Raw genomic sequence first — 57,671 nt, forward strand, 5'->3', positions numbered from 1 at the left:
AGTCTCGGCAGGCCCGTCGCAGGGTGGCCGGCCGCGATTTCGCAGATCACAGCCCATTCAGGTAACCTTGCCCGGTTGCCGACGCAGGCGACCCTCCTGCCACGGACACGCCGTGGCCGCAACGACCATAGGAGGTGATGGGTTCCTTATGCGTCCATACGAAATCATGGTCATCCTCGACCCCACTCTCGACGAGCGCACCGTAGCTCCCTCGCTGGAGACGTTCCTGAACGTCATCCGCAAGGACGGCGGTAGCGTCGAGAAGGTTGATATCTGGGGCCGCCGCCGGCTGGCCTACGAGATCGCCAAGCATGCCGAGGGCATTTATGCGGTGGTCGATGTCAAGGCCGAGCCCGCGACCGTTTCTGAGCTGGACCGCCAGCTCAACCTGAACGAGTCCGTGCTGCGCACCAAGGTGATGCGGACCGACAAGCACTAGTCCGTGCGACACCGTGTGCACGTCGGTGCAGTTCCGTAGGCTCGCCTCCGACTGCTCTCGTACACATACTCCGCTTTGACTAGACGCCCAGGAGGACCTCGTGGCTGGTGACACTGTCATCACTGTTATCGGAAACCTGACTGCCGATCCGGAACTGCGTTTCACGCCGTCCGGTGCCGCCGTCGCGAACTTCACCGTGGCTTCCACGCCGCGGACGTTCGACCGCCAGACCAATGAGTGGAAGGACGGCGAAGCGCTGTTCCTCCGCTGCAACATCTGGCGTGAGGCTGCCGAGAACGTTGCCGAGAGCCTCACTCGCGGATCGCGGGTCATCGTGTCGGGTCGGCTCAAGCAGCGGTCCTTCGAAACCCGTGAGGGTGAGAAGCGCACCGTCGTCGAGCTCGAGGTCGACGAGATCGGTCCCTCGCTGCGCTACGCCACGGCCAAGGTCAACAAGGCCAGCCGCGGTGGTGGCGGCGGCGGTGGATTCGGCGGCGGAAACAGCGGTGGTGCGCCTCGCGGCGGCGGCGGCGGTTCCGATCAGCAGCCCAAGGACGACCCGTGGGGCAGTGCTCCCGCGGCCGGCTCCTACAGCGGCGCTGACGACGAACCGCCCTTCTGACAACGATTTACATCATTTGAGAAAGAGATAGATCCATGGCCAAGTCCAGCAACAAGCGGCGGCCGGCACCCGAGAAGCCGGTCAAGACCCGCAAGTGCGTGTTCTGCTCCAAGAAGGGCAAGAACCAGAACATCGATTACAAGGACACCGCGCTGCTGCGCACCTACATCAGCGAGCGCGGCAAGATCCGTGCCCGCCGGGTGACCGGCAACTGCGTACAGCACCAGCGCGATGTCGCTGTTGCGGTCAAGAATGCCCGCGAGGTGGCTCTGCTGCCGTTCGGTTCGTCGACGCGGTAGGGGAGAGACACACCATGAAGCTCATTCTCACCGCTGAGGTCGAGCACCTCGGAATCGCCGGCGACGCCGTCGAGGTCAAGGACGGCTACGGCCGCAACTACCTGCTGCCGCGCGGCCTGGCCATCGTTGCCAGCCGTGGTGCCGAGCGCCAGGCGGAGGAAATCCGTCGCGCCCGCGAGATCAAGGAAGTTCGCGGCGTCGAGCACGCCAACGAACTGAAGATTGCCCTCGAGGGTCTGGGTGCCGTCACCCTGCCCGTGAAGGCCTCTGCCGACACCGGCAAGCTGTTCGGTTCGGTCACCCCGGCTTCGGTCGTCGCCGCGATCAAGAAGGCCGGCGGCCCGAACCTGGACAAGCGCACCGTCGAGCTGCCCAAGGCCCACATCAAGGCCACCGGCACCCACCAGATCGGTGTCAAGCTGCACCCCGGCGTCACCGCCGCGGTCCAGCTCGATGTCACCGCTGGATAGCTCACACAGTCCGCCGACGCCCGGGTGGGAAGCACACGCTTCCCACCCGGGCGTCGTCGTGCATGTCAGCGAACAGATTTCCGAGATTCTGATCACAGCAACATCATTTGCTGTTAACCTGCCCGGCTCCGGGACGTTATCCAACACGCCCGAACGGGCAACCCGGCGAGACACGCCGAGCCAATTGATCTCCACAGCTGTGAACACCTCGAAACCAGGCTTAACCAGTGGCTTCAGCAGTTTTCAATCGGTTCATCCACAGGTTCTCCCCAGCCCGTCAACATCGACGACCTGAGCTGTGCACACGCCATCCACAGGGCTATCAACAGGACCGGATTGCACCGGACCGAGCAAAGCCATAAGTTGACCGTCGCAGGCTCGCCGGCGGATTGTCGGTGAGCCGCTGTAGCGTGTTGATCGAACACATTTGCGATAGATCTGCTAGTAGAGGTGGGGGCGCTTCGTGGCGGTCGTAGACGACTTCAGTCACTCCGGTCGACAGTCTGATCTCGACGAGCCGCCCCGTGAGGACTTCGGCCGTCAGCCGCCGCAGGACATGGCCGCCGAGCAGGCCGTACTCGGCGGCATGCTGCTGTCCAAGGACGCCATCGCCGACGTCCTGGAGAAGATGAAGTCTGCGGACTTCTACCGTCCCGCGCACCAGGACATCGCCGATGTCATCCTCGATCTGTACGACCGCGGAGAGCCGGCCGACGCGGTGACCGTCGCCGCAGAGCTGGACCGGCGCGGACAGCTGCGCCGCATCGGCGGAGCCCCGTATCTGCACACCCTGATCTCGACGGTGCCGACCGCCGCCAACGCCGGCTTCTACGCCACCATCGTGGCCGAGAAGGCGCTCCTGCGGCGTCTGGTGGAGGCCGGCACCCGGGTGGTGCAGTACGGCTATGCGGGCGCCGACGGCGCCGATGTGGCCGATGTGGTGGACCGGGCCCAGGCCGAGATCTACGACGTCACCGAGAACCGGAACCAGTCCGAGGATTTCGTGGCGCTGGAGGATCTGCTCCAGCCGACGATGGACGAGATCGATGCCATCGCGTCCTCGGGCGGTATGTCGCGCGGTGTGCCCACCGGCTTCATCGATCTGGACGAGATCACCAACGGCCTGCACGGCGGGCAGATGATCATCATCGCGGCCAGACCTGGCGTAGGGAAATCAACGCTAGGACTAGATTTTATGCGGTCCTGCTCGATCAAGAACCAGCTCGCCAGCGTGATCTTCTCGCTGGAAATGAGCAAGTCCGAGATCGTCATGCGCCTGCTGTCGGCCGAAGCCAACATCAAGCTCGGCGATATGCGATCAGGCCGAATGAATGATGACGACTGGACGCGGTTGGCGCGGCGCATGAGTGAGATCAGCGAGGCACCGCTCTACATCGACGATTCGCCGAACCTGACCATGATGGAGATCCGCGCCAAGGCTCGTCGGCTGAAGAAGAAGGCCGATCTTCAGCTGATCGTCGTGGACTACCTACAGCTGATGAGCTCGGGCAAGAAGTACGACTCACGCCAACAAGAGGTGTCGGACTTCTCCCGAAGTCTCAAGCTGATGGCCAAGGAACTGCACGTGCCGGTGGTCGCGATCAGTCAGCTCAACCGTGGTCCCGAGCAGCGCACCGATAAGCGCCCGCAGGTCTCCGATCTTCGTGAGTCCGGCTCGCTGGAGCAGGACGCCGACATGGTGATGCTGTTGCACCGCCCCGACGCCTTCGACCGTGAAGACCCGCGTGGTGGCGAGGCCGACATCATCCTCGGTAAGCACCGTAACGGCCCGACCGCGAATATCACTGTGGCGCACCAGCTTCACCTGTCGCGCTTCACGAACATGGCGAGGTAGGCAGGTCGACGTTGTAGGTTCTCTAATTCGACTGCACTTTCTCACGACTGACTGCACCACGGCTGCACTTGTGCAAAAGACTGAGACACGCCGCCTGGAATCCGCATAGCGGCATGCCGGAAGCGGGGGCGCCGCCACTCCCGGATATCTCTGTGCGCCGAGGGACTCCTTGACGGAGGCCTGCATCGAAAGTGATCGCGACCCTCTTGAATGAATCAGCAATGCCTCGCCTTAGCGGACGTTCCGCTGGCGCCACGGTCAGAAGCACTACTCGGGTACCTACTGGTCGGCGACCGAACGGGCGCATGTCATCTACGAATCTCGCTTAGAGCTCGTGCGGCTGCTGTTCGTGGACTTCGAACCTGCGGTCACTCGATCATTGCGCAGCCGTTCCTGATTCTCACCTTCATCGAGAAGCGTGCGCGCAAGCACGTGCCGGACTACCTGCTGTTGACTGAAGATGGACCGGTAGTCGTTGATGTGAAGCCGTGTCTCAGCGCGATGAGCCATAGTGAAGCTCACTCTCGACTGGACGAGGACGCTCGTCGAACGGCGTGGGTGGCAATATGAGGTGTGGAGCGAACAAAGAGTTTGGCATGACTGGATAGTCAGAAAGGTCCACGGCGCATCTGGTCCACGGTGGCGGTCCAAACAGCATCGAGCGCTCGCTCTAGCCGTTCCTGTGATCCCCCGAACAGGCCTGCCTGTACGGGGGGCCAGTGATCGCCCGCGTTTCGTGCACCTGCCAGCATCCGCGCGACCTCGGTGTCCTCAAATGGGTGACTCTCGGCCGCGTGTGTGACAAACAGCCCCAGCCATGGTTGATCCATCGGCCCCGAGTTGCGTTGTGCCGCAAGATCAGTAACCAAGAGGGAGAAAAGGATCTCGGCGGCATCGAACAGCCAAGCGAACTGGGAGTCGGTATGGTTGGGAAAGCAAGTTCGCAGCGCGTCGAAAAGGAAGGCGGAGACCGGGTAAGCCGGTTTGCGCGGAGGGCGACCTGCCGCGAGGGCGTCCAACAGATCTCCTGTGAGTACGCCTTTCTGGGCGGCTCGCAAAGCAAGTCCAAGATGCCGCTCGTGGCCGACAATCTCCCAGGGCCCGACCTTGTCGAGCACCGCCACCTTGCGGTTCGAAAAAAGGGACCATTCCACGGTTGCATCAACTGTCAGGGCGCGGATGGCGCCGTAGTTGTCGTGTTCAACGGCCGCAAGCGTGCCAGCGTACATTGTGAGCGTCGCTGGCAGCAGGGCCAACGCCTCCAGCTGCTGATTTCGGACATTCGTGATGAGTGAACCAGGCTCTTGCACAAGCGGTCTCGGTTCGGCGAGTGCGGTGATGACCTGTCGATGCTCGATTTCAAGCGTAGTGCTTTCGACCCGGGACCCCTCGACGACTAGAGGAAGCAAGGGTGCGGCTGCCTTGAGGTAGCGCTCTGCAGTCTCGACGTATTGGACGAGCTGCTCGGTCGCCGCTCGACTGGCGTAGGTGGGTGGAAACTGTCCAGGCTCGATACACACGTCGATCACACCCCGTGCTCTGCTGCGCATCAGGCGGCCGGCCAACCGGTAGTTACCGGTACCGATCGCCTCGTCGAAGGTGTCGCTTTCAGAGACTGGTGGGTCCTGCAGAAGTCGGTTCTGCAGCTCGTTGAGCTCTCGGTGGGTCGCTGGCTCGGAGCTGGAGATTCCGCGGCGGAAAACTGTCCCTGACTTATAGCTGTCGTATTCCTTGACCAGGGAATGGATGCGGTGACCGGGCTGAGGTGGCGCGACCGTAATGATCAGCACGTGTTGCCCTTTGAACTCGACGTAGTCGACGTCCCAATGCGGTCCGTCGACATAAGTTCGAAGCATTCCGGAGAGATTGGCCGCGTCGTGCACTGCGACGCCGCCGAGCACACCGTCGGGCGAAACGCCCACAACCAGATACCCCTCGCCCTCGCACTCGCGGGCCGCGTTCGCGGGGTCACGATTAGCGAAAGCAATGATCGCTTTGGCCGCAGCGACCTTGTCCCTCGCCATGGAGAAGTCCAGGGTACTTTTCCACTCCACCCAATTGGTTTCAGGCGTGGTGGCCGATGAGGCGTGATAAATCGCTTCGACCAGTTCGCCAAGGCGGTGGCTGCGTCGAAATGACACGCTCATGTTGAGGTTGAGACCCATAGCGGTCGAGCATATTCCCGACGCCGCAAGAGCACCGATGCGCGCCTAATACCATCAGTAGTGCAGTTTCGGTAGGTCGCTGTCGTAGAGCACCACCCGAAGTTCTGCCACGAGGTCCCCCGTCAAAAGCCACCGGTCAGCGTCAACATCCATCCAGTAGCCGGCGTGCAGGTCTTCATCGGAATCGTCGTGCTCGGCACCTGTCGGTGCTCGCGCTCACTGAATGTCCGGACGACGACAGCGGCCGCGGAGTCGCGTAGCCGGTCAGTCTCGTCGAGCAGCGCCGGGGAGGCGATCGCCGTAGTCGGATGACTGGAGCATTTCTGGAACACGTTTGGCGTGGTTGTCAGGGGTCGCCGATAGCCTCCGACTGAGTTCTTCGGCGATCGACGGCGGTCGCGGCTCAGCAAGATTAGGGGGATCATGACCGACAAGAAGACCGTTTTCATCGCGTTCGCGATCGAGGATGAGCGTCAGCGCGACCTGCTGAAAGGGCAGTCGTTGCACCCGCGCTCCCCATACGAATTCATCGACATGTCGGTGAAGGAGCCTTACGACACCGGGTGGAAGGAGAAGGTTCGCACACGCATCCGTCGCTCCCACGGTGTCATCGCGCTCGTGAGCAAGAACTCGCTGACGTCCTCCGGGCAGAAGTGGGAGATCCAATGCGCCAAGGACGAGGGCAAGCCACTGCTCGGCGTCTGGGCTTACGCCTCCGACCGTACGAATCTCGCCGGCGTCCGGACGGTGCCCTGGACCGACGCGAACATCGCCGGCTTCATCGACTCGCTCTGATGCCGAGGGACACGCGCAAGGCGCTCATCATCGGGATCGACCACTATGACCAGATCCAGTCGCTCAGCGGCGCGGTGAACGACGCTCACAGCGTCAAGGCCGCGTTGGAACGGCATGCCGACGGCACGCTCAACTTCGCCCAACCGCGGCTGATGACGGCTACCGGTCCGGGAGCAGCGGTGTCCCGCACGGAGTTGCGTGAGGCGGTCCAGGAGCTGTTCAAGGACGATGCCGAGATCTCGCTGTTGTACTTCTCCGGGCACGGCTACATCGACGGGGCCGGCGGGTACCTATGTGCGAGTGACTGCGCCTCCGGGCACGACGGTCTCTCGCTCAACGAGGTGCTGACCTTCGCCAACAGCTCGCCGGCGAAAAACAAGGTGATCATCCTGGACAGCTGCCACAGCGGGGTGGCCGGCACCAACCCGATTGCTGAGCAGGTTGCCGAGATCAAGGAGGGGGTCACGATCCTGACCGCGTCGACCGCGGAGCAGTACGCGATGGAGTCCGGTGGCTCGGGCGTATTTACGAGCCTGCTTGTCGACGCACTGAACGGAGCTGCGGCCAATCTCGTCGGCGACGTGACCCCCGGCAGTGTCTACGCGCACATCGACCAGTCGCTCGGCCCGTGGGCGCAGAGACCGGTATTCAAGACGAACATCAAGAAGTTTGTTTCGCTTCGGGAGGCGGACGCACCGATCGAGCTCGTCAAGCTGCAGCAACTCACTGTCCTGTTCAACCAACCGACCCTGGAGCTCCAACTCGATCCGAGTTACGAGCCCGAGCGCACAGGCAACGAGGACGATTTGGTCCCGCCGCCGGACCCGGCCAAGAACGCCGATTTCGCTGTGCTGCAGGCTTTGGTCAAGGTGAACCTGGTCCGCCCGGTTGGTGCGCCGCACATGTGGCACGCAGCGATGCAGAACAAGGCGTGCGAGCTCACCGTCCTTGGCCAGCACTACTGGAAGCTCGTGAAGCAGGACCTGATCTGATGCTGACGACCGACGCAATTCGGAAGGTTTTGGAGAGTGAGCAGCTCGTCGACGAGCTCGCCGCCGTCGAGCACGAGCGTTGGGCGCACTGGCAGCGGTACGTCCATGACAACTGCGAGCGCCAGCAAGATGGATCCTTGGTGATCCCGGCCGGGCTGGCTGCGCGATGGGAAGCCCAGATCGAGACGCCGTACGTCGAGCTGACTGAACGCGAGAGAGACAGCGACCGAGAGCAGGTCCTTCGGTACCTCCCCGTCATCCTTGATGCACTCACGCGATGAAGGCAACCAGGGCGTTTGAGGAATCGTGGGGGCTTCTGCCGCTTCTGTTTGCGTGCGTCACATCTGAAATGTGCTGAAAGCGCGGTGATACTCGGGACACGACGTGTGGATGGGGCTGGCATGGGGTCGACATGCGTGTCGCTGAAGCTGAGGAGTCGACGATCCTGGCCGCCTGGCACGAAGCAGTCACCCAGTTGTGTTGACCTTCGGCGCGGCCTGCCTGGGAAGCCCGTGGCCCGCTGAAAGAATGTCACGCGGCTCCGAATTGACGGAGCTCACCTGACAAAGGAAGCACGCACCCGGTGACATTCACCCAGCAAGAACCCGCGATCTTTAGCTGGAGGGACGCTTCAACCAGTTCGCACGCGGTCACGCGTTCGGTGACTTCGACCGACAGCCGTTCAATCGCCAACCCATACGCCGCCTGGAGGTCGCTCGCCAACTCCGTTAAGTCGGGGATCGAGGTAATTCACGTCGTGAGCGCTTTCTTCTCCTGCGTGACGGATTCCTTGAGCTGCTTGGCCCGGCCTCTTATGTCGAGCCAGCTCTCATCGAAGTGGCGTGCCAACTGCCCACGGCGTTCCGGGGTAATCGCCCCGGCGCAGAACAGGCACGCATCGCTCTCGGCATGCAGCTGTAGTCCCTGCTCGACCCATGCTTGTGCTCGCGGGCTGTTCTCGAGTGCCTCGATCGCTACCCGTGCCGGGGTTTCGGACAAAAGATCGGCCAGAACCGCCAGGTCTGATGCGACCGCCGCGGGCGGTGCGGGCAACTCGGCGACCACGGACGGCGCGCCTTTTCCGAGACGCTGCAGGGCCTCGGTGTGGCTGCTCGCGTCAGGAAAGCCTCCCTTGTAGGTGCGGAGGTTTTCCTCGATCTTCGGGATCGAGTAGCGGTTTCGGGTGAAGTGCTGGCAGTCGAAGGTCTGGAGTTCGGAGATGATCCGCTCCTGCACCTCCTTCGTGAGCGCTTTGAGCTTCTTCTCGGCGGTATCCTGACTCTTCTTCGCCTCGCGGGCCTCGGACTGGAGGCGCTCGACCTCCCCGACAAGCCTCTCCTCCTCGCCCTTGGCGTCGATTGCCTCCTTTCCCAGGGTGACGATCGCGGCGGCGCTGGCCCCGTCGAGGAACGCTGACAAATTCTCATCGACCCATCTGCGGGTGTAGACGGCCATATGAGGCGACGGGCTGGTGCCGCCGGCAAGCACAGTTGTCTTATGCCCGTTCTCGTCCTCCCAGACCACATCGGTGGCCGAGTTCGAATAAGCCAGGCTCAGAAGGAGTTCGGCGACCGTCGACTTGCCGCTTCCGTTGTGTCCGTACGCGATCGTTCGCTTACCGAGGGGGAAATCACTTGCCCAAAACCCGGTGTTGAGTGAGCGCCACGGGGCCTTGACGTCGAGTCGACGGAGCATTGTCGGATTCTAGGTCGGGGTTTGCGACAGCCGACAGCCGCGTCGCCGCTGCCCACCGAGTTGAACCCCGCCGAGATATCGTCCATGCGGAATCCCCTTCCCACCCCAGACGCCGTCTCTCTAGCAGCCGCCGGCCCGCCTGCGGTTAACGCCATAGCTTCATACCGTGATGATCTGTAAACCCGGTGGGCACTGCCTGCCTGAGGAGATCATCGCGCCTCGTACCGGTGCCCACCCCGCGGACCGCGGAGCTTTGCATTGATCACCTGTCGCTATGGGACCTTTCTGCCTTGCGTCGACGCAGATGTCTAGCGCTTACGCATGATGCGGATTACGGGTGTCCCCGGCGGCCCGGAGATCACCCACGGTTTACCGCCGTCGACAGGCTCAGACTCAAGGGTGAATACGGTGCCAGCGTCGGGCGAATGCGAAAACGCCTTCTTCTCCACCTGGAACAGGTAGGCATGGGCACCGCGCTTGACCATTAGCGACATGCCCGTCTCAGCCTCTTCGATTGGAATCCGGGCAACCGAGACATCGTCTTCGACGCCGGGCGCCTCCCCGCGCAAACGCCGCGCCTTGCACTCGCTGCAGTCGGCGCACTGCCTCGGCTGTTCGTCGATCCTGATTCGGCCGTGATCCTCGACACCGAACCTTTCGTGGTCGCACCATGAGCAAATATCGGCCACCATTCGGGCTCCTCTGTGACTCCGCACCTGGCGAAGACCGCCAGAGTACAGCCAGCCTCCGACAAGCCACGGGACACCGAGCGGTGAAGCCCGAAGCGTTGCTGCCCGTGTTTGTCGGCGGTCCGATCTATCCTCAGCGACATGTATCTGCAGAGCCGAACGCGTCGTTGGCTTCAGGCGTTGCGATATGCCAATACAGTTCACGGCCAGGGCCTTCAGATGATGGAGTACTTCGCTGCTCACGCACACGTACCCGGTGCCAGGCAAATCAGTGGGCGCGACAAGCGCGTCACGGTGCTACTGCCGATGGACCAGATTCGAATGACCCTTGAGAGCCAGCCACTCGTACCGGGCAGTTGGCTCTCGAAAGCCCTAAGCGAAGTGACGACAGCACTGGACAGCATCGATTACGGAGACGGCTTCATTCCGAGTATCGCAGCGCTGTCCGCCGCTATCGAGAAGGCAATACCCGTACTCGAAAAGCGGGCCATCGAACCCGACGAGTCTATCGATGAGATCGTCGCTGATCTCGAACGCTCGCTATTCATTTCGATCGTGGCCCCACTCACTGCGCATAATCCGATACTGCCTTTGGTGGATAAATGGACGAACGAGCATCAGCGATTTCTGCAGGGACATGTCCGCTCCGACGTAGGGCACTACTTCGATGTCAGGACGCTCACCTCGGTCGATGAGCCTGGGCCGGGGCGTATCCATATGCAGCACCTGGTGTCAGCTTGCGACGCCGGCATGACGTCATTTGTGGCCGGCGCCAGTCAACAAAGCTTTGAGCATCACCCCGAGATACAGGCCGTCGTATACGCGCAGTGGTTTGCCTACGCTTTCGCGATCTGGGAAGAACAGTTCCGCGGCAGGCTGGCCAAGTACTGGGACTCGAAGACGGCCGAGAAGATCCGGCGTAGCGACGTCCTAGTCGATTACTTCGGCGATATTCGGCTGATCCGAAACGACGTGGTCCACAACAAGGGCATCTGTGACGAATCGGCCAATACCGCTGTTCTGCGATGGGGATTTACGGAGGGACAGCCGATCGAAATCACTGCTGAGCAGATGATCTCACTGATGGACCTCTTTCCATATGTCGAACTGCGAACGGCACCAAACCCGCAGCCATCGGCAGGGCTCAAGAGCGCCCCGGGCAGGCTCGACGCGCGCCTGCTGGAGGACGTAAAAGACCGGGCGCGCGAACTCGGTCTTTCGGACAACGAGCTCAATGCCGCGGCGTACTCACTGTGGCTGAAAACGACTGCAGCGCAGTCACCGTCGTAGCAGTTCGCCAAACTGAAGCGCGGAGCCGTGGCACCTCAGCCGGGTCCGTAGGATACGCGGTTTCTTGAGCTGAAAAGCCACCCGCTCATTCGCGGAGCAAAACCGCGGTTAAGGTCCGGCTAAGTTGCGCCAGCTCACTGCCTGGCTGATCGATAGAGTGCTATGCATGCCGGCGAGGTCCAATGCGTTTCAGGAGATGGTGGCACTCCTGACACAAGTCATGCGCGAAGACGAATCCATCAAAGTGACGCCTTCGGCATTGCTTCCTGACGTCATCACGGGGGAACTCCGAGAGGTCGACATCTATGTGCAGACCATAGTCGCCGGCCACGAGGTGAATGTCGGTATTGAGTGCCGCGCACACAGGCGTCCTCAAGGGGTGGACTGGGTTGAGTCCGTCCGTAACAAGCACGCCGACTTACCCGTGCACGTGTCCGTGTTGGTCTCAGAAAGCGGGTTTTACAAACCGGCGTTGGCGAAGGCCAGCCATTACCGCATCAAGACCATCACTCCTGGGGAGGCCACACCGGCGTTCGTTGGCGAGGTGGTCAACAAGTTGAACAAGGTTGTGACCAAAAGGGCGCACTTCAAGGTTAAGACTGTTTTATTGCAAGTCAGGCTAGAAGGCGACCATCTCAAATGGGTTGAAACCTTTGCTGACTCGCCCGTGTACGCGCACGACGGGACGGAAATAGCGAATGTTGGATTCGTCATCCGCGGGATCATCGACGGCAATCCCGCACAGCGAGCGCACCTACAAAGTGCCACCGGCAAAGATAAATTCATGAACATCCGCACCGACGGGCCGAGCTACAACGGGCAGCCGGTGTACATCATCCCAATGAGGGACGGTGTGGAACTTGCACCTGCCCCAGTAGTGGGGCTCCGTATCGAGGGGCCGGTTAATCTAGACCTCGTTGAAGTACCCCTCAAGCATGGGGACTATGACGGGACACCGTACTCATCGGGCTCGGCTCCGTTTGAAGGTATGCGCATCTCGGTGGTGGCGACGGAGGACGGCGAGGGGGCTGCCAAATGGGCCGGTAGCGTAACCACGCCTGGCGGGAACCAAGAAATGTTCTGAACCGGAGGCGCCCGTAAACGATCTGTAGGAATTGCAGTGATTCGTGAGACGAAGCACGATGCAGCGGGCGTGAGACAAAACTAGTAGTCGCTGGTCGGGCTATCGGCTGAATGCAGTCAGGTTTGAGAACCTACACTTGTCTGAGCCGACGACAGTGCGGGCACTGCCTTAAGGCTTTCGCTGTAATGCGGTCGAGGGCCGCATCCCGAGTAACCTCGTTACATGCCGCGCAAACTCACTGACGACGAAATCGATGCGCTTCTCGACAGCCGTCCGGGTTGGGCGGTCCTGACGACCATCGACAAGGACGGATTCCCACATACCTTGCCGCTGGGATACTTCCGAATGGACGGCGATATCGTCATGGGTGTGCGAGATGGCACGCGCAAAGTGGCCAATATAGAGCGCAACCCGGCCGTGAGCGTCATGCTCGAAGACGGTTCCACCATGGCCGATATCCGTGGGGTGATGTTCCAAGGCCGCGCCCGCATCGTCCGGGAACCCGCTGAAACGCTGGAGCTAGCACGGCACGGTGCCCGGTCACGCGGCGTGCCGGAGTCCGAGTGGCCCACCGCGCCGAGACCGGGTGCCACCTACATCTACGTAACCCCCGTGCGAACCCTGTCGTGGCACTACGGCGACTCGGGGTCGGACGACCAATAGCCTCGGCGGACCTCCACGTCCGCCGCTGGTGTACAGAGTTGGTGATCGCCGTGACAGTGCTGGCGAACTGATTGGGCCGTTCCACTGCGAACACTGTCCAACCCAGCCCATCAAGGAACTCGTGAGCACCCGGGTATCGGTCACCCGACAAGGTTGATGACGAGATTGATTGTGCACGCGATGATCACGGTCCCGTAGATATAGCTGAAAAGGCAATGCCTGAGGACTTCGGCCCGGATGGCGGATGCGGTGACGGCTGTGTCGGACACCTGGTAGGTCATCCCGAGGTTGAACGAGAAGTAGTAGAAATCCACATAGCGCGGTAGCACCTGCGCATTGAAGTCGATGCCGCCTGGCTCACCCTGGTAGTAGATACGGGCGTAGCGCGCCGTGTACATGGTGTGAAGCAGCGCCCACGTCGCGAATATCGCCACCAGGGACAAACCCGCATAGGAGACCTTGTCCCGGTCGTTGGCGGACGCCAGCAAGATTCCGATTGCCGCAAGGCTTGCGGCCAGTACGAGCAGCATCACGAGGTCGCCGATCTCGTCGTCGACATCCGCTTCGCTCGCATGCACGCGGGTGCGTTCCGGATCCATCGGCCACAGCACGCTGACTGCCCATACGACGTAGATCGTCGCGGTGGCGATGACCACCACGAGCAGGCCGACCGGCCAGCGGTCTGACAGCAACCATGTGACGGCGCCGGTGGCAATGCCTGCCGCCACACTGATCCAGAATCTGCTCGCTCCCGAAAGCCCGGTCCTCACGACCTTGATGTTCCCGCAGAATCGGCGATTTCGCGGGAGGCCCGCAGCAGCGCGGTCCGGTGATTACTCGGGAGGCGGACAGCGCAGAGTCTGGCCACGCTCGATGAGACAAGCCATGGCGCCGCCCGGGCGTGACGGCAGGCTGCTGTCCTATCAGCGGTCGGGAGACGTCAGTTTGCAGCCGCACCGGCTTGCTATCAAACGAACTCAATTATCCTCCTTAGAGCGGCTTTACAGGCACCTGTCAGCTGCCGGGGCACTCAACGAAAAAATCACAGTCCCAGTTCAGACAAGCTCGGATGATCTGCCGGCCGTGGTGCGTTCATGTCCCAGAAGAACTTGCGTTCTCCTTCGGTGATCGGCACGTCGTTGATGCTGGCGTGCCGATGTGTCATCAGGCCGTGCTCGTCGTACAACCAGTTCTCGTTACCGTAGGCGCGGAACCATTGACCTGAGTTGTCGTGGTACTCATAAGCGAAACGGACCGCAATGCGGTCGTCGCTGTGCGCCCACAGTTCCTTGACGAGTCGGTACTCGTGCTCGCGGTACCACTTGTCGCTCAAGAATTCGATGATCTGCGCACGACCTGTCAAGAACGCCGATCGATTGCGCCAGACGCTGTCAGCCGAGTAGCCCTGCACTACCCGCTGGGGGTCGCGGCTGTTCCAGGCGTCTTCGGCCAGCCTGGCCTTCAGCGCGGCTGTTTGATCAGTGAACGGCGGAACTGGGGGTTTGATATCGATCTCGGAAGGCATGTTCATCGTCGTAGTCCTTTGTCGGGGGAGCGGAGTCTATGTAGACAGCTCTGTCTACATGATCAGTACGCTAGCGCGTGTAGACAGATCTGTCTACAATGACGGGGTGAGCGTCGCCCAGAATCTGGATCCGCATGTCGACGTGCCGAGCCTCCCGGCCCGGGAACGGATACTGGCCACGGCGTACCGACTCTTCTATCGCGAGGGAATTCGAGCGACGGGCATCGACAAGGTGATAGCCCAAGCTGGTGTCACCAAGGTGACCTTCTACCGTCACTTTCCCAGTAAGGACGCACTGATCCTGGCGTTCCTGGACGTGCGACACCGACGCTGGATGGACTGGTTTGTCGACGCACTCGATCGCCACGCTGCCGGCAGTCGTCGTCGCCCGGCAGTGGTATCGGCGATCGAAGAGTGGCTGACCGCGGACTCGTTTCGTGGCTGTGCGTTCATCAACAGCGTCAACGAGATCGGTGCCGAGCTGCCAGAGATCTACGCCGTCACCGCTCGGCACAAAGCCGATATGGTCGCGGCCATCAAGGCGACACTTCCGCCCGGTGCGAGCCGCACACGCACGGCACAAGCACTCGGCCTGGCGATCGACGGCGCTATCGTGCAAGCGCAGTATCAGCGCGACGCCACATCCGCGGTGAAAGCACTCGCCACGATCGCGTCAACGCTGCTGACGACAAGCGGATGACGCACCGGTTGACCGGACCGCGCCGATGCGCCTATGCCTCACCCAAACTCGGTCGGTACTCCGCCGCCTCTGTCTCAGCAGCCAGCAACGCACCCAATTCGCCCTGTTGCTGGGCGACAAACACGCCGATGACCTGCCGGCATACCTCCGGCACGCTGACCCCGCGCATACCAGCAATACGCGTCAACCCGACCAGCATGGACGTCGACACGTGAAACTGCACGGCGTACTGACCGCACGAACCGTCCTCGGGCGGTAACCCCGGACCGACGACCACCGGATCATCTGACCCGAAGAGGTCAACATCGGCACTGCGGGCCCTCTCAACGGCCCCGCCGCCAACGATGCCCTCGCCCGGGTCCGGGAACTCCTCATGGCTGAACAACCCCATCGCGTCCACGCTAGACGTTGAAGGGCGCCGAGGCCGGCAAGCGGGTGTTCGCAGCTGTCATGAGATCGAAGGGGCGGCGCCGCGCTCACGGGGCGGCGGGTTGTGGTCGCGGGCGATGAAACACGGTAGTCCCATCTGCGCCCGTCCTGGTCGGGAGCAACTTCCGGCGCTGCGGGTGGCGTGGGTATGTCGCTCAGGCGTTGATCTCCTCGTAGAACTTGATCGTGAGCGGCCCGTCAAGAAGCTCGCCGAATCGCGCCATGACATCGGCACCGGTCTCGGTTCTCCAAGCCGCATAGGCCTCTTGATCCGCCCTGTCGTCCCACTGCTCGATGAGCGCGAACTCGGTGTCGTCGTCGGCGCTGCGGACGACCCGTACTCCGATGCAGCCGGGCCGAGAGCGGGTGGCGGCGAGCGTCTCGCGGTAGAAGTCGACCACATCTTGACTGCGTCCTGACCGGGCTTTGGCATGCAGAAGGACAGTGAAGGCCATTTGACACTCCGGTATCTCGGTGGGCTTGAGGTGACCGCTCACGCCCAACGGTGGCGATCCCCGCCGCAGGTTGGGTCGGCGGGGCGTGGTGCCTGATTAGCCTGACGGCACATTGTGGGATTGTGAATCATTCAGACGCCGCATTTCCTTCGCCAGAGTCCTAAGTTGGCAGGTATGGACTTGATCTCCGATCTTCTCCAGATTTCCCGCGCGAGATGTGTGCTGTCCGGTGGTGTTTCCGCATCAGGCGCATGGGTCGTCCGGTCCCCGGCCCCGGGCCGGATCAAAATCATGGGAGTCGTCAAAGGGTGCCTCTGGTTTCGATCCGCGACCGAAACTGCGGGCGTGCACGTCGCCGCAGGCGAAATACTGGTTGTCGATGGACGCGTGCCTTTTGACCTAGGAAGCGATCTCGACAAACCGCCGAGGCACCTACGAGAGACCGATCCGATCCGTCCGATTCATCGGGACGACGAACACATATGCCTCACCGCGCACATCGAGTTGTTCGAGGCCGGCGATGACTTCCTGCGAGACGCCATTCCACCCGTCCTGCACCTGCGTGGTGAAGCGCGAGAGGCCACCACCGCCCGCTGGCTCCTAGAGGAGCTCTTCGAGGAGTTCACCGGTGGACGTGCTGGCCATGCAGCCGCCACAGCTCAGTTGACGCAGCTGCTGTTCGTTCAGGTTCTCCGGGCCTGGGCAGCGTTAGCAGATGAGCTGCCCTCAGGGTGGGTCCGTGCCGCCGCCGACGACCGGATAGGCCCCGCGTTGCAGCTCATGCATGCCGACGTGGGCAGAGACTGGGGCATCTCTGAACTTGCTGCGGCGTGCGCGATGTCGCGGAGTAGCTTCGCCGACCGGTTCACCACGATCGCCGGCGTTCCCCCCATCACCTACCTGTTCAGATGGCGAATGCGCCAAGCTGAACGCGCACTGGCCAGTGGGTCGCCGTCGATCACCGAACTCGCGACGTCGCTCGGCTACCGGTCCGAGAGCGCATTCAGCGTTGCGTTCAAACGCTGGTCGGGGATTGCGCCGAGTCGGTTCCGTCAGCAAAACCCCGAAACCTATTGAGCGAGCGTCGAGTCCCGCGCGGTCGCAGGCGTGGCACGCTTCGCTCGCACAGTGCGCTCGACCACCTCGGGTTGAAGGTCCCGGGCGCGCAGCGGTTCACCGCAGCAGTTGCAGGTCACCACGGGTGTGGTGAGTTCTCCGCAGACGGTGTGGCGCAGTGCGCGAATGGTCGATTGGTCGTCGCGATGCGTTTCGGCCCATTGGGCCACGGCCAGCAATGCGGGAACAACCTCATGAGCGTGTTCGGCGAGGTGGTACTCGTACCAGTCCGGCTCGGTACGGTAGCGATGCTTGACGATCATGCCTGCGTCGACAAGTGCGTTCAGTCGTCCGCTGAGGATGTTCGGCGCGATTCCGAGCGCGCGCTGTAGCTGTCCAAAACGCCTGGTGCCAAAGAATATTTCCCGTGCGATCAGGTAATTCCAGCGTTCGCCGAGTAACCCGATTGCGGCGGCTCCGGGATTCTCCGTGGAGGGCGGACGGTGCTCGGCCATGGTGGCCAAGGTTAATCCACACCGTCGGCCGCGTCGGAGTCTCTACTGATGATGCCGATGGGTTGACAGCGTCGGCCGTGGTGCCTTCGGGCGGTCAGCATCTGGACTCCGTTGTTGCGGCGGGGCATTGGTGACTCCTTCGGACTTGCGCAGTCTACCGGGTAACCACTAGCTTAATGAAAGTACTTGCATTCTGCAATTGGGGAATGATGGTAGAGACTGTGGCATTCACAACCGGCAAGCTGGATCCGAACACCGCGAAAGGGCGGATTCCGTGAGTCTGGATGCATGGTGGGAACAAGGGCGGCAGCTTCGGGTGAGGGTGGACGCCGACCGTGACCATCAAATCTTCGTCCGTGACGGTGGCGACGGCCCTCCGCTGCTGCTCCTGCACGGGTTTCCGGCATCGTCCTACGAATGGGCGTCAATGTGGACGAGTCTGACCGGCCAGCACCGCGTCATAGCCCCCGACTTTCTCGGCTTCGGCGCTTCGGATAAGCCTCGCGGACACCGGTACAAGGTCACCGAACAAGCCGATCTGATCCAGGAGTTGCTGGCCCGGTTGAACGTGTCGAAACCCGCCGTCTTCTGTTACGACTACGGGGCCATCGTCACGCAGGAATTGCAGGCCCGCGGTTATCCGCTCGGTCATGTCACATTCAGCAACGCCGGTGTGTTCCCCGAGCTGTACCGCCCACGTCCAGTTCAGCGACTGGCGGTCGCGCCGGTCGTCGGGCCGCTGCTCGGTATCGCGGCGGCCAACCTCCCGACCTTCACGCGCACCTGGGGCGAGGTGTTCAGCAGTGAACACCCCCTGCAGCCGGACGTCGCCGCCGAGCATTTTCGTGCAGCTCGCTCTGGTGCACCAGGCCGCACCCTGCAGAGCCGGCTCCTGGCCTACATCCCGGAACGAGCGGCGATGGCGAGGCGACTCGAAGATGCCCTCGCTGCCAACATTCACCGGTCCTCTTTTCTGTGGGGGCTACAAGATCCGGTGTCGGGTCAGGCAATCGCAGGGGAACTGCGCAGGCGATTTCCGGAGGCGGACCTGGTCACGTACCCCGATGTCGGGCACTGCCCCCATCTTGAGGTTCCGAATCGGGTCGCCGGCGACCTTCTCGCTCGGACGACTTCCTCCGGAATGACCTAGCGCGGGGATCGGGACCGTTCGCTGAAACGATGTTCCTTCTCGAAACCCTTTGCAGTGGAACGGTCGATCTGAAAAGCCGGTATGCGATCACGCCCACCAGTAGCGCCCAGAACGCGGAACCAACTCCTGCCACCGTCGTTCCCGAGGCCGCGACGACGAGCGTCACCGCGGCCGGGAGGCGGGCAGATTCGTCAGCCATGGCGCCCGCGCACGCGCCGGCGAACGCACTGAGCAGCGCGACACCGGCGACCGCTTGCACAAGGCCGGCCGGGGCCGCGAGCACGGCCAATGTCAGTCCCGTCGACGCCACGCCGAGTACGCAATACACCGCCCCGGTGGTGATTGCAGCAATCCAGCGACGCCGAGGGTTGGGATCAGCATCCGGCCCCGCCGCCAGTGCGGCACTGATGGCCGCGAGGTTGACCGCGTGACCGCCGAACGGAGCCGCCACCAGCGACGCGATCCCGGTGACCGTGAGCGTCGGGCGCCAGGGGACCTGGTAGCCGAACCCCTTCATGACCGCGACACCGGGGATGTTCTGCGCGGCCATGGTGACGATGTACAGCGGTAGCGCGATGCCGGTGACGGCGGCGACGGTAAGGCTGGGTGCGGTCACCTGCAGGTGCGGTATCCACGCTGATGCTGGGGGCACCGATTGTTCTCTCATGAGCGTCGCGGTGAGCACGAGGAGGGCTACGCCGAATGCCGCCGGTACCGCCCAGCGGGGCCGGATCGCCGACGCGATCAACCACACCACCAGCACAGGTGCGATCACGACCGGATCCTTGGCCAGGGCGGTCACCGGAGCAATACACAGCGGCAGCAGCACCCCCGCCAGCATCGCCTGCGCCACCGAGTGTGGGATGCGGGCGACCACGCGAGCAAGCATTGGCCAGAGCCCGGTCGCGAGCAGAAGCACTGCGGTGACGAGGAACGCGCCGACGGCGGCGGGCCATCCGCCGGCCGCCGCGCCGGCGCTGATGAGCAGTGCGGCGCCCGGTGTGGACCACGCGCTGGTGATGGGCATCCTGAATTTCCATGCCAAGAGAACGGAGGACAGCCCCATCGCCAGGCTCAACGCCGTCAGGCCCGACGCTGCCTGGTCTGAGTTCGCTCCTGCCGCACGAAGTCCCGCAAGGACGACGGCAAACGACGACGTGAACCCGACGAGTGCGCACACCACCCCGGCGGACACCGGCACTGTTTTCGAAACGTTCTGGTCCACCCACCCAACCTCGTTCTGTTCACGGAACGTTCTGTGTGTAGAACGTACCGTAGTGGAATGACTGCGGGAGACATCGGCCGCCAACTGCGCGAGCTACGGGCTGAGCGCGGCCTCAGTCTCTCTGAACTGGCGCGACGTGCCGGAGTGGGGAAGGGTTCGCTGTCCGAGATCGAAGCCGGCAAGCGCAATCCCACGATCGAGACCCTCTACGCCCTGTGTGCCCCCCTCGATGTACCCCTGACCGCACTGGTCGGCGAGGTTCCCGGCGTCCATTCGGCCACCGTCGGCGGAATGCGGGCGATACTGCTGTCCGTGCGGAACCTGGACAGGGTCACCGTCGAGGTCTTTCGCCTGGAGTTTCCCGCGGGTGCCGAGCACATCTCGCCGCCACACGGTGTGGGGTCCCGGGAGCACCTCACCGTGGTCGCCGGACGCGTGCTCGCCGGCCCGATTGGTCAGGAAACTCTGATCGAGGAGGGGCAAGCCCTCAGTTGGTCGAGTGATCGCCGCCACCGGTATGCCTCCGTCGACGGGGCGGCCGAGGCGGTGGTCGTCATCACCACACCGGTGAACGGTCGGTCGCGGGAGTAATCGGCCTTACCCGGTAGCGGTGGCGGAGGGTCGACGAGGCGCATCAATCAGTGGAACCAGCGGGCGCGTCGGGGTTCATGAGTGCAGGCCACTCGGCCGGCGAATCGCGTAGGGCCGAGATGTCCGGAAGCTCTTTCTGGCAGAGCGTTCGGGCCTGCTTGGGCGTCATGCCGAGCGTCCGCAGCAGACGTTCGGTCACGGCGTCGACGGTCTCTGCCGTATCCCGTTCGGGTCGCTCCCGCAGCAGCGTGGCCAACCCGACGAACATGCCTCCGGCGATGGCGAGGCCCAATTCCGGGTCGTCGATTGCGAACCGACCCTGGTCGACGGCTGCGGTGATGTCCCGTAGCGCGCGGGGTGACAATCCACGATTCGACAGGATCAATGAGCCGCCGTTGGTGAGTAGTAATGCTGCTTCTTGAGGGCGGTAGCGAAACAGTCGGCCGCTCAACCGGTAGTTGGCCGCGAAGGCCTCGGCGGGGTCGGAGATGGAACCGGTGAAAACGTCGAGCAGGGCGCCGAGATCGTCAAGAGCATCGGCCAATGCCGCGTCGAAGAGCTCTTCCTTGGTGGCGAAGTGGTTGTAGAACGACCCCATGCCCACATCGGCCGCCTGGGTGATCTCCAGGATCGGCACGCTCGTCTTTCCCTGAGCGATGAAGCCCTGCGCCGCGCGTATCAAGGCGCGACGGGTGCGCAGCTTGCGCCGCTCCAAGCGGCTGATCGACGTACCTCCGGGTGCGTCGATACCGCGCTCGGGCAGATCCATGGCGCGAGGATAGCAGCCGCGGCAGTTGTGAGGATTTCGTCAACTCTCCTTGACTGAGGTTCTGGGCGTATGTGACGATTTCATCAGAACCCCAACGGAGGAGGTGCGCAGTGGCACGTGCAGTAGCGCAGCGTCACGACGGTCACAAAGACCTGCACAGCGAACAGGGCGCGCTGCGAGGTGAGCATCCAGGGCGGGTGAAGGATCCGATCATTCGTGTTGCAGACATCGCCTGGTTGGAGTTCGACAAACCTGACCTGGTCCGAGCCGAGGCGTTTGCGCGCGCCTTCGGTTTCGGTGTTGCGCTGCGTGAGCCGCACCAGTTGCACCTACGCGGCACGCGGGCAGGGTCTCCATGCGTGATCCTGCGGCGCGGCAACCGATCCCGGTTCACGGGATTGGCTCTGCGTGCCGACGACGAGGTCGACGTGCTGCGGTTGGCCGACAAGACCGGGGCCCCGTTGCGCGCGCTTCCGGAGTCCATCGGTGGGACGGCGGTGCAGCTGACCGATCCGAGTGGGATGGCGGTCAAGGTCGTCGCCGGCGTGCACGAGTTGCCGGGCCAGCCCGTTCAGTCACCGCAGGTCCTCAATACCGGCCAGGCCGTGGTACGAGTCAACGACACCGTACGTCCACCACGGGTGCCGACTCGCGTCCAGCGGTTGGGCCACGTGGTGTTGCAATCCAACACCTATCTGAAGACACTCAACTGGTATCTGGACACGTTCGGGATGATCGTCAGCGACTTCCTGTTTTTTCCAGGGCAGCGGGCGCGCGGGCCGGCGATGAGCTTCATCCGGTGCGATCGCGGCACCACTCCGGCAGACCACCACACGCTGGCGCTGGCGTTGGGGCCGGCCAACCAGTATGTGCACTCGGCTTACGAGGTCAGTGATCTCGACGCGTTGGCCGCAGGCGGTGAATACCTGCGAGAGCGCGGCTACTTCCGGTCTTGGGGCATCGGCCGCCACATCCAGGGCAGCCAGTTGTTCGACTACTGGCGTGACCCGGATGGGTTCCTGGTGGAGCACTTCGCCGATGGTGACATGTTCGACAACACGCTCGAGCCCGGCTGGGCCCCATTCACCGCATCCGGACTGGCTCAGTGGGGTCCACCGGCGACAAAGGACTTCCTCGACGCCAACCCGCGTGCGGTGCCACATCAGCTGACCTCGATGGTCAACGCATTGCGCGGGGACAACGAATTCGATCTCAACCGCCTCGTCGGCCTACTGAAAGTAGCAATCTCATGACCATGACTGTGCTGCGCACTCCCGAGGGATGGTGGGTGCAGACCGCCGAAGGTGCCTCCCGAATCTCCTCATCTGCCATCACGACCGCCGAACTGCTGGCCGACCGCCCAGCCATCGAGGCGGCTGCCGCCGGCGGTGACACTGTGCCCGTCGACGATCTCACGTTGCTCTCCCCGGTGACCGTGCCGTGCCGCGTGATTGCGCAGATGACGAACTTCGAGTCTCACGTCAAGGATTCCGGGATGGACCCGAAGACGGTGCCCCTGACGTTCTTTCGGAAATCGTCGGCGTCGATCACAGGCCCGTTCGGAGAGATCGTGCGCCCGGCGCACGTCGGGCTACTGGACTACGAAGTCGAGATCGGTCTGGTCATCGGTCGTGACGTCCCGGCCGGTTCGACTGTGACGGAGAACAACCTCGCGGATGTCATCGCCGGACTGACGATCACCAACGACGTGTCCGCCCGTGACATCCAACTTCCCCAAACCCAGTTCTACGAGGCGAAGTCGTACCCGACCTTCACCCCGGTCGGGCCGGCGTTGGTGCTCCTGGATGCTGACGAACTGGCGCGTTTCGGTGATCTACGACTCAGGCTGTCGGTCAACGGTGAAGTACGCCAGAACTCGTTAGTCGAAGGAGACATGCTGTATCGCCCGTTGCAGGCGCTGCAGTCGCTCACCCGTTTCCAAGATCTGGCCGCCGGTGACCTGGTGCTGACGGGCACCCCGGCCGGCACCGCGCTGACGGCCCCGCCCAAGCCCATCGAGATCATCGGAAACCTGCTGCCGCCCGCGGTGAAATGGAAGGCCTTCTTCTCTCGCCAGGCGAACAACCCGAAGTACCTGCAGCACGGCGACATCGTCGAAGCATCGGTCGGCACCGACGACGGGGTCATCGACCTCGGTATACAGCGGCTGACGGTGCGCCACACATGAACACCGATCTGCTGTGGCCCGCCGCCCAATCGCCCCAGGACCTGCCTGCCATCGAACAGGTGCCCTTGGAAAGTCGAGGGCTCCCGACATCCACCTACGGCGTGGTCCTGCGGGCCGCACGCCTGTGGCCTGACCGCACCGCGATCACGGTCTTGGCTGAGGGGGCCGACTATCAGAGAGGTGCACGTCGCACCTTCGGGCAGCTGGCCGACGATGTCACGCGGACGGCGAAAGCCCTTCGTCGCTGCGGGATCAATCGCGACAATGCGGCACTGCTGATCAGCCCGAACTGCGACGAACTGATCACCGCCACACTGGCGGCGCAGGCCGCCGGCATCGCGGTACCCGTCAACGGGTCTCTGTCGGACGAGCACGTTGTCGAGTTGGACAGGCTCTCGGGCGCTCGCCTGTTGATCACTGCGGCACCTGACCTGGACCCCAGAGGCATCGAACGCGCCGCCATTCTGGCCGATGCCGGTCTGCTCGACACCGTGCTGCTCGTGCGCCCGACGCTGGCAGACGATGCGCCGCAGCCGCTCCCTGAGCTGCCGGGCATCAGCGTCGGCTATCTGTCGACGCTGGCTGCCGAACAAGACCCGCAACCAATAGAAGACGGTACTGCCGATCCCGCGCGGCTGGTCGCGTTGTTCCATACCGGCGGAACCACCGGAATGCCGAAGCTGGCCGCGCACACCCATGGCAACGAGGTGGCAGACGCCTGGATGGTAGCCCTCAGTGCCGAACTCGCCGAGGATGCCGCGGTGTTCGCGGCCTTGCCGTTGTTCCACGTCAACGCGCTGATCGTCACCCTGCTGGCGCCCTTGCTGCGCGGCCGGTCGGTGGTGTGGGCAGGACCACTCGGCTACCGCGATATGGGCCTATATCAACACTTTTGGAAAATCGTTGAGCACCACAGACTGGCGGCGATGAGCGCCGTACCGACCGTGTATGCGGTGCTCGCACAGATTCCGGTCGACGCCGATATCTCGACGCTGACCTCGGCGGTGTCTGGCGCCTCCGCGTTGCCCGATACGGTGCGCCAGGACTTTCTCAATGCCACGGGCGTGAATCTGGTCGAGGGTTACGGGCTCACCGAGGCGACGTGCGCCAGTGCGCGCAGCTTCGCCGACCATCCTCGGCCGGGATCGGTCGGACAGCGAATGCCCTACCAGCAACTCCGCGTCGTCGAGATCGGCGACGACGGTTCCTGGCAGGACGTATCACCCAGGCAGGTCGGCACATTGGCCATCAGTGGACCGGCGGTGTTTCCCGGCTACGTCACCGGACGTACCGAGGGCCGGTACGTGCTCGACGGTCGTGGAGCGCTGCGTGACGGCTGGCTCGACACCGGCGACCTGGCAAGTGTCGACGAGGAGGGCTTCATCTACCTCGCTGGCCGGGCCAAAGACCTCATCATCCGTGGCGGCCACAACATCGATCCCGCGCTCATCGAGGATGCGCTGCTGGCTCATCCCGACGTCACCGCGGCCGCAGCCGTGGCGCGACCCGACGCCCACTCCGGCGAAGTACCGGTCGGATTCGTCACTGTGCGGCCCGGTGCCACCGTCACCGGCGACGAACTGGCGGCCTTCGCCGGTGAGCACGTCACCGAACGCGCTGCGGCGCCGAAGAGCGTCACCATCATCGATGCGATACCGGTCACCGACGTCGGCAAGCCCTACAAGGTGCCGCTTCGCGCCATCGCGGCCGAACATGCTGTGGCCGAGGCGTTGAGCGGTCACGCGGGGGTACTCAGTGTCCACGGCACGATCGACGCAGGAGTGCCAGTGGTCGTGATCGACCTTGCAGCGACCGCCGACCGCGCCGCTGTGGAGCGGACGGTGAAAGCGTTCGCAGTGAACCACGAGATCACCGAACCGTGACCAACTCCACGCAGCAGGAGAGCGTCGAGCATGTGCCGGTGGCGATAGTCGGTGGTGGTCCCACCGGAATCACCGCGGCCACACTGCTGGCCCAATACGGCGTCGAGACGTTGGTGCTGGACCGGTGGTCGCAGGTCTACCCGCAACCCAGGGCGGTCCATCTCGACGATGAGGTCTACCGCATCCTGGGCCGCCTCGGAGTCGCGGACGCGTTCGCCGCCATCACGTGGCCTGCCCGTGGTCTGCAGCTGATCGACCGTGAGATGACCGTCCTGGCACGATTCCGGCGCGACACCATGGTCACCCGGAACGGCTTTCCCGCGGCAAACATGTTCGACCAGCCGCAACTCGAAGAGGTGTTGCGCACCAACCTGACCCGGCACCGGCATGCGCAGTTTCGGGGTGACACCGAGGTTGTCGACGTGCTGACCACCGGCAGCCCGCTCCGTCTGCGAGTGCGTAACCGCACGACCGGACAGGACTCGGTGATCACCGCAGACTTCGTGCTGGGCTGCGACGGTGCGAACAGTTTGGTGCGCAGGGCGATCGGCGCCGAGATGCGCAGCATGGGGTTCGACCAGCGCTGGCTGGTGATCGACATTGCGACCGATGCAGAACTGCAGCAGTGGGAGGGTGTGCATCAGCTCTGCGACGCCCATCGGGCCGGCACGTACATGCGGATCGGTCCCGATCGCTACCGCTGGGAGTTCCGCTTGTTGGACCACGAGTCCGCCGACGATTACGCCACCTTGACCGAACTTCGTCCGTTGATCGCACCCTGGATGCGAGGTGTCGAGGATGCTTCGCTGCGCTTGATTCGAACTGCTGAGTACACATTCCGAGCGCAGCTCGCAGACCGTTGGCGTAACGGAAACGCCTTTCTGCTCGGCGATGCCGCGCACCTGACACCGCCGTTCATCGGCCAGGGTATGGGAGCCGGTTTGCGTGACGCGATGAATCTGGCCTGGAAGATCGCCGGCGTGCACCACCGCGATCTTGCGCCGAGCGTGCTCGACAGTTACGAGACCGAGCGTCGCCCGCATGCACGTCACATGATCTCGCTGGCGCTCAACATCGGTCGTGCCATGACCTCCGGCGGCCGGATCGGCGCCGCGGCACGAGCGCTGCTGTTGCCGTATCTGCATGTGGTACCGGGACTGAGGGCGAAGGTGATCGACTCCGGTACTCCGCCACTTCACTCTTCGACGATGGTACGGCGCGCGCTGCGTCCGGGCGCTATCGCTGGGCAGCTGTGCCCGAATGTACTGCTCGACAACAATATTCGCCTCGACGAGCATCTCGGGCCGCGCTTCGGTGTCATCGCCAACACTGCCCTGAGCGCTGCGCAACAGGAAGCCATCATTTTCCGGGGTGCATGCGCTGTTCACGCCGCGCTGGGGTCTGAACTGGATCGATGGTTGCGCCGCCACCGCATCGCAGGCGCAGTGGTGCGACCCGATGGCACGGTCATGATGGCCGGGCGCGACCTCGACACCCTCTGTCGCGCAGTCCCGCTGTTTCGACGCGAACACCACCACGCCCACCCATAGGCATGCGCAGAGGTCTGGCCGCCTGCCAGCTTCTCCCTGTGCTGCAACCGTTTCACGAACAGGAATCGCCGACGTGTTTCGCCCACCCCCGGCCGTGCCGGTGTACCGTCCCGACATCTACACCAGCTCGGCGATTCTCGACCCGTACCCGCACTACCGAGCAATGCGCCAGTTGGGGCCGGTGGTGTGGCTTCCTCGCCATCGTCTCTATGCCCTGCCGCGCTTCAGCGAATGCAAGGCGACGCTGCGCGACGATGATCTCTTCCTTTCCGGGCATGGTGTGGCTGCGAATCCGCTGACCAATCGTCTGTCGCGGGGGACCACGCTCAACAGCGACGGCACCGATCACGAGAGGCGCCGCAAGCTCGTCGCGCACCGGCTGATGCCGCGGGCACTGCGCGCCCTCGGTGAGGACGTCGACGCCCTGGCACGTGCCATCGTCGATGCTGCCCTCGCCCGGCAGACTGTGGATGGGGTCGCCGACCTGGCCTCTGCCCTGCCCCTGGCCGTCGTGCCCGACCTGGTGGGGTGGCCACGTGGGGAACGGCAGCACCTACTCGACTGGGGTGCAGCCACGTTCGACATCCTCGGGCCGGGCAATGTGCAGGCGTTGAAAGCCGTTCCGCGTAGCCTGCAGATGCTACGCTTCGCCCAGCGGGTGGTGCGTGAGCGCAACGTACTGCCCGACAGCATGGCTCACGAACTGCTGACTGCCGTCGACGAGGGCACGCTGGCCGCAGAAGAGGTGCCACCGTTGCTCATCGACTACATAGCGCCGTCGCTGGACACGACGATCAGCGCCATCTCCAGTGCCTTGTATCTGTTCGCCACCCACCCCGAGCAGTGGGAACTGCTGAAAGACGATCCCGCCCGGATCCCCAACGCCATCAACGAAGTGGTCCGCTTCGAGTCGCCGTTGCGGGCCTTCACCCGCAAGACGGCCCGGGAAAGCGTCATCTCCGGCACGCCCCTGCCGGCAGGTGCCCGGGTGCTGGTGATGTACGCCTCGGCCAACCGTGACGAACGGGAATGGGACGCCCCAGAGGTATTCGACATCCGCAACGATGCCGGGCGGCACGTCGGGTTCGGTAGCGGTGCACATGCCTGCGCCGGACAAGGTCTTGCCCGGTTGGAGACCACAGCGATGCTCAAGGCGCTGATCGAGCGTGTGGACCGCATCGAGTTGACCGGCCAACCGATCTGGGGAGTCAACAACATCATTCGCAGTTACGCCCGACTTCCCATCCGGCTCATCGCGGCCTGACTGCGACGCCTGAGGTCGGCGGTATCAAATGCTGCGTGACGGCAAGGCCCGACGCGCATGATGTGCGGCGACGCGAGCAAGAATCCTGGGATCGAAGAGCCGTCGTGGCGAGTCGATCATGTTGACGATGCGGACGAGTTGTTCGGTGATCACGATGTCATCGCCGGCGGCTGCGAGTATCTGGTGCTGGGTCCAGCGTAGTGCCCGACGCTGCGCTCGCTCGGTGATGCTGGTGTGGCGGCGAGGGGCCGGCGGCTTGTTGGTGGCCCAGACGGGCGCAATAATCTCGGTGAGCGATCGATAGAAGGCCTGGGGGTTGCCGAGGCCGTGGGCGCCGAGGTGTTGGCGGAGCGCGTGAACGTGCCGGGCAGCCATGGTGATTCCCTGGCCGTGGATGGGATCCAGGCAACACAGGGCATCCCCGACGACCAGGAGTCCGTCGGGCAGGTGCGCGGCACGGTCATAGCGGTGCCAGGTACCGCCGGGGTAGCGATACACCGCGATATCGGACAACGCCCGGGCATCACGTATCGCGGCCGCGACGTGTGCGGGCATGAAGGACTCAGCACGGGTCAACATGTCTGTCAACGATTCTGGTGCGCGTTTAGCATCGTCATCGCGGGTCGCGATGGTCAGTGTCCAGGTGCCACGCTCACAGGCGATGAGTCCGCCGCGCCCCGTCCCACCGGACGGGATGACCAGGACGAGTCGCTCCGGGAAGGCATTCTGGTCACCGATGGCCAGGTGTTGGCTGTAGTACACGCCGCGCGCCCTGAATGTGCGTTGGGGCGGACGCGGGTAGCCCAGCTGTTCGAGAAGCAGGGGTGTGCGTGTAGCACGTCCGCTGGCATCGACAATCAGTTCGGCATCCAGTACGCGAGTGGTGCCGGTCTGTCGGTCGGTAACGGTGACGCCGGAGATGCGCCCGGGCCGACAGACGACGAACTCGCCGACGTCCTGGCCGTCGGCGACCGTGACGGCGGACCTGTCGGTGACACGTCGGCGCAACACGTACTCCAACTGCGGTCGCGTCACCAGATAGTGGGCCAACGCCGCGGGGTCGGTGAGGTCGTCGGTGCGGTTGAATCCGTACGGACCGTTCTGAAGGTGCATCCGCGCACCCAGTTTCGCGTCGTCGAGGACCTGCGCGCCCACGGCGACCAGATCGTCGAGTACGCCGGGCACCAGCTCCTCGATCGTCTGCCACCCCTTGGACAGCACGCTGTGCAGGTGCGGGCCCTGGGGAATGCCGCGCCGCGGAGACGGGCTGTCGGGTAGTTGGTCTCGTTCGACGATGGTGACGTGGTGGGCTGAATCGGCGAGTGCCGCGGCAGCGAGCAGGCCGGCGATGCCGGCGCCCAGGACTACAGCATGTGCGGTCATGTCGTGCACGCCTCCCCTTGCGTATCGAGTGATACCGAAACGCTAACCGCACAATAAGAAAAATAAGGCTATAATAAGCAAAGTCTAAGAGTAAAGTTCGCTCGGAGGTGACGGCGATGACTCAACGCAGGAAACAAGAAGCTTCTCGCGGTGCCGAGCCGCGACGACGTGTTGCATTGGTGACCGGTGCGTCCCGCGGCATCGGGGCTCAGGTCGCACGAGAGCTCGGCGTCCGTGGTCTGCACGTGATGATCAACTACCGCGAGAAGGCGAAACGGGCCCGGGCGGTGGCCGACGAGATTCGAGCTGCGGGCGGTCATGCCACCGCAATAGGGGCCGACGTCTGCGAGAACACACAGGTTCAGGCGCTACTCGATACGATCAACCACCGATTCGGAGCTCTCGATGTATTGGTGCTCAACGCATCCGGCGGGCTTGAGCGCGGTGCGGACCCGGGCTACGCAATGCGATTGAATCGCGATGCGCAATGCGCGTTGGTCACCAGTGCGCTGCCGCGGATGCCAGCGGGAGCGCGGATCGTGTTTGTCACCAGCCACCAGGCACATTTCTCTCCCGGGCGACCGGTACCTGAGGGTTACGAACCGATCGCGGCGAGCAAACGTGCGGGTGAAGATGCGCTACTTGCCGTCAAACCCGCACTCGTAGAACGCGGAATTGCCCTGAAGGTGGTGTCGGGGGACATGATCGATGGAACCATCATCGTCCGGCTCTTGCACCGCAAGGACCCCGCCGCGGTGGAAGCGCGCCGTGATCACGGGCCATTGCCCACCGTCGAAGAGTTCGCCACTGCCATTGCCGACGCAGCACTGCAACCCGAAGTTGCCGACACTACTTACGTCGGTGGCCCCGACTACCGATGGTGAGGTCTTCGCGTATTGCAAACAATTCGGTTGCTTCCGCGGACTTCAAGCGTCACGGTTGAGGGGCGCGTTGCGGGGGAGGCGGTGTGTGGTGGGGGCCGGTTTGGGGTTGCGGCGCACGGTGTCGCTGTTGGTCTGCCTTCGCTCGCGCGATTGGTTGGTCCTGTTCGCGGTGTCGGCGCTGGCTGCGGCCTCACCTCTGGTCACTCTGCTCATCGTCAAGTATCTCGTCGATCACGTGGCGGAGTTGACCGCTACGCGCCCAGAGACCGTGGTGTGGATCGCCGCGATCTGGGTACCGATTGCGGCCTACTTTCTGGTCAATGTGATCGCCGATTCCGCTGAAACACTGCAGCTGTTGCAGATCTCGACACTGCGCGACCAGATCGGGCTCGAGGTCGAGGACCGCACGGTGACCAAGGCATTGGCCCACCATGACCTCGCACTCTTCGACCGCCCCGAGATCAAGAAGCTGCTGACCCTGGCCGCGAACGCCACCGAACACGCCCAGTACCTGGTGCAACTGCTGTCGAACCTGATGACCGGCTTGCTGCTTGCCGTCCCCACCCTGATCCTCGCCGGATCATTAGGGCTGTGGATTCCGCTGCTGGTCGTCGCAACAACGATTCCGGCGACCCTGATGCAACTGCGTTACGAGCGCAAGGCGTGGGATGTCGAGGCTTCGCACGTCGACCTCAACAATCGCGCCCAACAACTGCGCTCGGCGATGCTCAATCCACGTGGCGCCGGTGACATCCGCGCATACCTTCTGCACGCCAGTCTCCTGCCGCGCTGGCGGTCCCACGCTCGGACACTCATCACCGCTCGGCGTATGGTCAAGAACCGCGGCGCGGTCATGATTCTGCTGCTGGCGACGCTGAGTGGGGCCGGGCTGCTGGTGCCCTACGGCTTTATCATCGGCGAGGCCATTTCCGGTGACATCTCGCTGGGAACCCTGGCGTTGTTCATCGGGCTGATTCCGGAGTTGCGGAGAAGCTTGTTCATTGTGTGCGCCAACGCCGGTGAACTCAGCGGGGCCGCCCGACAACTCAATGCGCTCTGGCAGTTCGAAGACACTGAGCCCGCTATTGCGCTCGACCCGCACCGTGACGTCGGCTATCTGCTGGCCGATGCCACATCGACAGCGAACGTGGCGGCACCGACCATTGCATTCGAAGACGTGGCCTTTGGTTACGGCCGAGCCGGAGCCGTGGTGTTAAGCGATATCGACCTGATCCTTCCGGCAGGAAGTACGACGCTGGTGGTGGGTGAAAACGGCGCTGGAAAGACCACTCTCGCAAAGTTGTTATGCCGTTTCTATGACCCCACGCATGGCTCGGTGACCGCCGATGGGACTGATCTGCGTGATATCGACATCGTGGATTATCGCCGCCGTACCGCGATCCTCGTGCAAGATCCTGCTCGGCTCCCGCTCTCGGTGCGAGATTGTCTCCAGCCCATCGCGGCGCACGCCTCCGATGCCGAGATCGTCGATGCTCTGCGCGATGTGGGCTTACTCGACAAGATCGAACGCACGCCAGATGGACTGGACACCGAGCTGTCCTCCAGCCTCAACTCCGGAACCGATCTGTCGGGAGGTCAGTGGCAACGTCTGGCCATTGCACGATTCCTCTTGGCCTTGCCCGACGCTACCGTGGCCGTCATCGATGAACCCACCACAGCTCTGGACCCCATAGCCGACCACGAACTCAGCGAACTGATCTTCGACCGCTGCGCAGGCAAGACCACTCTCATAGTCAGCCACCGGCTGCATCTCGCGCCCCACGTCGCCCAGGTTGCCTTCATCTCTCGGGGACGCCCACTCGAGGTCGCCCCGCATCACCAACTGACCGCATCCAATGCCACCTATCGTCGGATGGTCGCCGCCCGCTAGCAATAGCCGGCTCACGTTGGACAACAAGGCATTCAATGCTTGGCTATGGTGATCAGCCATTGACCATTCGGCTCGTCCGGCAGCCGCCGATGACCAGTAATCGGTTGTGCACCAGCACGAGCCGCTCTACCGTCGTTGAATGCCCGCCGATGAGCCGACAATCCTCGCCACCAGCGGGGGAATCGGTGCTGGGCTGCGCACTCGCTTCGAGTTCACAGCGTTGACCGACTTCGCGGTGGATCTGTCCGGGGTCGAAGGTCGCGCGCCGCGGGTGTGCTTCCTGGAGACAGCTCTGGATGTGCGGCGCCTGCGGTGACCATGATTACGTTGCGCGCCGCGACAGCGGACGATTTCGAGTTCTTCTTCGCGTTGCACAAGGCCACGTTGGGCCCCTATGTGGATCAGGTGTGGGGCTGGGATGACGACGTTCAACGCGCGTACCTGCGCCGCCACATCGACCTTGCGGCCACGCAGGTGATTGTTGTCGACGGAGCCGATGCGGGCCGGCTTGACCTCGCAGACCTGGACGGTGCCATCTATGTCGGCCTGATCGAGGTAGCGGCAGGATTTCAGCGCCGGGGAATCGGCACACGCGTTCTTCAGGCGGTGCTCGAGGAGGGGTTCGCTGCGGGGCGAGGGGTGTGCCTGAACGTGCTGAAGGTCAACGAGGACGCCTATCGGCTCTACCGTCGCCTGGGATTCGTCGTGGCCGCCGAGACGGATATCCGTCGGCAGATGAGAGCCCATCCGCCGAGAAGTCTGGAGAGTAGCTCTGCAACAACCGATGTGGCGACGAACGAATCGACCAAGGGGTTCCGTCTGCGTTCTGCGACTCCGGGTGATCTGGCGTTCGTCGTGGACATGGCACGGCATGCGTGTGTCATCGAGAACCGGCCGCTGCCGGACCCCGATGACGACGAGGTTCTCGAGATGCTGCCCGCACCGGGCGCCGTCGTCGTGATCGCCGAGGACTGGCATGGATCGCCGATGGGAGCCGTGTGGACGTACTACAGCAGTCCGCCGCTGCGCATGAATGCTGATGGCGCTCCGCTACCCGAACTGTGTATAGCGGTCGCCCCGGGACATCGCGGCGCCGGTATCGGCTCAGCTCTACTGGACGCTCTGTTCGACCAGCTCGCACAGCGGTTCGATGTGATGTGCACGAATGTCCACGCGCGCAATCCAGCACGACGACTCTATGAGCGGAAAGGTTTCCGCGATGTGGGCCGAGGGCACGGGTTGCTGGGTATGGCAATGATCAAGACCTCCGCGGCGGGGGGCTGACAAGCCTGCGAAGGTCCATTGCGTGTCGTCGATCCGACCGGACGGCCGGGGCAATCAGACCGAAGCATCGCGCGTGCTAACGCAATTCCTTTCCTGAGCCGGCATCCGGGTCGATCGGGGGATAGTTCCCAGTCGTCCGCAGGGACTCGACGATGACCTTGACCCGTCGGTTCGCCGCGCGCAGTCCTCTCACGCGTTCGGTGGCCACCGTCTCGTCGCCGCGCTCGATCACGATGACCCACGGCACCCCGAGCAGCTTGGCCAGGAACCAGAACGGCCAGCCAAGCCAGAACGGCAGCAGTACGACGAACAACACGACGTCGAGGACGTCGTTGAGCCCGAAGACGTTCGACGGAAACCACCACGTCTTTCGCCGGACTTTCCACATCCTGCGCGTTGGATCCTGGACCTCCGTCACCCGATTCCCGCCTTCCCAGCGTGCGACACCCGGAGATTCTCGCACTGGTTGAGACGAACATCGGGCAGGTCGGGGTGGGGTGGGGTGGATCAAGCCCAGGTGGATAGCTCATCGGCACGCCCAACGGGTTCGTACCAGGCGCGTTTAACTTTGCTGTGAGGTCGGGTCCGACGAATTGAGGCCGGTTTACCGCGTAGGTTGGATGCTGTCGGGATAGCCATGAACGCGCTGGGGTGTGGGCGCGGGTGCGTGTACTCGTCACTGTCGAGCGCGGACCGAGCCGGTGTGAGGTCAACCTCCGCAGGCCTTTTGGTCAGTACAACGGCGCGGGGGAGATCCTCGTCGTGATCTCGAGCGATCTCCGGTACGTCAGTTGTCATAGGCGACGAGCCCCATTGGTGGAGCGGATCAGTCGTTGGCTTCGAATGTCTAGGAGATCTCGATATTTGCTGTGCGAATGAGATGTATCCCCTACATTCCAGTACAGCCAGCGAGTGTCGCCGGCGTCAATATTCGTGGATGGCGGGGATTCGATGGCGACGACGTATGAGCTGGGCAAGGCAGCGCGCAGGCGCGAGGGCAAGCACCGCCGTGCGGAAAGCTTCGCCGTGCGGCGCTGGCTGATGCTCGGCGCCGCGTCGGCAGGGGTGGGTGCGGCGCTGGTGCTGGGTCCGCAGGCCGGGCTGGCGGTCGCCGACGATGGCGGCTCGTCGCCGAGCTCGGACACCAGCTCGTCGCCGAGCTCGGACAGTGGCTCGTCAACTGTGTCGGAACACTTGGGGTCGGCTGATTCCGGCTCCACATCCGCAGGACCCAAGAAGGCCGACACCGCGACCGGCAGTGACGCGGGTGGCGCCGAGAACGCTGTGAGGAACGACAGGACGAGCGGCGCTGCGTCCGCGACGAACAAGGACTCGGATCCCAAGAACTCCGATGCCATAGACCCCTCAAAGAGCGACGATACTGCCACCCACCCCGGCGACACCACGAGTGTGGGTGGCGCACATACCGACACCGCGACTGAGAACTCAGAGTCGAACACCCCCGAAACATCAACGGACACCGCGGTAATCCCCCAACCGTCCAGTGGGCGCGAGACGACCCCCGGCGCCGCGGAAACATACGCTTGGGAAAGCGGCACCTCGACAATCAAGGTCCCCGAGCGGACCGCGGCAGTGACGACCATGTCCGCGCCGCAGGCGGCCCTGCAGGCCGAAGACATGTCACCGACGACCCAGGCTGCTGAGCTCCTGCAGCCCAATATCGTTGTTGCAGATACAGTTATCTCACCGAATGCTGCGCTGGCAGTGATTCCGAACCTGCCCCCGTTCTACCCGCCGACGCTCGAAGACCTCATCGCATTCTTCATCGGTAATGGGACCGAAGCCCGCCCGAACGGCGGCATCTTCTGGGGCTTCGGCTACTCCTGGACGGCCGAGACCTGCGCCACCACGTGCACAGGTGGCAATGGTGGCCTGTTCGGCGGCGGAGGCGGCGACGGCTGGGGTGGCGGCAACGGCGGCAACGCCGGACTCTTCGGCAATGGCGGTGACGGCGGAGCCGGCCTGGCGCTGTACAACGGCGGTGCCGGTGGCAACGGCGGTAACGGCGGCATGCTCTTCGGCAACGGCGGACTCGGCGGCGCAGCGGCCCAGACCGTCACGGGTGCCCGCGGCGGTAGCGGCGGAGTGGCCGGCCTGCTCGGTCACGGCGGCGCCGGTGGCAACGGCGGCACCTCAACCGGTGACTACCGCGGTGGTAGCGGCGGCTCCGGCGGCGGCGGCGGCTGGCTGTGGGGCAGCGCAGGTACAGGTGGTGTGGGCGGAGCAGCGATTTTCAACGGCCAGACCGGCGGTGTCGGTGGCAACGGCGGTGATACCGGCCTGCTGTCGCTGTGGGGAAGTGCAGGAAACGGCGGCGTCGGTGGCGCAGGCAGTTTCGGTGGGCGGGGCGGCGACGGCGGCAACGGTGGGCTCCTGGCGGTGTTCGCCTTTGGTGGCGACGGCGGTGTGGGCGGTGCGTCCCCGTCGCAGGGAGTAAGTGATCACGGCGGCGACGGCGGAACCGGTGGGCGCGGCGGTCTGTGGATGGGCAACGGCGGTGATGGCGGCGCGGGCGGCAGTGGCGGCGGTGACGGTGGTGCGGGCGGCAGTGTCGGAATGCTTGCGGTGTTCGGCGCCGGTGGTCGCGGCGGCGATGGCGGTCGGGGACAAGCAGGGGTTCGCGGTGCGAACGGCTCGACGCCGGGCGCCGACGGCGGCGACGGCGCTGCAGGCGGACCGGGTGGCGCCGGTGGTCGCGGTGGCAACGGCAGCATGATCTTGGGCCTGGGTGGTGACGGCGGCAGCGGTGGAACGGGCGGCTACGGCGGACTCGGCGGCAACGGCGTCAACGCAACCAGTACCACCGTCGGCGCCGGCCGCGACGGCGGTAATGGCGGCAACGGCGGCGATGCCGGGGTCGGGGGCGTGGGAGGCGACCCGGGCCGCGGTGCGTTCTTCGGCATCATCGCGGCCAATGGCGTCCTCGGCAACAGCGGCTGGGGTGGAACCGGCGGCAATGGGGGATCTGGCGGCAACGGCTCCTGGACCGACGAAACCGGAGCGCCGGCGGGCAACGGTGGCAATGGTGGCAACGGTGGCAACGGCGCAGACAGCGGCCCCGGCCGGCCGGGCGGCAGCGGTGGCAACGGTGGTGCCGGCGGCAATGGCGCGACCGGTGGTTACCAGACCGACACCGGGTTGGGTGGAACCGGCGGGACGGGCGGATCCGGTGGCAATGCCGGAAACGGCGGCGCCGCTACCAGCACCATGTCCGCAGGTCAGGGCGGAACCGGTGGTCAGGGCGGGGCTGGCGGACAAGGCGGCAACGCCGACGTGAACCCCGGTATCGGTGGCAACGGCGGAGCCGGTGGCAACGGTGGCGATGGCGGCGCCGGTGGCGGGCGGGCCGGCTTCGGCGGATGGTCCGGTGGCGGCGGCTACGGCGGTGCCAGTCAGGATGGCCGGACGGTCGCCACACCCGGTCAAGGCGGAAGCGGCGGCATCAATGGCGTTCCCGGCTCCGGAGTCGTGCCGACACCACCGGTGCCCAGTGCGGCCGACGACCTCAGCCGGCAGCTGGCCTACATCTTCTTCAATCGCCCCCTGACGGTCTACAGCACCACCAGCCTCCCGGAGGGCTCCGGTAAGCAGGTCAGCGGTTGGATCGTCGCCAACAACGCCAACGGTTTCCCGGTCACCTATACCGTGACCAGCCAACCTCGTTACGGCACGGTCGAACTCGACTCGGCCACGGGCTATTACACCTACACCCCGGATGCCACTCTTGTGCAACCCGGTGTGCGGGACTCCTTCACCGTCGAAGCCGACAATGGTTCTGCCGCACAAGAATTCGGGTTGCTCAGCGGCCTCGTCGGGTTTGTACATGACTGGGCTCTGAATACCGGAGTGGCCAACGCCGGCACCGCCGAGACCAAGGTGGACGTCAATGTCACCGGCACCGGACAGTTCGGCGATGCCGAGTACAACAAGCGTTACTGGGTCAAGCAGAGCTTCTACAACTGCCAACTGATCGCCACCGCCATGGCGATCGGGCAGGCGACCGGCCTCGACTCGCCCTCCGAGCGGCAGATGTCCTACCTCGCGGCTACCTCCAACAGCGTCTTCATACCTGGACAGAAGATGTACCTGGGGGACTATTCCGAAAGCGGCGTGTACCTCGTTGATGCCATTGCGCTCGCCAACGACAACTTCAACGTCACCGCTACGTTGACCACGTACGGCGGTGGCAACACCCAAACCGGCGCACCCAAGACTGCCACTCAGGCAGACGGCCAACGGGCTCTGGGCGATCTGCAGGCCGCCCTTGCCAGAGGCGAGGCCGCGATGGTCTCCTACCCGGTCTCCGTCGTATGGAGCACCTTTGGTTACGTACCCGGACCAGGAGCCAGCTATACGGATACGACGCATGCAGCGGTGGTGACGCAGGTCGACCTCGCCAACGGCCGGATCTACGTCAACGACAGCTCGGCCTCGAACCCCTCCAACAACGACTACAACGGTCAAGGCCTGGCAATACCGATCGGTGCCTTCCTCAACGGCTGGCAGGCGGGCAACTACGCCCTGGTTACCTTCGCGGCGAAGTAGCCAGCCACGGCCAGCGCAAGCCAGTAACTGTCACTCCGCACGACCGCGTGCACCGATCTCGTCCGGGTTCACGCACGGCGATGAATGAGCCGGGCAGCGGTGCCTTCGGTGCCGGTCACCGCGCGGCGAGAACGGATTTCACTGCGAGCAGGTCGACCTGTCGGATCGTGGGCGGTTCTGCGAGGAGCTCCTGCTGGTGCTCGCGCAGCGATTTCACGATCTTGCCGTGAATGTGGCTTTGGCGGCCGTCCTCATCGGCGAAGGTGTCGTAGATGGCGAATTGGGTGTCGCTGAGCCTGATGGCATACCAGGTGGTGGTGCCGGTCTCGTCGAGGGCGTGGGCGTGCATCTCCGACAGCCATGATTCCAATTCCGGCGCGGTGTCGTCGTTGGCGGTGAGGGTGACCAGGAGCCCGACATTGCGCGGTGCGATACGGATGGTGGTCGGTGGAACCTTGCGTGGGGCGGCAGCGGCGGTTGTGGGTCGGTGCGCTGCGCCGGGGTGATCATCGCGCAGGCGTGCCTGCCCGAGTATCAGTTCACGCAGCGACGTCGGCTCGCAACGATTCTCGGCGCGAATGAGCCCGCGGCGGCGTAGTTCTGGCGTGATCAGTTCGCCGAAGTCGCGGAAGGTATCGAAGTTCGTGACGCGAGCGATGTTGAACCCGTCGACGTCGGCGACCTCGACCCATTCCTCGAAGTGGTCGACGATGGTGGAGGGTGAACCGGTGATGCTGGCGCTCATGCCGCCCACACACAGCCATTCGGCGAGTTTGCGTGGTGTCCACACCAGTTCGCTGTCGACACGGGTCAGCATGTCGCTGAACGCGCGGATACCGTCGCCCTGAAACTGGTCCAACGGTTTGTCCGGGTCGGCGCCGGAGAGGTCGACGCCCGTCCAGCCGCCCCATAACGCCAGCGCGGCGTCGACCTGGGCATGTGTCTGGACCTGCCGCAGCTTCGCGTGGGCAGCCTCGTCGGTTTCGGCGACGATCGGCGTGAGCATCATGATGAGCTTCAGGCTGCGTGGATCGCGACCCTGCTCCGCGGCGAGCATGCGGTAGTGATCGACGACCGGCCGCACGTCGTGGGGGTTGACGCCGACGAGGAACACCGCCTCGGCGTGCTTGGCGGCGAACTTGCGTCCGCGCGCTGACGCGCCGGCCTGGAACAGAAACGGGGTTCGTTGCGGAGACGGCTCGCCCAGATGGGCTCCGGGGACGGTGAAGTAATTACCCTGGTGGTTGATGTCGTGGACCTTCGACGGCTCGGTGAACACGCCCCGAGCGCGATCGCGCACGACCGCGTCCTCCTCCCACGACGATTCCCACAGCTTGTAGCAGACCTCCATGAACTCTTCGGCGATCTCATATCGCTCGTCGTGGGAAATCTGCTGTGTAAGACCGAGATTGACCGCAGCGCTCTGCTGATAGGAGGTCACGATGTTCCACGCCACTCGCCCCTTGGTGAGGTGATCGAGTGTCGTCATCGTTTTGGCGAATTTGTACGGCAGCTCGTAGGTCGAGGACACCGTCGCGCCGAAGCTGAGGGTCCTCGTCGCCGCCGACATCGCCGAGATCATCATCAGGGGATCGGCAACCGGTGCCTGAGCGGCGGTCCGCAAGGCCGCCTCGCGGCTCCCGCCGTAAACGTCATAGAACCCGAGGACGTCGGCGAGGAACAGAATGTCGAACCCCGATGCCTCCAGAGTTTGTGCAAGTTCGATCCAGTACTCGACATCGGTGTAACGGTGGGTCTGATCGCCTGCGTCAGTCCACATTCCGGGGTTCTGGTGCACAACGCAGGCCATGTCGAAGGCACTGAGGATCAGTTCACGCTTGGGCGGCGTAGAGCCGAACTCGGAGGTCATCACAGTCTTTCGTCGAATGGGCACTCACCGGGGATCGCTGACCCCGGTATCGCAGTGGGTGGGTCAGACCTTCGCCGCGACGACGCCGAAGCGTTCGACGCGCGGGGATGAGGCCAGATGCGCATCGGTCAGGCGGCCGAGCACGGGATGATCCTGGCTGTCACGGTCTGCGAGATCGACGGCAGAGGTTTCCAAGACACCGAACTCGGTGTCGGTGATGCGGTAGGCGTACCAGGTCGTAGTGAGCGCGTCTCGCGCGACACCGGCGATGGCCTCGCCGAGGATCGCGGCGACTTCATCCTGCTTACCGTCACGCGCAACGAGATGGATCAACGTGCCTGTGCTCGGTGCCATGTGGAACTCACCATCCTTTGTCACTCGCCGGAGAGGGAAACTGCGTCTTTGCCTACCTGCAGTCGGCCGCTCGTGCATTGGTGTGAACCCACGCCGACGCCTTGAACGCAGTCCGGGTCCACACAGGAACTCGACGCAATTAGACGCGAGCGCGCAGACGCAACCAAGGTTTTGCCCCACCGTGAGCGCAATTGTGGGGCGGGCCCGCCTCCCGCCTCGCCCACAGCGATCGAACAGACTCCTCAACCTTGGACAAATGTCCTAAGTTTGGTTACCGTGGGGGAAGTCCAGACATTCATCGACCGCAGGAGCGCTCCGCATGCCACACCGACAACGACCCGTGGTCGACGTCATCGCGCACCGAGCTGCCCGATTCCTGGGTGCATTGCCTCCGTTTGCCCAGCGGCTCATCGCGGGCAGCCCGATCGTCATCGACGGACAACAGCTCGACCGTGAGGCACAGCTGGGCCTAAGGCTGCTGCGGTTTGCGGCAGGCACGACCTTCGAAGAGCTCCCGCTGCACCAGGGGCGAGATCAAATCGACACCGAGGCATACATTTTCGGTGCAGAGATTCCGGTCCATCAGGTCGACTCCCTGATGATCCCCGGCCCGGCGGGTGACATTGCCGCCCGCGTCTACCGTGGGCGGCCCACCGAACACCCGACGGCGGCGCTGGTTTATCTGCATGGCGGCGGCTGGGCGCTGGGCAACCTGGAGTCGGCCGATGCGGTCTCACGATTCCTGGCCGAACGCGCCGGCATCACCGTCATCTCGGTCGACTATCGGCTGGCGCCGGAAAATCCCTTTCCGGCCGGCTTGGAGGATGCCCTGGTGGCGTTCGAGTACGTCGTGGCGTATGCCGACCAACTCGGCATCGATCCGGATGCGGTGGGAGTCGGAGGGGAGAGCGCCGGCGGCAACCTGGCGGCGGTCGTGTCGCTGCACAGTGCCCCCGGCTGGCGCAGTCCGGCCTTTCAGCTGCTGCTCAATCCGGTGACCGACCTGTCCGTCAAACGCGCGTCCTACCAGATCTTCGGAACCGGATACTTCCTCACCGAGGCTCAGATGGATTGGTATGCAGACCATTACCTCGTGAACCCAGAACAGTTTCTCGATCCCCGCGTGTCCCCCATGCTGACACCCGACGTCTCGCACGCACCCCCGGCCTACGTCATGGTGGCCGGCTTCGACGTGCTGCGCGACGAGGGACAGGCCTACGCCCACAAGCTGGCCCAGGCCGGTGTCGAAGTGACGCTGCGCACCCAGGAGGGCTTGATCCACGGCATGGTCAACGCCACCGGGGTCGGCCACCACACTCGCGAGGTGCTCTCCGAGGTGGCCGGTTTCCTGCAAACCCGGCACGCCGTCGCCATCGCGCGACGAGTCCGTAGCCGGCAAGTCAACGAATCGAAGGAAAACGCATGACGATACGTAATGAGACTGTCGACGTGGTGGTCGTCGGCGCCGGGTTGTCGGGCCTGGTCGCCGCCCGCAACCTGACGCAGGCTGGACGCACCGTCCGGGTCGTCGAGGCCCGCGACCGCGTCGGTGGCCGGGTGCTCAACCACGTCTTCGACGACGGACAGACCGTCGAGAGTGGCGGACAGTTCGTCGGCCCCACCCAGAACCACATTCTTCGACTCGCCGCCACGGTGGGAGTCCAGACGTTCCCGTCCTATGCCGACGGTCAAACCGTGTACGTGCACGGCGGGCGCTCCAAGCGTTTCGATGGTGAGATCCCACCGGATCTCACCGCGCTACCGGACCTCGCTATGCAGATGGCGCGGATTGCGCAAGGTACCAAACGAATTGCACTCGGCGCTCCGTGGACGGGCCCGCGCGCTGCCGCACTGGATGCGGTGTCGTTCGACAGCTGGCTGCGTCGCACCGCGGTAGGAGACGGGGGCGTCGATCTGGTCAACACGCTGCTGGGCTCGGTGTATGGCGCCACCGCCGGCGAGGCTTCGGCATTGTTCAGCCTCGCCTACATCGCCGGCGCCGGTGACGAGAACAATCCCGGCACCTTGGACCGGCTGATGGCCGTGGGCGGCGGAGCCCAGGAGTCCCGATTCGTCGGCGGATCGCACCTGATCGCCACCCGGCTGGCCGACCAACTGGGCGAGGAACTCGTTCTCAGCAGTCCGGTTCGCCGGATCGAACAGACCGAGGGAAAGGTGACCGTCGTCTCCGACGGTGGCAGCTTCACCGCCGGCCACGTCGTCGTGACCGCCCCGCCACACCTGGCTGTCGGTATCGAGTGGGATCCACTGCTGCCTCCGCAGCAGGAAGCATTGTTCCGGCGCATGGCGTTCGGCACACTGATGAAGTGCGAAGCCGTTTACGACCGGCCGTTCTGGCGCGACGAGGGCCTGTCGGGAATGGCGGTGTTCCGCGGCACCGACTCCGCGGTCTGCAGCATGTTCGACAACACGCCGCCCTCCGGTGCGCCCGGCGTCCTGATGGGATTCGTGGGAAGTGCCGGCTGGCGGCAGTGGGGGCCGCGTTCGATGCGCGAGCGCGGTGGTGCGGTGCTGCAGAGCTTCGCCAGGGCACTGGGCCCTCGGGCCCTGGCACCGATCGACTACTTCGAACACGACTGGACCTCCGAAGCCTGGACCCGGGGCGGCCCGACGTCGGTCCTCGCACCGGGCGTGCTCAGCTCGCTCGGCCGTTGGCGCGACACCCCTTTCGGCCGGGTGCACTGGGCCGGGGCCGAACATGTCGATTACTGGACCGGATTCATGGACGGGGCTGTGCGTTCGGGCGAGAACGCTGCCACCGCAGTGATGACAATCGAGGAGGCCGCAGCATGACCGAGTACACCGTTCGCGAGACCCATGTCCTCCGGGCCCCCATCGATACCGTGTGGAACGTGGTCGACGACACCGCCCGCTATGCCGAGTGGGTCGACGGCGTGCTGGCGGTGACGGGCGATCACGGTCGAGCCCGGGTGGGCGCCACCTATAGCGAACACAACCGCACTCTCGGTCCGCTGACCACGCAATCGGTCTGGACCGTCGAAGAAGTCATCGCGCCGGCGCGGCGCAGGGACAGCGGTAGAGGGTTCGCGCCGCTGCAGAACCTGGTCAACACCTTCGAGTTCGCCCCCTTCGGGGCAGACTGCACCAGCATGACCTACGAGGTGACCTTCACCCTGCGACTGGGGCCGCTGACCGCACCGGTCGGCCTCATCCTGCGACAGGCGCTGGCGGGGGAGTTCCGGCGATCGATGCGCCGACTGGAGACGGTGGCCCGCGCCGAAGCTGCCATGGACCGGGTTGTCGGAGCGCGCTGATGTACCTGCGGGAGGGACCATCTGTCGCGATGCGGGGCACGGTCGCGCTGTGGAAACTGACGACCACCAAGTCGGAGCTGTCCGATCCGGTGCGCACCGCCGCTGCGGCTGCGCGCAGGCAGCAGGCCGGGGCTGCGCCGTTCCCTCGGCGGCTGGTACGGCGCTTCGAGACCCGGTACGGCGCGTATGGGTCGTTGCCGGTCATCGAGGTCCGCCGTCGGGACCGTCCGGCCGGCGCCGTCATCGTCTACCTGCATGGCGGGGCGTATCTGAACCCGTTGATCGGCCATCAATGGAACCTGGTGTGCGCCTTGGCAGACGACAACGACGCGCGAGTGATCGTGGTCTTCTACCCGCTGTCTCCGAAAGGTTGCGCCGCCGTCGTGCTCACGGCGCTGACCGCCATGCATCGTCAGCTGGTCCGGCAGGAGGGGCAGCCGCCGATCTACGCAGGCGACTCCGCCGGCGGCGGGTTGACGTTGGCGCTGGCGTTGTGGTTGCGCGCAGACGACACACCACCGCCACGGCATCTCGCCCTGTTCGCGCCCTGGTTGGACATCACGCTGCGCAACCCCGAGATTCCCGCGGTGGAGACGCAGGACCCGACGCTGGCGCTACCCGGCCTGCGTTATGCCGGGGCGCGCTGGGCCCCCGAGACCGATGTCGATGATCCCGATGTCTGTCCCATCAACGGGAATCCCGAGGGGCTGCCGCCGATGACCGTCATCGTCGGCACACGGGACGTGTTCCGGCCGGACTGCCGCGCGCTCGTCACCAGGGCCGCCGCTGCCGGCGTCGACGCAGCGCTGTACGAGGCGCGGGGTGCATTCCACGTGTTCATCGCCGCGACCATGCTCCCCGAGTCCCGCCAGGCTCGCGCCGCGCTGACACGGCGACTGGCGTGGCCGACACGAGAGGCAGCAGCATGAGCGATCATCTGAACGCCGAGAACGTGGCCCGGACGGCGCGTCGGCTGGCGGCCGAGGGCATGCTCATCGGCACTGCCGGCAACGTCTCGGTCAGGGACGATGACCATGTCTTCGTCACAGCGACGGGTGTCACCCTGGCGGACTGCTCGGCCGACGATATCGTCAAGGTGACACTCGACGGCGAAATCCGTTCCGGCAGAATGGTACCGACGTCGGAGTTGTCGCTGCATCTCGGTGTGTATGCCCGGGTGCACGACGTACGTGCCGTCGTGCATACGCACGCACCGTTCGCCACGGCGCTGGCGTGCGTTGCCGGGCTGGACACCTTGCCGGTTCTTCACTACCAACAACTCTCGCTCGGCGGGGAGGTGCGCGTCGCGCCGTTCGCACCGTTCGGCTCACCACAGCTCGCAGAGTTCGTCGACGTGGCGCTGGCCGATCGTCGGGCGGCCCTGATGGCCAACCACGGTTCGGTCACCGTCGGCACCGATCTCGAGGACGCCTTCGACAAGGCCGTACTGCTGGAATGGCTTGCGGGGCTGTACCTACACGCACGATCGGTTGGCCCGGTGCGCCCGCTCACCCCGCAGCAGCAGCAAGACACCATCATCCAGGCCATAAACCTCCAGTACGGGCAGACCAGGGAGAATCACTCATGAGTGTGATGACAGTCGCCACCGTCGGCATCCATGTGCTCGACACCCATGTCGTCGGGGTTGAAGAGATCCCCCAGGGCTCCGACGGTGCGCTGGTGCCGAGCATCACCGTGTCACCCGCGGGTACGGCCGCGGGTGCAGCGGTCGTCTTCAGCCGGCTGGGCGCACAGGTGCGGACCGTCGGGGCCATCGGTGCCGACGCGATCGGCATGAACCTGCGTGCCCTACTGGACGCCGAACGGATCGACACCGGCGGTTTGGTGGTGAAGTCGGGTGTGCAGACGTCGGCCTCGGTGATCCCGGTCAGGCCCAACGGAGATCGGCCGGCCTGGCATTGTGTCGGTGCCAACGCGGTGTTCACCCCCGCCGATATCCCGCCCGCGGCGTGGGACGGGCTAACCCATCTACACCTGGGCGGACCCGAGTTTCTCGGTGGTCCGGCCGCCGGTGATCTTCTCGAGCGGGCACGTGCGCGCGGCATCGTCACCTCCATGGACTTTCTTGCCGCCGGTGACCCCGGCACGTTGGAGTGGGTATCGGAGGCTTTGCCGCACACCGACTATCTGTTACCCAACGACGAACAGGTCCGCGGTTTCACCGGCCGCGATGATCTCGTCGACGGAGCGCGGGCGCTCCTCGACAAGGGCGTCGGGTGTGTCGCGTTCACCCGTGGTGGGGCCGGTGCGGTGGCCGTCACCGCGGATGAGGTCAGCGCCGTTCCCGCCTATGCGGTCGACGTCGTGGACACGACGGGTTGCGGGGACTCGTTCAGTGCCGGATTTCTGACCGGCCGATTCCTCGGTGAGGATCTGGCGGGATCGTTGCGGCTCGGGTGTGCGGTTGCCGCGCACGTGGCAAGCGGCGTCGGGACGACGGCAGGCAACTACGACTTGGCGCGAGTGCGGCAGTTCGCTGCGTCCGCTGCCACCGTGGCCTGACTGTGCGTGCTCGCAGAGCCGCGCGTCGAGTAGATTCGGCGTCGTGGTGAGCCGGCCCCAGTCCCATTACCGGCGGGGGCACGCGCGGCGCGCGGTGCTGCTGCGGGCCGCGGTCGACGAGATCGCCGAATCGGGGCTGGAGGGAGTAACTCACCGGTCCATCGCCGCACGGGCCGAATTGCCGGTATCCACGACGAGTTACTTCTTCGGGTCACTCGATGAGCTGATCGGCGCCGCGGTGCAGCACATCGCCGAGGACGTCGTCTCGTCGATCGAGGGACTCACCGATGATCTCGCGTCGACCGATCTCGATCTCGCCGACTTCGCCGATCGACTGCTCGACATTCTGAGCAATGTCCGTGCTCGCCAGGTCGTGGTTCAGTTCGAGTCTTATCTGGCCACCAGTCGTCGTCCCGAACTGATCGAACCGGTCCGCGCGATCATGGTCGCGCTGGAAACGGCTGCGGCGGACGCGCTGGCCGCGATCGGAATCTCCGAGAGCCCGGCCGCCGCCCGCCAATTCGTGGCACTCGTCGACGGTTTCGCCTTGCACCGGGTGGCATGGCCCCGCGCGGGCGAGGACGAAGAGTTCCTGCGAGATGCGCTGTGGCGTCTGCTCAATTCCTACCTCGCCGAGGCGCGGTCGGATCTGACCGACTGACCCATCATGGGAGCGCGGTCGTGCGGTGCGACAACGATGTGCGCCACTTGTCGTCCTCAGTCGGTGAATGCCCTCGAGTAGCGGCATCCGTCTCGGTCGGCCCAGGCCGAGACACCGTTGACCAGCGGACCGAAGGTGATGCGTTCGGGCAGAGTCTCATCGAGCCCGATGCGAAACGTGGCGGGCCCAACCTGAACGAGTTCGATGTCCTCGGCGGGGGCCTCGACCCCGCCGGGGGCTATCAACACCAGCGCACCGCGACGTTGCACCACCCGGAAATTGGTGAACCACGGCGAGTATGAGCGATAGTGCCCACAGAATTCGCTCCCGGTCGTCGGGGCTCCGGCCGGCGAATCCCGGGGCTCGTCGATCGGATTCAGTTCCTCTGGTCCCCAGATCCAGCGGTTCGCGTCGAAGACCAGTGCGTAGCGCCGCAGTGCCGGCATCCGTGTCACGGCGCGTCGCCCCCACGTTCTGAGCAGAGGCGCCTGCTGACCGGCCGCGGATACACTGAGGCGAACGACGCCACTGCTCTGTTCGGTGGCTGCGACACGTACGGACTCGTCTGGTGAACTCGCTGTCGTCGAGACGAATTCGCCCGAAAAACCGAGCTTTTGCACTTCGTCGGCATCCCACGCACCCGGGTCCAGATGATCGATCGGCACAGCACCCGGCGCGCTCAACTCAGCTGCTACGCAGCGCGCGATCGCCTCGGCCACGGGGGTGTCGCCGTTGGCGTTGGTCACCACGCACACCGCTGTACCGCCATCGAGATCGACGAGCAGGAATGATGCATAGCCGACCATCCCGCCACCGTGGGTGAGCAGGGTGACGTTGTCCACCCGTTCGACATTGATGCCCAGTCCGTACCGGCTGGACTGGCCGGGAGTCACCCCCGGCAGGTCGAGGACGTCCTCCCCGGTGGGAGCGAGTGCGGACACCATCGCCTCGAAGGTGGATTCGTGCAGGACGCGGGTGCCGTCCAGCACGCCGCGGCCCAATAGCATCCGGGCGAGCCGGCCGAGATCCGAAGCCGTGCAGGCGAGGTTCCCGTCAGCCCCGGCCACCTCCATCCACGGTGCGGGGATCAGCGGATCACCGGGTACCCAGGGCAGATCGTCGTGCAGAGGCTGATATCCGCGGGCCAGCACCGGATAGTCCTCATGCCTCACGCAGGCAATCGTGTCCTGCATGCCGAGAGGATGCAGAATGCGTTGCGCGACGAGCTCGGGCAGCGGTGTCCCCGACACATGGGCGGCCACCAGCCCGAGCAGGATGTAGCCGAAGTTGGAGTAGTGGAAGACCTTTCCGACCGCCGCGAGTGAGGGAGGTCCGCTGTGCAGGGTGGCCTGACCGATCTCATCCGGCACGGCATCCACGCTGGCGACCAACCCGCCGGTGTGATTGAGCAAGTGCCTGATGGTGATGTCCGGAGCGCGCATCGCGGCCGGAAGCCAGTCCAGAATGTCCCCCAGCGGTGTATCCAGGGTGAGCATGTCCTGTTCGACGAGCTGCAGCACCGCCATCGAGGTGAGAACCTTGCTGATCGAGCCGATCTGGAATAGGTGTTGTGGCCCAACGGGTTCACCGCGCTCCAGATCGGCGAAACCGAACCGATGGAGGAAGGTCTCGCCCCGGAGGTCGACGGCCACCACGACTCCGCCCGGCACCGACCACTTCTCGGCGATGGCGTTGATGACGGCGCGAGCTGAGTCGGTCATCCGCCGGCCTGCACCGTGGCGTCGATAAGCTGTTCGCGACGAAGCAGGTCACCGAATGTCTCCCGGCGCACAGCCAGCCGAGCGGAACCTTGGTCGCAGAACACGACCGGTGGCCGCAGCGCGGTGTTGTAGTTGTTCGACATCGTGTAGCAGTAGGCGCCGGTCACCGGCACCGTCACCAGATCGCCGACCTTAGGTGCCACGACGCGCACCTGTTCGGCGATCCGGTCTCCGGACTCACAATGCCGCCCGACGATGTCCACCGTCTCCGCGGGACCGCTGCGATCGATGACTGATGGCTGGAAAGGCTGCCCGTACAGCGAGACCTCCAGGTTGTCGCCCATGCCGCCGTCGACTGCGGCGTGGGATCGCACGCCGCGCTTGACCGTCACCACGCGATAGGCGGTGATGCCGTTGCGGGCCACCATGGATCGGCCCGGTTCCACCAGAAGCTCCACGTCCGTACCGAGCTTGCGGTGCACCGCGGCGACCAGCGCACCGGCGTAGTCCTCGACCGAGGGTGCCTCGTCGGCGCTGACGTAGCGCACCCCGAGGCCACCACCGAAGTCGTAGACACCGAAGCGCTCGAACTCCGCCAGCGCCGTCACCGCCGCCTCGAACTGGGACAGGTCGAGAAGCTGCGACCCCACGTGCGCGTGCAGACCGCGCAGGTCCACCATCGGCTGCCGCCGGATCTCGGTGATGACATCCTCGACATGATCGGCCGGTATGCCGAACTTGGAACTGTCATGGCCCGTCATCATCGCCGTGTGTGTCTTGGCATCCAGCGAGGGACTGACTCGCAACAGCGTCGGGACGGGTGATTTTGCCAGCCGCGCAATCCGTTCCACATCATCGAGGTTGTCGATCACGATGTAGCGGACTCCGGCTTGCACCGCGGAACTGATGTCCTGGTCGGTCTTTGCGTTGCCGTGAAAGACCGCCCGGCCGGCCGCGGCACCCCCGGCCAGTGCCAGTCCCAATTCGCCGGCCGACGCCACGTCGGTACCGCAACCTTCCTGCGCGAGCACCCCGATCACGGACGCCGAGGGAAAGCTCTTCGATGCGAACAGGACCAGCGACCGCGGGTGGCGGCTGGTGAATGCACGGATGTATTCGCGCGCGGTGCGGCGAAGCGCGCCCTCGTCGATCAGATATGCAGGGGTGCCGTACTCGGCCACCAGCTGCGCTACCGGGCAACCACCGATCAGCAGCCGGTGATCCGAATCCAGTTCGGTGCCTTCCGGGTACAGCGAGAGGTCGATATCGGCGGGTGTCAGCGTGTCGGCCATCGGGTCACCTTCGAGTAGTGCGACGTGTTCACCGGGCGTTCCGCGCCTGTTGGGCACGGCATGCCGCGTCATGCCTTGCGAAGCGTTCGGCCCACAGGCCGGCCCGCTGCGGGTCCGGTTCGATGACTTCGCCGGTAGATCTGTCCGGTGCGATATCGGGCCAGTTCAGTACCGTCCGGCCCGCCAAAAGCGCCGCGCCCACGGCGGAATGGTCTGGCTCATGGATATCGGCGTGGACTGCGCGACCCGTCGCATCGGCGAGGTCCCGTCGGAACACGGGGGACAAGGCCCCGGAGCCGCTCATCATGATGGGGCCGGGTGATTCACCTGTCGCGGTGTCGACGAGGACTTCCAGGCAACGGCGAGACTCCAGCACGATGCCCGCCGTCAAACCGCGAGCGAGATCGGCCGCCGTGGTCCGCAATGTCACGCCCTCGATACCGCCGACCAGACCGGGGTCCCACAGGGCGCCCTGCTCGCCGGGCGAGAGGTACGGCAGTACCAGGGGCGCATCTGCCAGATCGGTGCCGGCCGCGAGGTCGGCCACCGCAGACGGGCCTCCGGCGATACCGAGCAGCCCGGCCAGCCACTCCAGTGCGGACCCGGTGGCCAGGAGATCCATCTCCCGCCCGTACCCACCGTCAGCCATCGGGGTGACCAGATAGCGTCCGTGTTCATCGACGTCCGCGGTGGCAGCACAACCCAAGATGACGTTGCTGGTACCCGCGATGTATGCCACTGTTCCCGGATCGCGGACCCCGAGTCCGTAGGCGCCCAGGACCGAGTCGGCGGCGCCTACGAGCACCGGGATTCCGGGCGGGCACCCCCACCGATCCGAAAGCTCGGAGCGCAGCGGCCGATGGTCGTGGGACTCGACGACCGCGGGTACCACGCGCGCGCCGGCTGTCGCCAGTATGGCGGTGTCCCATGCCCGGCGGTGCAGGTCATAGGCTCCGAAACCCGATGCGGTACTGGGATCGGTCAGCAGATGTCCGGTCAATACCTGGAACAGGTAGTCCTTGGCGCCGGCCACGGTGGCGTCGGCGGCCAGCCCCAGCCGGCACCGTCGGGCATGCATCGCCAGCAGGTAGCGGCCGTCGAACTGTTGCCCGGTGCGCCGATAGAGTTGTCCGGGCCCGACGGCCGAGGCAATGCTCTCGCCGTCGGCCTCGGCCCGCCCGTCCCTCCAGGTGATCGCGGGCCCGATCGGCCGTCCACCGACATCCAGGCTGACCAACGTGGGCAGCATCGCCGAAAGACCGAGTACTCCCCATTTCGCAGGGTCGGTCTGTTGGGCCAGTTCGTCCAGCGCCGCATGGCATGCCGCCGTCCAGTCCGATGGATCCTGCTCGGCGGCATACGGTTCCGGCTGTCCGGTCGGGTAGCCGACTCGGGCGCGTGCGACGCACCGGCCGTCGGCGTCGACCGCGACGGCCTTCAGGCTGCTGGTTCCGAGGTCGACGCCGATGGCCAGTACACCGTTACCGGTCAACGGCGTCGCTCTTCTCACCGGAGCCCTCCTTGCCAGACTCTCATGACCGGTCCGCAGATCGGTCAGAACTCACGAGCCACCACGCTCAGCGCGGCATCGGCGGCATTGAGCGTCTCATCGATATCGGCGTCGGTGTGGACGAGCGAGACGAAGAGGTTCTCGAATTGCAGCGGGTGAAACAGTACGCCGCGCACCACCATTTCCTGATACCAACGGGTGAAGACATCCTCGTGGGCGTGGGCGGCCGCATCGCGCCAGTTCTTGATCGGCCGGTCGGTGAACCACAACTGGAATACCGTACCGATGCCCTCTACATAGGCGTCGATACCCTTGTCTTGTGCCAGGGTCTTCAGGCCCTGGCCGAGCCGATCACCCAGCGCGCGCTGGCGTTCATAGAGCCCTGGCGTTCCCAGAATATCCATGGTCGCCGAAACCGCAGCGCACGCTACGACATTGGCGTTGTATGTTCCCGAATGCGAATAGGTGCCATCGGCGATCAGGCGCATCGCCTCGGTGGTCCCGCCGACCGCCGCCACCGGGAAGCCGCCGCCGATGCCCTTGGCATAGGTCGTCAGATCGGGCCGGATGCCGAACCACTCCTGGGCACCGCCTCGAGCAAACCGGAAACCCGTGATGACCTCGTCGAAGATGAGCATGGCACCGTACTTGGTGGTCTGTTCACGCAACAGTTCGAGGTAGCCCGGCTCGGGAAGGATGCAGCCCGTGTTGAAAACGGCGGGCTCGGTGAGCACGGCGGCCACTTCCTCGCCGCGTTCCTCCATCAAGCGGATGAAGCTCTCGGGATCATTCCAGGTGAGCACCACCAGCGTGCTTTCCAGTTCGGCGGGAACGCCGCCGCCCATGGCGACCGGGCGGGGCCGATCAGCGGGTCCGGCGAGGGTCGGGTCGACGTGGTTGGACCAGTACACGGTGTCCTGCCAGCCGTGGTAGTGACCTTCGAAGCGCACGATCAGCCGTCGTCCGGTGGTCGCCCGAGCAAGTCGGACGGCCGTACCCACGGCTTCGGAGCCGGAATTGGTGAAGCGCACCTGCTCCACGCCGGGAACCGCCGCGACAACCTTCTCGGCCGCCTCGATCTCCAGTTCATAGGGCAGCCCGAAGCAGGTGCCGTACTCGGCGACGGCATCGGTGACGGCCTTGGTCACCCCGGGATGGCGGTGCCCCAGGATCATCGGTCCCAGCCCGAGCAGGTAATCGATGTACTCGTTGCCGTCGACGTCCCTCAGCCGTGAACCCTGCCCTTCGGATATGAAGAGCGGGTAGGGCTTCCAGCCGTTACGGGGGAGCCGGGCGGTACTGCCGGCGCCACCGGGGATGGTCTTGCGGGCGCGGTCATAGAGGTTCTTGGTGATCGCGGTCCGCTCGGCGTACGCGGTGTCAAACGTCGTCATGGACATGCTCTTCCTGTGAACGGACTGGCCAACCCAGTCATACTTCTTATACTAAGTATGTTGTCAAGCGAGTGTAGTCGTCGGTGCCAACAGCTCGATGAGCGCGCGCACCGGAGTGCCGGTCGGCCCTGCCGGCCAGGGGTGGGCGGGATCGACCAACCACGCCGCGGAGCCGTTGTCGATGTGAACCCAGGGCACCGAGCCGACGAAGGAGCGCAGATAGGTGGCTGCCAGTTGACCCGAATCAGGAACCGAGACAGGAGCATTGGCAATATCGGCGACTCTGGACGGTAGCTGGGCGGCATAGGTGTGATGCAGCGGTAGGGCCCAGCCGCGGTCGAATGCACGCCTGCCCGCCTCGATCACCTCGGTCGTCAGATCAGCCGAGGATCCCCAGCATCCCCAGAACGCCGTCCCCACGCCACCGGAGTCCGTCAGCGTTCCGACATCGACGATCCGTGCCGGATTCTGAGCGGCGAGCCATTCCAGCGCATCGGCAAGCACCAGGCGCCCTTCGCAGTCGGTGTCGACCACCTCGGTGGTCCGCCCACGTGGGTGGGTGAGCACATCACCGGGGCGCAGCGCCCGACTACCGGGCATGTTCTCCGCCACGGGTAACACCGCGGTGATGGGGCCTGCGGCTCCGAGCGCCGCGGCCGCGATCACCGCGGCCGCAACCGAAGCGGCCCCGGCCATATCGGATTTCATCCAGCTGAGCTCGTGCGCATCACGCTTGAGGTTGACACCGCCCGAATCGAACGTGATCCCCTTGCCGGCCAGCGCCGTCAGCGGACCATCCCCGGGGACCTGCAGGGCCAGAACCAGCGACGGTTCGGCACTACCCGCTCCGACGCCGAGGGTTCCTCCGAAACCGTGTTGGGCGAGCACGTCCTCGTCCCAGGTATCCACAAGGACCGTGCCGGGGGCAATTTCGGTGGCGAAGTTCGCGACGGCCCGCGCAAAATCGAGTGGGCGCAGGGCATTCGGCGGGGTTTCGACCAGTTGACGCACCCAGGACGTCGCACGTGCCACGGTGCTCGCGCGGACAAGCACCTCGTCGGCAGTGTGCGGGTCGTCGCAGGCCACCGTGATCGACAGCGCGGGGGCACCCGGCCCGCCGTCGCGCTGATACCGCCACGACCCGATCGCATGCCCCTGCGCGACGGCGCCAAGGGCCTCGGGCATCCCCGGTGATTCCAGCGCCAGCAGCGAGACGATGTTGCCTCGCGCTCCCGCGCCGAGCGCGGCATCGAAGAGCTCCGCGGTACCGATCTCACCGGCGCCGAGGCCGACCAGTGTCACCCGCACCGCCGCACCGGATACCGGGAGCGACACCGTCATCTGTGAACCCGCGTGCGCGTCGAAATCCTGATCGGCGGAGGCCACGTCGGCGCAGTCGAATCCGGTGATGTCACTCAGCAACTGCATACCGCGACCGCGGCGGCTCGCGGGGATCCCGACCACCACCTCGGTGTGCTGCCGTGCCGTCAGCGCGTCGACGAGATCGCGGGAGTAGACGCGCCTCAGTGCGGCATCGCTCATTCCGCGCGCTTCACCTGGAGCAGTGTCTGGGTCGACAGGTTGTTGACCGAACCCACCAGCGGGGACATCTGGAATCCCGTCCACTTCGGTGAGTGTGCCTCGATCACGTTCTGGTACAGCAACACGATGTACGGCCGGTCATCGAAGGCGATCTGCTGCATCTGATCGATGATGTCCTGACGTTCGGCCCGATCGCGGGCGATGCCCTGCGCCTCGTAGAGCTTGTCGTAGGCCGGGTTGCAGTATCCGCTGTCGTTGTTGTTTCCCCATTGCTCACAGGTCAGCACGCTGAGCTGGAAGTCCGGATCAACCGGGGGAATCCATGTCCACATGGCGAGGTCGAACTCGTCGTATCCGTTGTCAGGACCCAGGATTGCGGTGGTCGCGGCATCGGTGTCCATCTTGCGCATCTCCAGATTGACGCCTGATTCACGAAAGCCGTTCTGGATGATCTGGAACATCCGGTCGCCGGCACCATTGATGTCAGTGGGGAAGATGACCTCGTAAGACATCCGGCTACCGTCGGCGATCCGGATACCGTCCGGTCCCTTGGCATAGCCGAGGCCGTCGAGAATGGCGTTCGCCTGTGCCACGTCGAACGGTAGACCCTTGATCGCGTCGTCATGCCACCCCGTCGCAGGAGCGACGATTGTCGATCCTGTGGTCGCTATTCCCAGCCACGCGGTGCCGATCATCTCCTCCCGGTTCATGGCGAGTTCGAAGGCCTTACGGACATCCGGGTTCAGGAGTTCGGGATGGTTCTTCTTCTTCGGATTGGTGTTGATGATGAAGTTGTAGAAGCCCGAGCCCGGTGCCGTGCCGACCTCCATCCCGGCCTCCTTGATGGACGGGACTGCGGTGGCAGGGGTGCTGGCGCCGATCATGTCGACCTGATCGGTCCGCAACGCCGTGACCATGGCATCGGAGTTGGCGAAGAACTGCAGACCGAAGCCGGAGATATGCGGCTTTGTTTCGCCCCACCACTTCGGGTTTTGCGAGAACATCGCGACCTGGTCCTTCTTGTATTCATCCAGGACGAACGGCCCGCCGGACACCGCGGGCGCTTCATTCTGAAACGTCGTGATGGCCTTGCCGTCCCCGGTCGCGTATTGCGACCAGACGTGCTCGGGAAGAACGGGCAGCTGCTGCATCTGTGCCAACACATTGGACACCGGCTGCGAATAGGTGAGCGTCAGGGTGTCTCCCTCGGCCGATGCCGATGTCAGACTGCGGATGAAGCCGGCCAGCTTGCCCGTCGGCCCGTCCTCGAACTGGCGAATCATGTTGAGTGTGAACGCCGCATCCTTGGCCGTCAGCGGTTCTCCGTCCGACCACTGGGCGTCCTTGACGATCTCGAAGGTCCAGACCAGGCCGTCCGGTGAGGTCTTCCAGCTGGTCGCGAAGGACGGCTTCAACGACATGTCCGCCGTGTCGTACTCGGTGAGGTGTGGATAGACGTACTGGTAGACGACATTGCTGTAATCCGATGTCGAGACGAACGGGTTGAGCGAGTCGATCGCCACACTGACCCCGATCCGCAGGACGCTGCGTGACGTGGCGGAACTGCAGCCGGCAATCATCGAAACGGCCACCAGCACGCCGCTGATGAGTGCCAGGATTCGCAGAGCGGGTTTCATGGAGAACCTTCCCTAGAGCATCGAGGTGGCGACATTCACGTGCTGGCGATCTGGGCGGAACTTCAATCGAAATTGCAACGTGGTATTACATTCCCGTCACTTTGTGTGCTTAGTATGAGGACCATCACCTAGGCCGTCAAGACGAAAGGGGCCCGAGTGCGCGGGTACCTCTGGAAGCGAACCCTGTTCGCCGCTGTGACGATCTTCGTCGCGCTCACGGTCAACTTCGTCCTCTTCCGGGTGCTCCCGGGGGATGCGGTCAGCCAGATATCGCGGATACCCAACGCCTCGCCGGCCATGAAGGAGGCGCTGCGCGCCGAGTTCGGACTCGACAAGCCCGTGTTCGAGCAGTATCTCCGCTATCTGCAACAGCTGTGCCAAGGCAACCTCGGCGTCTCGTACACCAACCGCCAGCCGGTCCTGGACAATCTGATCGAGGCGTTCGGCAATACCGTGCCGATGGTCGCCACCGGCACGCTGATCGCCATAGTCCTCGGGATCGCGGTGGGCATGTTCGCTGCGCTGCACCGGGGATCGGTCGGTGACCACGCAGCCACCGGCATCGCTGTGCTCTTCTATGCGTTACCCACACAGTTCCTCGGCATGATGCTGCTGATCATGTTCGCCGGCACGTTGCCGTCGGTCGGGATGTCCGATCCCTTCGCAGTGGGACTGTCGCCGGGGGAGCAACTGCTCGACCTCGCTCGGCACATGATCCTGCCGGTCGCGACGCTGGTGCTCACCCTGTACGCCGAGAGCGCCTTGATCGTGCGGTCTGCGATGCTGGAAACCCTTGGTGAGAACTACATCCTGACTGCACGGGCCAAGGGCCTGACCCGCCGGCGCATCGTGTGGTCCTATGCACTGCGTAACGCCGCTCTGCCGACGATCACCCAAATTGCCCTCTCGTTGGGCACCATTGTGGGCGGATCGATCCTCGTCGAGGTGATCTTCTCCTGGCCGGGAGTCGGCCGCGCGCTCTATGACGCAGTCCTGCAACGTGATTACCCGATGTTGCAAGGCGGGTTTCTGGCCATCACCGTCACCGTCGTGGTGTTGAACTATCTCGCCGACATCCTGTACTTCAGGCTCGACCCGAGGATTTCACAGTGAACCACGAGGATCATCCCGCCGACATCAGTGATCCGACCGCAGGGGAGCCGATACACAGGCGTGGGGCCTGGGGGGCGCTGCGCACCGCCATGGCCACCGCGCCGGCCATCATCGGGCTGAGCATCATCGGTCTGTTCCTCGTGGTCTCGGCACTGTCGCATTACCTGAAGCCCTACAGCACATCTGTGCCCAGTTGCGCGGTGTTCGAGCCGCCCTCACCACAACACTGGCTGGGTTGCGACGACGGCGGTATCGACATGGTGAGCCTGGTGTTGCAGGGCGGGCAGATATCGATGTTCGTGGGATTCACCGCAGCGGTCATCGCGATCACCATCGGCGCGACCGTGGGTGTGCTGTCCGGATACTTCGGCGGCTGGGTCGATTCGATACTG

General features: G+C 64.5%; 54 protein-coding genes (1 of these 54 only partly in view). 34 read left to right on the top strand and 20 right to left on the bottom strand.

All coding sequences use genetic code 11. The features are described from left to right. Positions 1-148: 148 nt before the first annotated feature. From rpsF to dnaB, 5 genes are all read left to right on the top strand, one after another. Positions 149-439 carry a 30S ribosomal protein S6 gene (gene rpsF / locus FBY28_RS14255; RefSeq protein ID WP_141867780.1) on the top strand — a complete coding sequence of 97 codons (291 nt, stop codon included), beginning with the start codon at positions 149-151 and terminating at the stop codon, positions 437-439. 100 nt (positions 440-539) lie between these two features. Then, on the top strand, positions 540-1,061 hold the full coding sequence (locus FBY28_RS14260) for a single-stranded DNA-binding protein (protein WP_141867783.1): 522 nt from the start codon (positions 540-542) through the stop codon (positions 1,059-1,061). A 35-nt stretch (positions 1,062-1,096) separates the two neighbouring features. After that, positions 1,097-1,360, top strand: coding sequence for a 30S ribosomal protein S18 (gene rpsR, locus FBY28_RS14265; RefSeq protein WP_019512180.1), 264 nt, complete (start codon positions 1,097-1,099; stop codon positions 1,358-1,360). A gap of 14 nt (positions 1,361-1,374) precedes the next feature. Beyond that, positions 1,375-1,830, top strand: coding sequence for a 50S ribosomal protein L9 (rplI, locus tag FBY28_RS14270; RefSeq protein ID WP_019512181.1), 456 nt, complete (start codon positions 1,375-1,377; stop codon positions 1,828-1,830). Between the two features lie 463 nt (positions 1,831-2,293). After that, the gene (dnaB, locus tag FBY28_RS14275) at positions 2,294-3,685 is read left to right on the top strand and encodes a replicative DNA helicase (protein WP_141867785.1); all 1,392 of its coding nucleotides are present in this window, start codon (positions 2,294-2,296) and stop codon (positions 3,683-3,685) included. Positions 3,686-4,293: 608 nt separating this feature from the next. Here the strand turns inward: dnaB and FBY28_RS14280 are convergent. Continuing rightward, a complete protein-coding gene (locus FBY28_RS14280; RefSeq protein ID WP_216847689.1) occupies positions 4,294-5,850 on the bottom strand; it encodes an AlbA family DNA-binding domain-containing protein in 1,557 nt (518 codons plus the stop codon). A 423-nt stretch (positions 5,851-6,273) separates the two neighbouring features. Here FBY28_RS14280 and FBY28_RS14285 point away from each other — a divergent pair, with 423 nt between their 5' ends. Genes FBY28_RS14285 through FBY28_RS14295 form a run of 3 tightly spaced genes read left to right on the top strand, consistent with a single transcriptional unit; the run spans position 6,274 to position 7,918 of the window. Beyond that, on the top strand, positions 6,274-6,645 hold the full coding sequence (locus FBY28_RS14285; RefSeq protein WP_141867787.1) for a TIR domain-containing protein: 372 nt from the start codon (positions 6,274-6,276) through the stop codon (positions 6,643-6,645). Continuing rightward, positions 6,645-7,637 (top strand): caspase family protein, encoded by a 993-nt coding sequence (locus FBY28_RS14290; protein ID WP_141867790.1) that lies wholly within the window; start codon positions 6,645-6,647, stop codon positions 7,635-7,637. The genes FBY28_RS14285 and FBY28_RS14290 overlap by 1 nt, the downstream gene beginning before the upstream one ends. Then, positions 7,637-7,918: a hypothetical protein gene (locus tag FBY28_RS14295; protein ID WP_141867792.1), complete on the top strand. Its 282-nt coding sequence runs from the start codon at positions 7,637-7,639 to the stop codon at positions 7,916-7,918. Before FBY28_RS14290 ends, FBY28_RS14295 begins: the two co-directional genes overlap by 1 nt. Positions 7,919-8,387: 469 nt before the next feature. Here FBY28_RS14295 and FBY28_RS14300 read toward each other — a convergent pair whose 3' ends face one another. Next, a complete protein-coding gene (locus tag FBY28_RS14300) occupies positions 8,388-9,332 on the bottom strand; it encodes an AAA family ATPase (RefSeq protein WP_141867794.1) in 945 nt (314 codons plus the stop codon). Between the two features lie 308 nt (positions 9,333-9,640). Continuing rightward, the gene (locus tag FBY28_RS14305; RefSeq protein WP_141867795.1) at positions 9,641-10,024 is read right to left on the bottom strand and encodes a hypothetical protein; all 384 of its coding nucleotides are present in this window, start codon (positions 10,022-10,024) and stop codon (positions 9,641-9,643) included. Between the two features lie 138 nt (positions 10,025-10,162). Between FBY28_RS14305 and FBY28_RS14310 the strand changes: the two genes are divergently transcribed. From FBY28_RS14310 to FBY28_RS14320, 3 genes are all read left to right on the top strand, one after another. Continuing rightward, positions 10,163-11,311 carry a hypothetical protein gene (locus tag FBY28_RS14310; RefSeq protein ID WP_141867796.1) on the top strand — a complete coding sequence of 383 codons (1,149 nt, stop codon included), beginning with the start codon at positions 10,163-10,165 and terminating at the stop codon, positions 11,309-11,311. Positions 11,312-11,477: 166 nt separating this feature from the next. Next, entirely contained in the window at positions 11,478-12,395 is a 918-nt protein-coding gene (locus tag FBY28_RS14315) for a hypothetical protein (RefSeq protein WP_141867797.1), read from the top strand. Between the two features lie 222 nt (positions 12,396-12,617). Next, a complete protein-coding gene (locus FBY28_RS14320; protein WP_141867799.1) occupies positions 12,618-13,058 on the top strand; it encodes a pyridoxamine 5'-phosphate oxidase family protein in 441 nt (146 codons plus the stop codon). Positions 13,059-13,198: 140 nt separating this feature from the next. Here FBY28_RS14320 and FBY28_RS14325 read toward each other — a convergent pair whose 3' ends face one another. After that, complete coding sequence (locus FBY28_RS14325) at positions 13,199-13,828, bottom strand: DUF1345 domain-containing protein (RefSeq protein WP_141867801.1); 630 nt, start codon at positions 13,826-13,828, stop codon at positions 13,199-13,201. Positions 13,829-14,100: 272 nt separating this feature from the next. Further along, entirely contained in the window at positions 14,101-14,589 is a 489-nt protein-coding gene (locus FBY28_RS14330) for a nuclear transport factor 2 family protein (RefSeq protein ID WP_174241631.1), read from the bottom strand. Between the two features lie 100 nt (positions 14,590-14,689). On the opposite strand from FBY28_RS14330, the gene FBY28_RS14335 reads away from it, so the two are divergent. Next, entirely contained in the window at positions 14,690-15,283 is a 594-nt protein-coding gene (locus tag FBY28_RS14335) for a TetR/AcrR family transcriptional regulator (RefSeq protein WP_141867802.1), read from the top strand. 31 nt (positions 15,284-15,314) lie between these two features. Here the strand turns inward: FBY28_RS14335 and FBY28_RS14340 are convergent, their stop codons facing one another. Next, positions 15,315-15,674, bottom strand: coding sequence for a hypothetical protein (locus FBY28_RS14340; protein WP_216847690.1), 360 nt, complete (start codon positions 15,672-15,674; stop codon positions 15,315-15,317). 193 nt (positions 15,675-15,867) lie between these two features. Next, positions 15,868-16,167: a putative quinol monooxygenase gene (locus tag FBY28_RS14345; protein ID WP_141867806.1), complete on the bottom strand. Its 300-nt coding sequence runs from the start codon at positions 16,165-16,167 to the stop codon at positions 15,868-15,870. Positions 16,168-16,341: 174 nt separating this feature from the next. Between FBY28_RS14345 and FBY28_RS14350 the strand changes: the two genes are divergently transcribed. Beyond that, positions 16,342-17,244 (top strand): AraC family transcriptional regulator, encoded by a 903-nt coding sequence (locus tag FBY28_RS14350; RefSeq protein ID WP_141867808.1) that lies wholly within the window; start codon positions 16,342-16,344, stop codon positions 17,242-17,244. Here the strand turns inward: FBY28_RS14350 and FBY28_RS14355 are convergent. After that, positions 17,238-17,738, bottom strand: coding sequence for a winged helix-turn-helix transcriptional regulator (locus FBY28_RS14355; protein ID WP_141867810.1), 501 nt, complete (start codon positions 17,736-17,738; stop codon positions 17,238-17,240). The two genes, FBY28_RS14350 and FBY28_RS14355, sit on opposite strands and share 7 nt — an antisense overlap. A gap of 199 nt (positions 17,739-17,937) precedes the next feature. On the opposite strand from FBY28_RS14355, the gene FBY28_RS14360 reads away from it, so the two are divergent. After that, a complete protein-coding gene (locus FBY28_RS14360; protein WP_160145486.1) occupies positions 17,938-18,888 on the top strand; it encodes an alpha/beta fold hydrolase in 951 nt (316 codons plus the stop codon). Here FBY28_RS14360 and FBY28_RS14365 read toward each other — a convergent pair. After that, on the bottom strand, positions 18,791-20,197 hold the full coding sequence (locus FBY28_RS14365; RefSeq protein ID WP_353618524.1) for a benzoate/H(+) symporter BenE family transporter: 1,407 nt from the start codon (positions 20,195-20,197) through the stop codon (positions 18,791-18,793). The two genes, FBY28_RS14360 and FBY28_RS14365, sit on opposite strands and share 98 nt — an antisense overlap. Between FBY28_RS14365 and relB the strand changes: the two genes are divergently transcribed. Next, positions 20,171-20,704, top strand: coding sequence for a type II toxin-antitoxin system RelB family anti-toxin (gene relB / locus FBY28_RS14370; RefSeq protein ID WP_141867813.1), 534 nt, complete (start codon positions 20,171-20,173; stop codon positions 20,702-20,704). The genes FBY28_RS14365 and relB overlap by 27 nt on opposite strands. A gap of 43 nt (positions 20,705-20,747) precedes the next feature. Here relB and FBY28_RS14375 read toward each other — a convergent pair whose 3' ends face one another. After that, positions 20,748-21,473, bottom strand: coding sequence for a TetR/AcrR family transcriptional regulator (locus FBY28_RS14375; RefSeq protein ID WP_141867815.1), 726 nt, complete (start codon positions 21,471-21,473; stop codon positions 20,748-20,750). A gap of 110 nt (positions 21,474-21,583) precedes the next feature. On the opposite strand from FBY28_RS14375, the gene FBY28_RS14380 reads away from it, so the two are divergent. From FBY28_RS14380 to FBY28_RS14400, 5 genes are all read left to right on the top strand, one after another. After that, positions 21,584-22,726, top strand: a complete 1,143-nt coding sequence (locus FBY28_RS14380; RefSeq protein ID WP_141867817.1) for a VOC family protein — start codon at positions 21,584-21,586, stop codon at positions 22,724-22,726. Next, the gene (locus FBY28_RS14385) at positions 22,723-23,661 is read left to right on the top strand and encodes a fumarylacetoacetate hydrolase family protein (RefSeq protein ID WP_141867819.1); all 939 of its coding nucleotides are present in this window, start codon (positions 22,723-22,725) and stop codon (positions 23,659-23,661) included. The genes FBY28_RS14380 and FBY28_RS14385 overlap by 4 nt, the downstream gene beginning before the upstream one ends. After that, entirely contained in the window at positions 23,658-25,544 is a 1,887-nt protein-coding gene (locus FBY28_RS14390; RefSeq protein WP_141867821.1) for an acyl-CoA synthetase, read from the top strand. Before FBY28_RS14385 ends, FBY28_RS14390 begins: the two co-directional genes overlap by 4 nt. After that, positions 25,541-27,094: a bifunctional 3-(3-hydroxy-phenyl)propionate/3-hydroxycinnamic acid hydroxylase MhpA gene (gene mhpA / locus FBY28_RS14395; RefSeq protein WP_141867823.1), complete on the top strand. Its 1,554-nt coding sequence runs from the start codon at positions 25,541-25,543 to the stop codon at positions 27,092-27,094. The genes FBY28_RS14390 and mhpA overlap by 4 nt, the downstream gene beginning before the upstream one ends. Positions 27,095-27,167: 73 nt before the next feature. After that, complete coding sequence (locus FBY28_RS14400; protein WP_141867825.1) at positions 27,168-28,358, top strand: cytochrome P450; 1,191 nt, start codon at positions 27,168-27,170, stop codon at positions 28,356-28,358. A gap of 24 nt (positions 28,359-28,382) precedes the next feature. Here the strand turns inward: FBY28_RS14400 and FBY28_RS14405 are convergent, their stop codons facing one another. Continuing rightward, on the bottom strand, positions 28,383-29,741 hold the full coding sequence (locus FBY28_RS14405) for an NAD(P)/FAD-dependent oxidoreductase (protein WP_141867827.1): 1,359 nt from the start codon (positions 29,739-29,741) through the stop codon (positions 28,383-28,385). Positions 29,742-29,857: 116 nt separating this feature from the next. On the opposite strand from FBY28_RS14405, the gene FBY28_RS14410 reads away from it, so the two are divergent. From FBY28_RS14410 to FBY28_RS14425, 4 genes are all read left to right on the top strand, one after another. Further along, complete coding sequence (locus tag FBY28_RS14410; RefSeq protein WP_216848099.1) at positions 29,858-30,625, top strand: SDR family oxidoreductase; 768 nt, start codon at positions 29,858-29,860, stop codon at positions 30,623-30,625. 85 nt (positions 30,626-30,710) lie between these two features. Next, the gene (locus FBY28_RS14415; protein ID WP_141867829.1) at positions 30,711-32,516 is read left to right on the top strand and encodes an ABC transporter ATP-binding protein; all 1,806 of its coding nucleotides are present in this window, start codon (positions 30,711-30,713) and stop codon (positions 32,514-32,516) included. Between the two features lie 139 nt (positions 32,517-32,655). Further along, the gene (locus FBY28_RS14420) at positions 32,656-32,832 is read left to right on the top strand and encodes a hypothetical protein (protein WP_216847691.1); all 177 of its coding nucleotides are present in this window, start codon (positions 32,656-32,658) and stop codon (positions 32,830-32,832) included. An 80-nt stretch (positions 32,833-32,912) separates the two neighbouring features. Next, positions 32,913-33,800, top strand: coding sequence for a GNAT family N-acetyltransferase (locus FBY28_RS14425; RefSeq protein ID WP_160145487.1), 888 nt, complete (start codon positions 32,913-32,915; stop codon positions 33,798-33,800). Between the two features lie 76 nt (positions 33,801-33,876). Here FBY28_RS14425 and FBY28_RS14430 read toward each other — a convergent pair whose 3' ends face one another. After that, positions 33,877-34,218, bottom strand: a complete 342-nt coding sequence (locus tag FBY28_RS14430) for a hypothetical protein (RefSeq protein WP_141867833.1) — start codon at positions 34,216-34,218, stop codon at positions 33,877-33,879. A gap of 533 nt (positions 34,219-34,751) precedes the next feature. Here FBY28_RS14430 and FBY28_RS25775 point away from each other — a divergent pair. Continuing rightward, on the top strand, positions 34,752-38,366 hold the full coding sequence (locus FBY28_RS25775; protein ID WP_160145488.1) for a hypothetical protein: 3,615 nt from the start codon (positions 34,752-34,754) through the stop codon (positions 38,364-38,366). Between the two features lie 115 nt (positions 38,367-38,481). Here FBY28_RS25775 and FBY28_RS14445 read toward each other — a convergent pair whose 3' ends face one another. Continuing rightward, positions 38,482-40,236, bottom strand: coding sequence for an LLM class flavin-dependent oxidoreductase (locus FBY28_RS14445; RefSeq protein ID WP_141867835.1), 1,755 nt, complete (start codon positions 40,234-40,236; stop codon positions 38,482-38,484). A 63-nt stretch (positions 40,237-40,299) separates the two neighbouring features. Further along, positions 40,300-40,590, bottom strand: a complete 291-nt coding sequence (locus FBY28_RS14450) for a hypothetical protein (protein WP_141867837.1) — start codon at positions 40,588-40,590, stop codon at positions 40,300-40,302. A 319-nt stretch (positions 40,591-40,909) separates the two neighbouring features. Here FBY28_RS14450 and FBY28_RS14455 point away from each other — a divergent pair, with 319 nt between their 5' ends. From FBY28_RS14455 to FBY28_RS14485, 7 genes are read left to right on the top strand one after another with little or no spacing between them, the layout of a single operon-like run. Next, positions 40,910-42,016 (top strand): alpha/beta hydrolase, encoded by a 1,107-nt coding sequence (locus FBY28_RS14455; protein ID WP_141867839.1) that lies wholly within the window; start codon positions 40,910-40,912, stop codon positions 42,014-42,016. Then, positions 42,013-43,404: a flavin monoamine oxidase family protein gene (locus tag FBY28_RS14460; RefSeq protein WP_141867842.1), complete on the top strand. Its 1,392-nt coding sequence runs from the start codon at positions 42,013-42,015 to the stop codon at positions 43,402-43,404. Before FBY28_RS14455 ends, FBY28_RS14460 begins: the two co-directional genes overlap by 4 nt. Further along, on the top strand, positions 43,401-43,886 hold the full coding sequence (locus FBY28_RS14465) for an SRPBCC family protein (protein WP_141867844.1): 486 nt from the start codon (positions 43,401-43,403) through the stop codon (positions 43,884-43,886). The genes FBY28_RS14460 and FBY28_RS14465 overlap by 4 nt, the downstream gene beginning before the upstream one ends. Before the next feature lie 29 nt (positions 43,887-43,915). After that, positions 43,916-44,815 carry an alpha/beta hydrolase fold domain-containing protein gene (locus FBY28_RS14470; RefSeq protein ID WP_160145489.1) on the top strand — a complete coding sequence of 300 codons (900 nt, stop codon included), beginning with the start codon at positions 43,916-43,918 and terminating at the stop codon, positions 44,813-44,815. Beyond that, on the top strand, positions 44,812-45,474 hold the full coding sequence (locus FBY28_RS14475) for a class II aldolase/adducin family protein (protein WP_141867849.1): 663 nt from the start codon (positions 44,812-44,814) through the stop codon (positions 45,472-45,474). Before FBY28_RS14470 ends, FBY28_RS14475 begins: the two co-directional genes overlap by 4 nt. Next, positions 45,471-46,409, top strand: a complete 939-nt coding sequence (locus FBY28_RS14480) for a carbohydrate kinase family protein (RefSeq protein ID WP_216847694.1) — start codon at positions 45,471-45,473, stop codon at positions 46,407-46,409. The genes FBY28_RS14475 and FBY28_RS14480 overlap by 4 nt, the downstream gene beginning before the upstream one ends. 43 nt (positions 46,410-46,452) lie before the next feature. Further along, positions 46,453-47,070, top strand: a complete 618-nt coding sequence (locus FBY28_RS14485) for a TetR/AcrR family transcriptional regulator (RefSeq protein ID WP_160145490.1) — start codon at positions 46,453-46,455, stop codon at positions 47,068-47,070. Positions 47,071-47,126: 56 nt separating this feature from the next. On the opposite strand, the gene FBY28_RS14490 is transcribed toward FBY28_RS14485, so the two are convergent. The 6 genes from FBY28_RS14490 to FBY28_RS14515 all read right to left on the bottom strand — a co-directional run bounded on the left by FBY28_RS14490 (position 47,127) and on the right by FBY28_RS14515 (position 56,166). Continuing rightward, a complete protein-coding gene (locus FBY28_RS14490) occupies positions 47,127-48,791 on the bottom strand; it encodes a serine hydrolase domain-containing protein (RefSeq protein ID WP_141867853.1) in 1,665 nt (554 codons plus the stop codon). After that, complete coding sequence (gene lysA / locus FBY28_RS14495; protein ID WP_216847695.1) at positions 48,788-50,083, bottom strand: diaminopimelate decarboxylase; 1,296 nt, start codon at positions 50,081-50,083, stop codon at positions 48,788-48,790. The genes FBY28_RS14490 and lysA overlap by 4 nt, the downstream gene beginning before the upstream one ends. 28 nt (positions 50,084-50,111) lie before the next feature. Continuing rightward, the gene (locus FBY28_RS14500; RefSeq protein WP_141867857.1) at positions 50,112-51,593 is read right to left on the bottom strand and encodes a xylulokinase; all 1,482 of its coding nucleotides are present in this window, start codon (positions 51,591-51,593) and stop codon (positions 50,112-50,114) included. A gap of 44 nt (positions 51,594-51,637) precedes the next feature. Next, on the bottom strand, positions 51,638-52,987 hold the full coding sequence (locus FBY28_RS14505) for an aspartate aminotransferase family protein (protein WP_141867859.1): 1,350 nt from the start codon (positions 52,985-52,987) through the stop codon (positions 51,638-51,640). Between the two features lie 63 nt (positions 52,988-53,050). Beyond that, positions 53,051-54,529 carry a leucyl aminopeptidase family protein gene (locus FBY28_RS14510; RefSeq protein ID WP_141867861.1) on the bottom strand — a complete coding sequence of 493 codons (1,479 nt, stop codon included), beginning with the start codon at positions 54,527-54,529 and terminating at the stop codon, positions 53,051-53,053. Further along, positions 54,526-56,166 carry an ABC transporter substrate-binding protein gene (locus FBY28_RS14515; protein ID WP_141867863.1) on the bottom strand — a complete coding sequence of 547 codons (1,641 nt, stop codon included), beginning with the start codon at positions 56,164-56,166 and terminating at the stop codon, positions 54,526-54,528. The genes FBY28_RS14510 and FBY28_RS14515 overlap by 4 nt, the downstream gene beginning before the upstream one ends. Before the next feature lie 156 nt (positions 56,167-56,322). Between FBY28_RS14515 and FBY28_RS14520 the strand changes: the two genes are divergently transcribed. Continuing rightward, complete coding sequence (locus tag FBY28_RS14520; RefSeq protein ID WP_141867865.1) at positions 56,323-57,279, top strand: ABC transporter permease; 957 nt, start codon at positions 56,323-56,325, stop codon at positions 57,277-57,279. Continuing rightward, positions 57,276-57,671: the 5' end (the start) of an ABC transporter permease gene (locus tag FBY28_RS14525; RefSeq protein WP_141867867.1), read on the top strand. 570 nt of this gene lie beyond the right edge of the window; 396 of the gene's 966 nt are visible here — the first part of the coding sequence; the start codon lies at positions 57,276-57,278; its stop codon lies off the right edge, out of view. The genes FBY28_RS14520 and FBY28_RS14525 overlap by 4 nt, the downstream gene beginning before the upstream one ends.

Origin of the sequence: Arthrobacter sp. SLBN-53 (assembly GCF_006715585.1) — a bacterium.
In the GTDB taxonomy this organism is placed as follows: Bacteria; Actinomycetota; Actinomycetes; order Mycobacteriales; family Mycobacteriaceae; genus Mycobacterium; species Mycobacterium neoaurum_A.

Excerpts from the sequence above, each read along its gene's own strand:
- rpsF (WP_141867780.1), top strand. The coding sequence starts at position 149 with ATGCGTCCATACGAAATCATGGTCATCCTCGACCCCACTCTCGACGAG.
- rpsR (WP_019512180.1), top strand. The coding sequence starts at position 1,097 with ATGGCCAAGTCCAGCAACAAGCGGCGGCCGGCACCCGAGAAGCCGGTC.
- rplI (WP_019512181.1), top strand. The coding sequence starts at position 1,375 with ATGAAGCTCATTCTCACCGCTGAGGTCGAGCACCTCGGAATCGCCGGC.
- FBY28_RS14280 (WP_216847689.1), bottom strand. The coding sequence starts at position 5,850 with ATGGGTCTCAACCTCAACATGAGCGTGTCATTTCGACGCAGCCACCGC.
- FBY28_RS14285 (WP_141867787.1), top strand. The coding sequence starts at position 6,274 with ATGACCGACAAGAAGACCGTTTTCATCGCGTTCGCGATCGAGGATGAG.
- FBY28_RS14290 (WP_141867790.1), top strand. The coding sequence starts at position 6,645 with ATGCCGAGGGACACGCGCAAGGCGCTCATCATCGGGATCGACCACTAT.
- FBY28_RS14295 (WP_141867792.1), top strand. The coding sequence starts at position 7,637 with ATGCTGACGACCGACGCAATTCGGAAGGTTTTGGAGAGTGAGCAGCTC.
- FBY28_RS14300 (WP_141867794.1), bottom strand. The coding sequence starts at position 9,332 with ATGCTCCGTCGACTCGACGTCAAGGCCCCGTGGCGCTCACTCAACACC.
- FBY28_RS14305 (WP_141867795.1), bottom strand. The coding sequence starts at position 10,024 with ATGGTGGCCGATATTTGCTCATGGTGCGACCACGAAAGGTTCGGTGTC.
- FBY28_RS14310 (WP_141867796.1), top strand. The coding sequence starts at position 10,163 with ATGTATCTGCAGAGCCGAACGCGTCGTTGGCTTCAGGCGTTGCGATAT.
- FBY28_RS14315 (WP_141867797.1), top strand. The coding sequence starts at position 11,478 with ATGCCGGCGAGGTCCAATGCGTTTCAGGAGATGGTGGCACTCCTGACA.
- FBY28_RS14320 (WP_141867799.1), top strand. The coding sequence starts at position 12,618 with ATGCCGCGCAAACTCACTGACGACGAAATCGATGCGCTTCTCGACAGC.
- FBY28_RS14330 (WP_174241631.1), bottom strand. The coding sequence starts at position 14,589 with ATGAACATGCCTTCCGAGATCGATATCAAACCCCCAGTTCCGCCGTTC.
- FBY28_RS14340 (WP_216847690.1), bottom strand. The coding sequence starts at position 15,674 with ATGGGGTTGTTCAGCCATGAGGAGTTCCCGGACCCGGGCGAGGGCATC.
- FBY28_RS14345 (WP_141867806.1), bottom strand. The coding sequence starts at position 16,167 with ATGGCCTTCACTGTCCTTCTGCATGCCAAAGCCCGGTCAGGACGCAGT.
- FBY28_RS14350 (WP_141867808.1), top strand. The coding sequence starts at position 16,342 with ATGGACTTGATCTCCGATCTTCTCCAGATTTCCCGCGCGAGATGTGTG.
- FBY28_RS14355 (WP_141867810.1), bottom strand. The coding sequence starts at position 17,738 with ATGGCCGAGCACCGTCCGCCCTCCACGGAGAATCCCGGAGCCGCCGCA.
- relB (WP_141867813.1), top strand. The coding sequence starts at position 20,171 with ATGACTGCGGGAGACATCGGCCGCCAACTGCGCGAGCTACGGGCTGAG.
- FBY28_RS14375 (WP_141867815.1), bottom strand. The coding sequence starts at position 21,473 with ATGGATCTGCCCGAGCGCGGTATCGACGCACCCGGAGGTACGTCGATC.
- FBY28_RS14385 (WP_141867819.1), top strand. The coding sequence starts at position 22,723 with ATGACCATGACTGTGCTGCGCACTCCCGAGGGATGGTGGGTGCAGACC.
- FBY28_RS14390 (WP_141867821.1), top strand. The coding sequence starts at position 23,658 with ATGAACACCGATCTGCTGTGGCCCGCCGCCCAATCGCCCCAGGACCTG.
- FBY28_RS14405 (WP_141867827.1), bottom strand. The coding sequence starts at position 29,741 with ATGACCGCACATGCTGTAGTCCTGGGCGCCGGCATCGCCGGCCTGCTC.
- FBY28_RS14410 (WP_216848099.1), top strand. The coding sequence starts at position 29,858 with ATGACTCAACGCAGGAAACAAGAAGCTTCTCGCGGTGCCGAGCCGCGA.
- FBY28_RS14420 (WP_216847691.1), top strand. The coding sequence starts at position 32,656 with ATGCCCGCCGATGAGCCGACAATCCTCGCCACCAGCGGGGGAATCGGT.
- FBY28_RS25775 (WP_160145488.1), top strand. The coding sequence starts at position 34,752 with ATGGCGACGACGTATGAGCTGGGCAAGGCAGCGCGCAGGCGCGAGGGC.
- FBY28_RS14445 (WP_141867835.1), bottom strand. The coding sequence starts at position 40,236 with ATGACCTCCGAGTTCGGCTCTACGCCGCCCAAGCGTGAACTGATCCTC.
- FBY28_RS14450 (WP_141867837.1), bottom strand. The coding sequence starts at position 40,590 with ATGGCACCGAGCACAGGCACGTTGATCCATCTCGTTGCGCGTGACGGT.
- FBY28_RS14455 (WP_141867839.1), top strand. The coding sequence starts at position 40,910 with ATGCCACACCGACAACGACCCGTGGTCGACGTCATCGCGCACCGAGCT.
- FBY28_RS14460 (WP_141867842.1), top strand. The coding sequence starts at position 42,013 with ATGACGATACGTAATGAGACTGTCGACGTGGTGGTCGTCGGCGCCGGG.
- FBY28_RS14465 (WP_141867844.1), top strand. The coding sequence starts at position 43,401 with ATGACCGAGTACACCGTTCGCGAGACCCATGTCCTCCGGGCCCCCATC.
- FBY28_RS14470 (WP_160145489.1), top strand. The coding sequence starts at position 43,916 with ATGCGGGGCACGGTCGCGCTGTGGAAACTGACGACCACCAAGTCGGAG.
- FBY28_RS14475 (WP_141867849.1), top strand. The coding sequence starts at position 44,812 with ATGAGCGATCATCTGAACGCCGAGAACGTGGCCCGGACGGCGCGTCGG.
- FBY28_RS14480 (WP_216847694.1), top strand. The coding sequence starts at position 45,471 with ATGAGTGTGATGACAGTCGCCACCGTCGGCATCCATGTGCTCGACACC.
- FBY28_RS14490 (WP_141867853.1), bottom strand. The coding sequence starts at position 48,791 with ATGACCGACTCAGCTCGCGCCGTCATCAACGCCATCGCCGAGAAGTGG.
- lysA (WP_216847695.1), bottom strand. The coding sequence starts at position 50,083 with ATGGCCGACACGCTGACACCCGCCGATATCGACCTCTCGCTGTACCCG.
- FBY28_RS14505 (WP_141867859.1), bottom strand. The coding sequence starts at position 52,987 with ATGACGACGTTTGACACCGCGTACGCCGAGCGGACCGCGATCACCAAG.
- FBY28_RS14510 (WP_141867861.1), bottom strand. The coding sequence starts at position 54,529 with ATGAGCGATGCCGCACTGAGGCGCGTCTACTCCCGCGATCTCGTCGAC.
- FBY28_RS14515 (WP_141867863.1), bottom strand. The coding sequence starts at position 56,166 with ATGAAACCCGCTCTGCGAATCCTGGCACTCATCAGCGGCGTGCTGGTG.